This is a genomic window from Ruegeria sp. CI5, from assembly GCF_056536885.1.
Window position 1 is genome coordinate 1 of sequence record NZ_JBQFQN010000002.1, and the last position, 57,671, is coordinate 57,671.

The following is a 57,671-nucleotide window of genomic DNA, read 5'->3' on the forward strand; positions in this document are numbered from 1 at the left end:
TTCGCCGACCGGATCGACACGCTGAACCGCGTGCGCGAGGCGGGGATGAAGGTCTGCTCGGGCGGGATTTTGGGCATGGGCGAAAACGGTGAGGACCGGATCGACATGCTGGTGACGCTGGCCAACCTGCCCGAGGCGCCGGACTCGGTTCCGATCAACATGCTGATGCCGCAGGCCGACACCCCGCTGGCTGACGCCAAGCCGATCGACCCGATCGATTTCGTGCGCATCATCGCGCTGGCTCGGATCATGATGCCGAAATCCCATGTCCGCCTGTCCGCTGGCCGCAGCGACATGAGCGACGAGATGCAGGCCATGTGCTTCTTTGCCGGTGCCAACTCGATCTTTGCTGGCGACACGCTGCTGACCGCCGAGAACCCCGAGGAAAGCAAGGACGCGATCCTGTTCTCCAAGCTGGGCATCCAGCCGATGGAGGCGGAGTCCGAGGCCCGCGTGGACGCGGCCGAATGACAGCGACCGCAAGGCTGGGCAATGCGCTGAAGGTGCTGGAAACGCGCCATCGGCTGCGCAGGCTTGCGCCCCGCACGGGGCTGGATTTCGCGTCCAACGACTATCTGGGTCTGGCCGGGTCCGACGTTCTGAAACGTGCGGCGCAGGACGCGCTGGACCGGGGCGTTCCGCTGGGCTCGGGCGGGTCGCGCTTGCTGCGCGGCAACCACCCCGAGCACGAGGCGCTGGAAGCCGAGGCCGCCGCCTTTTTCGGCGCCGAGGCGGCGCTGTACATGGGCGGCGGGTTTCAGGCCAATCAAGCCATTTTCTCGGCTCTTCCCGCGGCCGGGGATCTGATCCTGCATGACGAGTTGGTCCATGCCAGCGCGCATGAAGGGATGCGCCTGGGTCGGGCCGAGACCCGTGGTTTTGCGCATAACGACATTTCGACGGCGCGCGCGGTGCTGGCCGACTGGCGCGCGCAAGGCGGCACGGGCCAGGTCTGGATCGCGGTCGAAAGCGTCTATTCGATGGAGGGCGATCTGGCCCCGTTGACCGCCCTTGCCGAACTGGCCCGGACCGAGCAGGCGGTGCTGGTGGTGGACGAGGCCCACGCCACGGGCGTCTTCGGCCCGAACGGGCAGGGGCTGGCCCATGGGTTGGACGCCGAGGTGCTGACCCTGCACACCTGCGGCAAGGGGCTGGGCGCCAGCGGCGGGCTGATCTGCGGACCGCGTGAAATGATCGACACCCTGATCAACCGGGCGCGGCCGTTCATCTTTGCGACGGCCCCGTCGCCGTTGGACGCCGCAATCGTGCGGGGCGCGCTGCGGGCCGTCGGACAGAACCCAGGCCTGACTTTGGCCGCCCGCGACCGGATGGCTCATGCCCACGCCGAGGCCGCGCGCCTGTGCGGTCTGACCGGATTTCACAGCCAGATTATGCCCGTCATCGTGGGCGAGGACGCGGCCACGATGGATCGCGCGGCGAAACTCCAGCAGCTGGGGTTTGACGTGCGCGGCATCCGCCCGCCCACCGTGCCGCGCGGCAGCTCGCGGTTGCGGGTTTCGGTCACCGGCAACGTGGGCGCGCAGGACATCACGGCGGTGTTTGAGGCCATCGCCGAACAACAGGCAGGAACCGCATGACCACAGTGATCGTGACCGGAACCGACACCGGCGTCGGCAAGACCGTGTTTTCCGCCGGGCTGACCGCGGCCCTTGGCGCGCAGTACTGGAAGCCCGTGCAATCGGGGCTTGAGGACGAAACCGACAGCCAGATCGTGGCGCGCCTGTCCGGCCAACCGGTCCTGCCCGAGGCCTATCTGCTAAACCTGCCCGCTTCGCCGCACCTGTCGGCCGAGGCCGAGGGGGTCGAGATCGACCTTGACCGACTGACCCTGCCGCAGACCGATGGCCCGCTGGTGGTCGAAGGGGCAGGGGGCGTCATGGTGCCTCTGACCCGGCAGGCCTATTACCTTGACCTGTTGGCCCGCTGGCAGGCGCCGGTGATCCTGGTGGCCCGGACGGCCCTGGGCACGATCAACCACACGACCCTGTCTCTGATGGCGCTGCGTGACGCCGGCTGCACGGTGGTCGGCGTGGCCTTTATCGGGGACCCCGAGCCCGAGGTCGAACAGACCATCATCCAGATGTCGCAGGTACCCCACCTGGGACGCCTCGGACGGATCGAGAACCTGACAACGGACACCCTGCGCCACGCCTTCGAGGCGATCGACATGGACACGATCCGAGGTGCCCTGTGACCCCGCTGGAATTTGACGCCCGCCACCTGTGGCACCCCTACACGAACGTGGCCGACCCGGGCCCCATGCACCTGATCGACCGGGCCGAGGGCGTGTATCTGTACCGCGAGGACGGAGTGAAGATGATCGACGCCATGTCCTCGTGGTGGTGCGCCATCCATGGCCACCGCCACCCGGCGATCACCGCCGCCATGCAGCAACAGCTGGACCGGATGCCCCATGTCATGTTCGGAGGCCTGACCCACCGGCCCGCCATTGATCTGGGCCGCAAGATGGTGGCCCTGCTGCCCGAGGGGCTGGACCGGATCTTTTATTGCGACAGCGGCTCGGTCTCGATCGAGGTGGCGATGAAGATGGCGGTGCAGTTCCAGATGGCCCATGGCCGCACCGACAAGGTCGAGTTCGCCACCATCCGCGGCGGTTATCACGGCGACACCTGGAAGGCGATGAGCGTCTGCGACCCCGTCAACGGCATGCACGGGCTGTTCCGCGGCGCGTTGTCGATCCAGCACTTTCTGCCGCGCCCGGCCGTTCGCCTGGGCGACGACTGGCCCGAAAACCCGGCGCAGAACGGGCTCGACGCTCTGGAACAGTTGCTGCGCGACAAGGCGCACCGGCTGGCTGCGCTGGTGCTTGAACCGGTCGTGCAGGGCGCGGGCGGCATGTATTTCTATCACCCCGAATGGCTGCGCCGGGCCAAAGCTCTGTGTAAGGCCCATGACGTTCTGGTGATCTTTGATGAAATCGCCACCGGATTCGGCCGCACCGGAGAGATGTTTGCCACCACCCATGCGGGGGCGACGCCGGACATCATCTGCCTGGGCAAGGCGTTGACGGGGGGGCATATCTCGTTCGCCGCAACGGTAACCTCCGAACAGGTCGCCCATGGCATCGGCAACAGCGAGGCAGGCGTATTCATGCATGGCCCCACCTACATGGCCAATCCGCTGGCCTGCGCCGCTGGCATCGCCAGCCTGGGGCTGCTGGAAGACGGCGGCTGGCAGGCCCGCGTGCGGGCCATCGAGGCGCAGATGAAGGCCGAACTGGAGCCGGCGCGCGGCCTGCCCGGCGTCGCCGATGTGCGGGTGCTGGGCGCCATCGGCGTGATCGAGATGGAGCACACGGTCGATCCGCGCATCGCGCATCGGCGGGCGCCGGAAACCGGTGTCTGGCTGCGTCCCTTCGCGCGCAACATCTACTGTATGCCGCCCTATGTGATCTCGGGCGACGAGCTAAGCCGGGTAACGGCGGCCATGGTCGAACTGGCGCGAGGCGACGCATGAGGCGGCACTGGCTGACCCGTGACGGAGGAGCGCAGTTGACGCTGGTGTTCGGCGGTTGGGCGCTGGGGCTTGCGCCGTTTGCGGGCCTGACCAGTGCGGCGGATGTACTGGTGGTGGACGACTATCGCAACCTCGACGACGCCCTGCCCGAAACCGGCGACTACGACACGGTCCGCCTTCTGGCCTATTCCTTCGGGGTCGCTTCGGCCGCGCATTGGCTGGCGGGTCACGGGCTGACCTGTGTCCGCAAGGTTGCGGTCAACGGCACGCTGTTTCCTGCAGATGCAGACCGGGGCATCGCGCCCGAGACGGTGGCGGCCACGGCCGATGGCCTGAGCGCGGCCAGCTTTGCCCGGTTCTGCCGCCGGGCCGGACTGGAAGGCCCCGCGCCCGGGATCGATTTTGCCGCCGCGGCCGAAGAACTTCAGGCCATCGCGGCGCGCGGACCTGCGCCCGATCCCGGGTTCGACCGGGTCTGGATCTCCGCTTCGGACCGCATCGTTCCGACGGCTGCGCAGGAAATGGCCTGGGGCCAATCGGACACCGTGCGCCGCATCCCCGGCCCGCACCAGCCTTTTGCGGTGGGGCAGACCTGGGCGGAGTGGTTCGCATGAACGCCATGCCCACGGACCGCATCCGGCGCAGTTTCAGCCGCAGCTTCGGCAGCTATCACTGCGCCGCTGGCCCGCAGGCCCGGATCGCCCGCGCGTTGGCGCAGCGGCTGGTCGATCTCGGGGCACCCCGCCAGTTTGGCACCCTGTTCGAAATCGGCTGCGGCACCGGCCATCTGACCGAGGCGCTGCACCAGCAGTTTTCGTTCACCCGGTCCACGCTCAACGACCTGATGGCCGAGGCCCGGGACACCGCGCGGCGATGGGGCGCGGATTTCCTGCAAGGCGATATCCGAAATGTGACATGGCCTGCGCGGCCCGACCTGATCGCCTCGGCCTCGACGGTCCAATGGCTGGACGATCCGGCGGCGGTGGTTCGCCGCGCGATGCACGAGGTCGCACCCGACGGCTGGGTGGCCATTTCGGGATTCGGCCCGGACCAGTACGCCGAGCTTTCCGCGCTGGGGTCGGCCGCCCGCGCGCCCGGCTTGTGCGCCCCTGATGATCTGGCCGCAGGCATCGGCCCCGAGGTTGAAATCCTTGACCTGTGGCAGGATCGGCAACCGCTGTGGTTCGACACGCCGTTGGACGTGCTGCGCCACCTGCGTGAGACCGGGGTGAACGGCCGTGCGGCGCAGGTCTGGACCCGCGCCGACCTGACCGATTTCAGCACACGCTATCGCGCCGCGTTTTCCGGCCCCGAAGGCGTGCGCCTGACCTATCACCCCGTCTGGATTATCGCCCGCAAACCCGGTTAGGGGCCAACCGGTCGCATCCGGCCCCCCTACACCTGCCCGAAAACTGGTGATAGGCCTGTGCCCAGGGGAGGATCGGCTTGGACATTTCCGAACAGCGCATCAAAGAGATGACCACCGCAGGGCTGAACCTGATCGGTCAGGCCCTGTCGATCTATGACGACAAGCTGCGCCTTGTGGTCAGCAACAAGCGCTTTCAGGAAATGTTCGACCTGCCCGAAGCCCTGGTGCAGCCCGGCGCGCTGTTCAGCGACACGATCCATTTTCTGGCCAGCCGGGGCGAATATGGCCACGATCAATCGGTCGAGGATCTGGTCAGCGTCCGGGTCGAACAGGCCTTGGCGTTCGAGCCGCACTACATGGAGCGCGTGCGCCCCAACGGACAGGTGATCTCGATTGAGGGCGCGCCGCTGCCCACCGGTGGCTGGGTTGCCGTCTATACCGACATCACCAGCACCAAGCGGGTCGAAGAGCTGCTGCGCAGCCGGTCTGAGGAGCTGTCGGATCAGTTGCTGAGCCATGCCGAAGAGCTTTCGGCGACCAACCGGCAACTGGCGGCCACGATCAGCGCGCTGGAAGAGGCCAAGCGCCAGCTGACCGAGATCGAAGCGCGCACCCGCATGACCACCGAGATGATGCCGGCCCATATCGCGCATCTGGATGCTGAGGGGCGGTACGACTATTCCAACCGGCGGCTCAGTTCGGTCCTGCCGGGGCGGCCGTCGGACATCCTGGGGCTGCACATCTCGCAAGCCCTCGGCGCGCATGCCTATGAGCGGGTCCGGCCGCATCTGCAACAGGCCTATGGCGGGCAGGCCTCGGTGTTCGAATTCACCGAGGATCAAGATTCGCGCCGTATCCGTGTTTCGTTCACGCCCGATGGCACGGGCGGCGTCTATATCATGTCGGTGGACATCACCGAGGAAACGCAGGCCCGCGTGGCCCTGCAACAGACCCGACGCCGGGCGATGGCCGCGCAAATGACCAGCGGGCTGGCGCATGATTTCTCGAACCTGCTGACCATCATCCTGGGGATGCAGGCCAAACTGGAAAAGATGGACCTGCCCGAAGACGCCGCCGAGCTTGTCGCGGCAACCCAGCAGACCGCGCGGCGCGGCGGGCAACTTTTGAACCGCATCGCCGACATGACCGGCAACCGCACCCCGCAACCACAGGCCACCGACATGCGCGGCCTGCTCGAGGATCTGCGGGTGCTGGCCTCGCCTTCCTTGCCGCGTGGGGTGGGGCTGTCGGTGGTCAACACCCTGCCGGACGAGGCGCTGATGCTGGACCCGGGCATGGTTCAGGACGCGTTGTTGAATCTTGTGCTGAACGCCCGCGACGCCTGCGGCAGCAGCGGTCAGATCACCATCAGTGCCCATGCGATCGGCCGGATCTGGGTGGAAGTCACCGTATCCGATACCGGTCCGGGGTTTTCGCCGGATGCGCTGGACAAGGCGCTGAACCCGTTTTTTACCACCAAGGGCAGCAAGGGGTCGGGGCTGGGCCTGCCCATGGTCTATGACACGGTCAAGCTGGCAGGCGGAGACCTGCAACTGCGCAATACGCCCTCGGGCGCATCCGTGATGCTGCGGTTGCCGTACCGGCCCGCGCCGCCCGTTCAGTCGGGCCTGGCGCTGCTGGTCGAGGACAGCGACGACCTGCGCCATCAGTTCCGCGACATGCTGGTTGATCTGGGCCTGTCGGTGATCGAGGCGACCTCGGCGGATGAGGCGCTGGTCCTGGCCACCAGCCTGGACGATATCTCGGTGATCCTGTCGGACATCCGGCTGGAGGGCGCTGCCACCGGCATTGATCTGGTCGAACGGCTTGCTCTGCCAATTCCGGTGATCCTGATGACCTCGCTACCCTATGATGACCCGCTGCACCGTCAGGCTCTTGCCAAGGCGCCGGTCCTGCGCAAACCCTTCACCCGCGCGCAATTGTCCGCGCTGATCCGAACCGAGGCCGCCTGATGACCCAACCCCTGGTGACCATTCTGGACGACGAACCCGAGATCCGCCGGATTCTGACCGAAGCGCTGGAGGATGCCGGGTTTAGAACGCAGAGCTTTGCCCGCGCCCGCGAATTCGAAGCGTCACTGAAACGGGTTACGCCGGATGTCTGCCTGGTGGACTTGTCGCTGCCGGATACAGACGGGTTGGCGCTGGTGCATCGGCTGGCGCTGGAACAGGGGGCGGCGGTCATCATCATCTCGGGGCGGGCACAGGTACAGGACCGGGTGACGGGGCTGGAGTTGGGGGCAGATGACTACATCACCAAACCCTTTGACCCGGCTGAGGTGGTGGCCCGCATCCGCGCCCGTCTGCGTGCGCCCAAGGCACAGCAACACCATTCGGATGTGGCTCGGTTCAACGGCTGGACTGCCTATTTCGATCGCTATGTGTTGCTGTCCGATACCGGCGCTGAAACACCGTTCAGCCATGCCGAAGGCGAAGTGTTGCGGTTGTTCCTGGAAAGCCCCAAACGCCTGATCAGCCGCGCGCAGATGCAGGAAACACTGGGTGGCGCAGCCGTTGAAAGCTTTGACAGGGCGATGGACGTGCGTATTTCGCGCCTGCGCACGAAGCTTGGTGAAGACCCGAAAAACCCGCGCCTTATCAAGACGATATACGGCGCGGGGTATATTTTTCTGGGGGATGTCGCATGGGATTGACCAATTCCGCCGGTTGAATTCGACTTGCACGACGCCGAACCAGACCACTGGTGACGCGGTCTGGTTTCTTGGGCTGCCTCTGGAAATCCGGCTGATGTGACCTTAACTTCTGCCGGCTACACTTTGCGGTGCGGTATTGAAGCGCGTAACTATGGCAGCTTGCAAACTCTGCGCTGACGCGCAAGAAAGCGTCAGCTTGATTTGGAGACCCTTATGATCAGGAAAACCTGGGCCAAGTGGCGATCCGGCCATATCGGTCGGCTGGTGGGCGACAGCCTGCGGGCACAAGGCAAGAAATATGCGGTTGCCATGTTTGCCATGATGATCGTCGCCGCGACCACCGCAGGGACGGCTTGGATGATGGAAAACATCGTCGATGCCATGACGTCGCCTGACATGCGGTCTCAGGTTCATATCATCGCGTCGGCAGTAATCGTGCTGTTCCTGGTCAAGGCGCTGGCATCTTACGTCCAGTCCGTGTTTCTGGCTCGCGCTGGCAACCGCATCATCGCCGAGCAGCAGGAGAAGCTGTACAAAAAACTGCTTCGGCGTGGGGTGGATTTCTTTTCCAAAAGTGAGTCTTCGGACCTTCTGATGCGTGTGACCCGGGGCGCGTCGGCCGCGCGGACGCTGGTCGATGTGATCGTGACCACGTTCGTTCGGGATGCGCTGACGCTCGTGGGTCTCATCTTTGTGATGGTTTATCAGCAGCCTGTGCTTTCGGGGCTGTTTTTCATTGTTGGGCCGGTCGCGCTGCTGAGCGTGCGCTATCTTTTGAAAAGCGTCCGCTCGATCATGCAATCCGAGCTCAAATCACTGGCCGAAATCATCCGGGTTCTGCAGGAAACATCGGCCGGGATCAAAATCATCAAGGTCTTCGCACTCGAAGATCGAATGACCGAGCGGATGAACTCGGCCATAAGAAGCGTTGAAAAACGCTCGAACGAAATTGCCAAGCTGCAGTCCATCGCCAGCCCAATGATGGAATTTCTGGCCGGTGTAGCCGTTGCCGGCGTGTTGGTCGTCAGCACAATGGGAATTGCCGGAACTGAACCGCCGACCGCGGGTCAGCTGATGTCCTTCATCACGGCGCTTCTGATGGCCTATGAACCGGCCAAGCGGCTGTCCCGGATGCGGGTGACCATCGAATCCACGTTGGTTCCGATCGAGATGATGTTCGAACTGCTGGATCAGGAAGACCCAATGCGCGAAAGCCCGCAACCCCAAGAGCTGCGGTCCGGTCCGGGCGAGGTACGCTTGCGGAACGTCACCTTTGGCTACAGCGGCGGCATGCCGGTGATCAATGGAATGAACCTGACCTTCGAGGCTGGAAAGACAACCGCTCTGGTGGGGCAGTCGGGTGGAGGCAAGTCTACCATCTTCGGCCTCATCATGCGGTTCTACGATCCTGACCAAGGCTATGTCGAGATCGACGGACAGAATTTGCAGGATGTCAGCTTTGCCTCGTTGCGGCGCAAAATTTCTTATGTTGGCCAGGATACGTTTTTGTTCTCCGCGACGGTCATGGAAAACCTCCGATACGCCCGTCCCGATGCGACCGAGGACGAGATTCGCGATGCGGCCAAAGCCGCGCATGCGCATGACTTCATCATGTCGCTGCCCAAGGGATACGACACCGAAGTCGGAGAGAACGGTGCGTTTCTGTCGGGAGGGCAGAAACAGCGTCTGGCAATTGCCCGAGCCATTCTTCGGAAGGCTGAAATTCTGCTGCTCGACGAAGCCACCAGCGCGCTGGATGCCGAGTCCGAGGCTCTGGTGAAGCAGGCGTTGGATAAGCTGACGGAGAACGTGACCACGATCGTCATCGCTCACCGTCTGTCGACCGTGCTTGAGGCAGACAAGATCATGGTTGTCCAGGATGGTCAGGTGATCGAACAGGGCAAGTTGGATGAGTTGATGGAACAGAATGGCAGCTTCCGCCGCCTGTTCGATCAGCAATTCAAGACACCGGCTGCATAATCAATCCCGCAAAGCCTGGTTCTTTACCTTGAGAACAGGCTGGATGAGGTAGTCGAGAACGGTCTTCCTGCCGGCCAGAATGTCAACTTGTGCAATCATCCCCGGTATGATTTCTACCGCCAAGCCATCGGCGTCCAACAAGGTTCCGCTGGTTCGGATTTCGACCACGAAGACTTCCTCGTCCTGCCGCTCTGACCGTGTAATCGTATCCGCACCGATGCGAACAATTTCGCCATCCAGCGCGCCGTATCTGGCAAAATCGTAGGCAGTGATCTTGACCTTGACCTGCTGACCTGCGCGCAGGAATGCGATGTCGTCAGGGCGGACATAGGCTTCGACCAGCAGGTTGTCGTCCAGCGGAACGATTTCGACAAGATCCTCGCCGCTGCGGGCCAAACCGCCCAAGGTCGTGCGGTGGATTCGGTTTACGATGCCCCGGACTGGCGCACGAACCTGCGCGCGCGCCGCGCGGTTCTCCAACGCGGGCAGGGCGGGCTCAAGCGCCGCAAGCTGCGCAGTGGCAATGGCAAGATCGGTCAGTGCGGCGCTGCGAAACCGGCTTTTGGCGGCCGTGATGCGGTCATCGATTTCACTCAGCCCGGTTTCCAGACGGTTTGCCGCGGCCTCGGCTCTTACCTTGCGGCCCTTCCATTCCGCCTCGTTGCGTCGCAGGGCCAGCAGAGTTGTCGCAGGTTCCATCTTGCGGCGGACCAGAGGCTCCATCAAGGCGCGCTCTTCGGACAAGACCTTGAGTGTTTCTTCGGCAGTGACCCGGTCCACCAACCCCTCTTCCAATTCGCGCTGCCTCTGCTCACGTTGGCGTTCCAGAATGGCGATCTCGTCGGCCAACTCCGTTTTTCGCCCGAGATACAGAGACGTTTCCGAGCGAACGACGTCCGGTGCTTGTTGCACAAGCTCGGGCTCGAACCGCAAATCGGATCCGTCAATTTCGGCCTGCAATCGCTTAATACGCGCCCGTAGTCCCAATGCCCGTTGCCGCTCGGTATCCAGCTCGCTGCCGATTTGCGTTGCGTCCAATTCCAGCAGCCGAGCGTTCTTGTCGACGATCTGACCCTCTTGAACATGAACAGCTTGAAGAACCCCGGGTTCGGTCGCTTCGATCACCTGAACGTCGCCAGAAGGCACAACGCGACCGTCCGCGCGAACCACATCGTCCAGTTCGGTGACGAAAGCCCAGACGCCGGCCGTCAGCATGCAGCCCAACACTGCCAGCAGCAATACCGAACCGCGAAACCCCGAGCCGCCGTTCATCTCGCGGGCCAATCTTGCAAGGTCAGGATGCCGCGACATTCATGTGCCTCCGCGCGTCTTTGGCTCGTTTGGTGAGAACAGACTTGACGGCGTCAACGCCCACTTTGCCGTTTTCGATCACGATGACCCGGTCGACCAGTTCCAGCAGACTGGCCCGATGGGTAACGATGACCATAGTCGTATCCGTAGCCGCTGCTTTCAGCCGCTGAATGATGTTTGCCTCGTTCTTGAGATCCATCGCGCTGGTGGGTTCGTCCAGCAACAGGACAGGCGGCTGCCCGATCAATGCCCGGGCTAGGGCGATCGTCTGACGTTGCCCGCCCGAGAGCCCCTCGCCACGTTCGGCCAGCATAAGATCGTACCCGATGGGATGCCGCGATACAAAGTCTTCGACGCCGGAAATGCGCCCGGCCCGGATTAGATCTTCGTCGCGCGGGCGGACCGCGCCGGCCATAATGTTTTCGCGGACCGAGCCCGAAAACAACCAAATATCCTGCAGGACCGACCCTATGTTGCGCCGAAGGTCCCCCGGATCAATCTGGCGGATGTCAATCCCATCCAAAAGAACCGAACCGACACGGGGCTGGTACAATCCCAGAAGCAGTCTTGCGATGGTGCTTTTTCCTGATCCGATCCGCCCGAGAATCGCAACTTTTTCCCCTGGTTTGATGTCGAAGGACACGCCTTTCAGTGTGTCCTCATCCTGGTCTGGGTAGGCGAAATACACGTTGTTGAACGTGATGCGCCCTTTGAAGTTGGAGCGGCTGATCCAGGTGCGCCCCGACGGCCTCTCACTGTCGGCTTGCATCATTGCGTCTAGGTTCCGGTATGCACTGCGCGCCTGGTTGAACCGAGTCAGTGTTTGAGACAGCTGACCAAGAGGTGCCAAAGCCCGTCCGGTCAGCATCACTGAGGCGACCAAAGCGCCCATGCTGGTCAGGCCGTCCGCTATCAGAAAAACACCATAAAATACGATCAGGACCTGGGCCGCCTGCTGCGTGAAACCGGTCAGGTTCAAGGCGAATTGAGTGATGGCACGCGACCGAACACTGTTGCCGGATTGTCGTTCGATCGCCTCTTCCCAGCGTCGCCGCATTGTACCGGCCGCAGTGGTCGTCTTGATCGTTTCCAGACCGGCCAGAGTTTCGATCAGCACGGATTGCTTTGATTGGCCATCAAAAAAACTGCGTTCCGCCAAGCGGGACAAGAGCGGCTGAATGGCGAGCCCGGCGACCAGCACGACTGGTACGGCGAGAGCTGGGATCAGGACCAGCGGTCCGCCGACCATGTAGATCGTAACCAAAAACAGACCGATGAACGGCAAATCAACCACCATGACCAGCGTAGCCGATGTGAAGAACTCGCGGAGTGTTTCGAACTCACGCACCGTGTTCGCCATGGCGCCGGTTGAGCCGGTTCGGGACTTCATCTGGATATTCAGAAGTTGATCGAAAACACGTCGGCCCATCAACGTGTCCGCATTCTGTCCCGCCCGGTCGATGAAACTGGCGCGCAGGATCTTCAGCACAAAATCAAAAATCAGCGCGATGCCGACACCAATGGTCAAGGCGACCAGAGATTCCACGGCTTCATTTGGCAGAACCCGGTCATAGACGGTCATGATGAAAACCGAGGTTGAAAGCCCCAGAATATTCGTCAGAGCCGCGGCCAGAGCAACCTGCAAGTACGACCACCGATTGGCCACAAGCGCTGATCGGAACCAGTGACGGCTTGGTTGGCTTGGGTTGTTTTTGATTTCCTCGGAGTATGCTCGACGAAACAACATCGCATAGCCAGAATAGACGACATCGAGCTGGCATTCATCCATCTCACCTATGCTGTCTCCAAGCTCTGGGTCGTGGATCAACAGACGGCCAGACTTCGAACGGCCATGGTAAACCACGGCCCGCTGGTCCTCGAGCAACAGTATCGCCGGTGCGAGGCTGGAATCAAACTCCGACAGCCGGCGCGGCCCGAAGCCCGCCTGCAACCCATGGTCATGGGCCAGTGCGATCGCGTCTTGCACCTTCAACCCACCAGAGACCGAGGACTGGGCCGCCAAAAGGCTGGCTTTGGTCAATGGCCGGCCAAGCTCTGCCGCCACATGCAGCAGACATGCCTCAAAGTTGGTGAGGGGCAGGGATGTAGGAGGCTGGCTGCTTTGGGTCATGGTCTGTTGCCCCATGTTCTGAGCTGGATGCCGAGCAGATCAATGATGTCGCCCGTAAGGCTGAGCGCGGCGTAGTTAGTTAGGAAGAAATTCTGCTCCGCCAGGATCAGGCGCTCTTGGGCGTTCACATAATCGCGCTGCGCGTCCAGTATTTCGATCAAGCCGCTGCGCCCTATCTGGAATTGCTCTTGAGTGGCGTCAACGCTGTCGGCATTTGCGGCAACTGCGATGCGGGCCTCGCGCAGACGCTGGGCGCCGGCTTTTTGGTCGGATCGAATGAAACCTAGCTCGCGCTGGATTTCCCGAACAAGAACCTCACGGGCATATTCCGCTTGTTTGACCCGCGCTTCGGCGGCGGCAATTGCAGCCCGCCGTTGACCGGTGCTGTCCAGCTCATAGTTGACCGACAGGTCTACGCCGAAATTCGCGTCCCTGCTGTCGTCCTGGTTGGCAAATGCCGAAACCCGCACGTCCGGCTGACGCCTCGCAATTGCGGCAGAGCGGTCTGCCTGTGCCGCCAGAACCGCAGCGTCTGCGCGTCGAACCTGCGGGCTGTCCATCACGATGACGGCGTCGCTTTTCGACAGGTTGGGCGCTGGGATAGGGGGATCCAGTTTGCCTGGTGGGGTCCCGAACACCTCTTGGAATCGCGCATTGGCACGATCAGCCTGAGCCCGGGCATCCGCCAACTTGGTCCTGGCATCCGCGACCCGAGAGCGCGCCGTCAAAACGTCGGCCGCGGAACCGGCCCCTTGCGCGGCGCGGTCGGAGATCTGTTTCTCGATCTCCTCATGGCGGCGGACGTTTTCCCAAGCGATTTCAACGATTTTCCGCCGGTCGATGACCAACACATAGGTTTCAATTGCGGCAAGGGCCGTCGCGGCTGCGGTTTGAAGCTGATCGCCGCGGCTTTCGAGGACCCGGGCCCGCGCCGCTGCCAAGTCTCCGGCGGCAGCTCCCCCGTCGTATACAAGCTGTGAAACCCGCAGATATGGCGATACATCCGCAATATCCGAATCCACCCGTTCCGATCGGGCATTCACGCCAAGTGACACCTGCGGAAGAAAGGCTCCTTCTGCCGCGTCCATATCGGCAAAGGCGGCGTCAACGCCGGTCTCACTCTGTGCCAGGTTAGGGCTGGTTTCTACCGCGCGCCGTATTCTCTGGCCGAATGAACTGCGAGTCAGATGGCCCGACGGCTTTGTCGCGCCAGCGCCCGTTGATCCTTCTGAAAAAGCCATCTCAATAGGGGCAAGATCCGGAACCGGCTCACAAGCCGCAGTGAGCACGGCCACCAAACCGATCAGCAGAGGGAAGATGAGTCGATCAGATGTAGGCATATTTGGCCTCCGCGTCCGACAAGTCTCGTTCCGCGGCAATGGCATCCAAGAACCCCACAAGGTCGGAGTCCCTGCCGTTTGCGGTAGTGCTGATCACCTTGGGAGAATGCGTCTGGCAGTGGTGCATCCACAGAAGATGGTTGAGCGAGACTTGATGAGCGTAAATCAACTGCATCGCTCCGCTAGATTGCAGAACCGCTGTCTGCGCCGGCCCAAGTTGGTTGAAGCGTCGAAAGTCCACGTTCATCCAACCGTCGGGCAACTCCGCATCCTTAAAACGGGTCAATTCGACGAATAGGCCCAATTCCTTTATCAGCGCGCAGGCACGTCGGGTTGCGTTTCGATCGGCCAGAAAGCCCTTGAAGAAGCCCTTCAGGGTTTCCAGTTCAGAGGAGATCGAGCCGTCCTTTGCGAAGAACGGGCTGCCGGATTGGTCACAGGACACGAGTCCGGTGGTTTCATCTACGACAAGCTTGCCTGAGTTGGTGCGCGATCCTGCTTCGCCACCGACCAGTTCGATCGAAAATGGATGGCATCTCAGCAAGGAAGGAACATAGGTGGCCCGCCAGTGTCCTTGGCCCGAAATGAATGGTGTTTCAGAAGAAGCTGCGGTCGCCAGAATAGCATGCGGCGATACCCCGCCCCCCGAGGATCGAAAAGCAATTGGAAAAGAGGCGGCGGCTTCTGAGACTTCCGCACTTACGATCTCGCACTCAAATCTGCAGCGCGCGAAATCGTAGGATGTAAATCTGTGCCACGAGCAATCGGAATGCCTGTCGAAAGTGACGGGTACTGGGCCGTTCTGTGCCATTTATGTCTCCGCTGGTCCGTTAGGAAGGGCCGGGGCGGCCCCACCTTTTCATGCCTGTCAGGATCAACTTGACGCGCCGGTCGGATCGGTATGCAGAATGTTGTCGCTGCTCAGACCACTCAGATCACCCAGGCCGTCAAACTGCGCGACCGCGCTGACCGTGGCGGAGGTTGGGGCGGAATAGTCCACCTTGACCAGCACACTGTCAGTTCCATCGCTGGCCAGTAGATAGATCTCATCTCCGGCGTGAGCCCCGGTAAGCGTTTCGGCGGCGGCTTCCAGAGTACCGGTTGTCAGATCGGTGAGTGTGGTTGCCAGCCCTACAAACCCTGTGTTGGTCGCGATCATGTCGCCAATCGCCAGTGTTTCGACACCTGTTCCATCACCGCGAAGCGATGAGACATCTAACCCGCTGAACATAATGGCGTCGGCCATGTCGGCTGCAGGCCCCAGGGTGAAACCCGTTACGACGTCGGTGCCGTTGGCCGTCGGGTCCGCTTCGAAAACGATAAGATCCCGGCCAGCGCCGGACAGATCGATCACATCGTCGCCGTCCCCACCGCGGATGACAACGTCGATACCCGTGGCCGCCAATGTGTCTGCGCCGTCTGTTCCCAACACCCAATGGGTCGGGCCACCGTCGGGCGTGTTGATCGTCAACTCGATCGGCTTCGTCGGGTCCAGCACCGTCATCGTGAACGTCACGACAGGCTTGGTCAGGTCGCTGAAGCTTGTCGCAGCTCCGCCAAAACTGATTTCCGCCGGCCCGTTCGGGTTTGCCAGAAACAGATCAAAATCGGTGTTTTCGACCTCGGATCCTGTGTCAAAGGTCACGACCGCGGGGTCAAAACCCAAGTTGGCCGTGAAAGCCAACCCACTGGATATGTCCCGGCCCGCATCGGCATGTATTTCCAAGGTTATCGTCGACCCGCTCCGGCCTGCCTCGGAAATGAAATAGGCCGCTGGAATGTGAGCCGTCGCCTGGTCTGTCGCGGGTAGGGGGTTCGGTCCTCCGGCAACCGTCGCTGAAACCGAAAAATCCAAAAGGTCACCCGCCGTTGTACCCGAAAACGCCGTGGCAGGTACGTTCAGGCTCCACGTGCCGTTGGCCGCAACCGTGGCTGTGCCGACAGCGACCGAGTTCAGCATCACCTCAACGGTTTGTCCCGCGCCGAGCCCTATGGATGAACCGCTGACCGTCAGGCCGCTGGATTGCGCGTCACTCAGCGAAACCGCGTCGTTGGTACCGACCTCATTCAAGGTCAGGATGGGTCGGTAGTCGGTGGTCACCGAGGCTGCCGCCTGAGAAGCGGGGTTGCCAGCCATGTCCGAAACCGATGCGGTGATAGAATAAGTTGCTCCGTCAGAAAGAGCGTTCAGATCAGCCGTAGGAATGGTGGTCGACCAGACCCCACCCAAAGCGGTGGCAGTATAGGTCTGCCCGTTCAGCCCGACAGTAATGGTTTGCCCGTCTTCGGCTGTCGTTGTCCCCGATACTGTCAGGTCGCTTTCCTTCTCGGTGACGTCTAGAACCGATCCAGTTCCCAGGGGGTTCAGTGAGATGGTCGGGGCGCTGAAATCGGTGTTGAACCCAGTCGAAGTCGTCTGTGTATTTCCGGCTGCGTCGCTGACTGACGCGGAAATCGTGTAGGATTCGGCATCTTGCAGGCCGCTAAGGTCGAGGGGTGAAGCGGTGTAGGTCCACGCGCCACTCGTCACTGTAGCGGTGCCTGAGACATCCACAGTCCCGTCCGCTCGTTGAACCTGGATCGAGACGATCGTGCCATCAGGCGCGTCGGAAATGCCAGAGACGGTCATTCCGCCGGATTGCTCTGCCAGGTTCATGGTGCCCCCGGCCGATACCGTCGAGATTGACAGAGTGGGGGCCGTAAAGTCCGTGTCGAAGCTGCCAGTGGCCTGTGCGGCCGGGTTCCCAGCAAGGTCCGAAACATCGGCGGTCACGGTGACGGTGGCTCCGTCGGAGAGGCCGGCTAGATCGGTTGCGGGAACGCTGACACTCCAGTTTCCACCTGAAACGGTGGCGCTGTAGGTTTGGCCGTTCATTCCTATGGTCACGGTCTGGCCGTCTTCGGCGGTCGTCGTTCCGGATATGCTGAGGTTGGTTCCCTGTTCGACCGCGTTCATGACCAAGCCGTCCGAAAACGTGTCGATGCTGATCGTTGGGGCGGTTGCGTCTTTGGAAACTCCTGCACTCGCCTGCGGGGCCACGAGGCCATCGGCATCCGTCACGTCGGCGGTGATGGTGAAAGTTGCGCCGTCGGCCAAGGCAATCAAATCCGCGCTCGGCACGGTCACGCTCCACGTCCCTCCGGACACAGGGCCCGTGTAGGTCTGCCCGTCCAAAGTTACGGTGACTGTCTGGCCATCGGTGACATTTCCGGTCGTGCCGCTGATCGTCAGATCCGCCCCGACTTCGACTGCGTTCAACACCGAACCGACGGATAGAGGCGAAATCGAGATGGACGGTCCGCTCAGATCCACGGGTACCGAAACCGCAGCAGGCGTGGCCGGGTTTCCGGCGGCATCGCTGATCGCGGCACTGATGCTGATGGGGCTGCCACTGACCAGAACGCCGAGGTCGGCTGCGGGAACGGTCACACTCCAAGCACCGCCTGAGGCGATGCCGCTGTAAGTCTGGCCATTGAAGGTCAGCACAACCGGTTGGCCATCTTCGCCGGTCGTCGTGCCGGTAATCGTCAGGTCCGATCCGACGTCTACAAGATCAATCTGGCCGCCTGCGACAGGGTCTATTGTTATGGCTGGGGCGGAAAAGTCAGTATCAAAGCTGTTGGTGGCTTGAGCCGCCGGATTGCCTGCCCGATCCACCACATCAGCGGTCACAGTGACGGTCGCGCCATCGGGCAGTGACGCCAGATCGGCGGCCGGAACCGTGACGCTCCAAGTGCCGCCGGACACTGTTGCGGTATAGATCTGACCGTTCAACCCCACAGTCACCATCTGACCGTTTTCCGCATCGGTCGTACCACTGATTTCCAGATCTGACGCGCTCTCGGCCGCATTCATGACCGCCCCGTGGGAAAATCCTGTTACCGCGATGGTCGGAGCGATGGTGTCGATGTTGAACGAGGCTGTTTCGACAGCGATCTCGTCTCCCGCTCCATCCAGGTGTCGGATCGTCACGGATGTGACCCCCTGAGGCAACCCTGCCGCCTCGACTTGGCTCAGCGAAACGCTCCAACTGCCGTCCGGCCCCGCTGAAACGGTTTTGGTGACCGACCCGATGGTTACTTCGACCGAAACGGTGCCATCAGGTGCTGACGCCTTGGCGGTGGTGCTGTTGAGCGAATTTCCCTGCAACTGTGACAGGTTCAGACTGGGCGGGCGCGGAGATTCCTCGGGCGTCGCGACATCTTCGCCGCCACCGCCGCCAGCGGCGGCCGCACCGGCCAGACCCAAACCACCCAGAACCGCGCCTGCGGCTCCCATGCCGCCACCACCAGCTGCCGCTGCTCCGGCGGCTTCAGCGGCCACTGCAAGCTGCGCGACTTCAACGGCCACGTCTTCGGCAATCATGATCGAACCGTTGTCCAGAACGTGCACGTTTTCCGCGGAAACCAGGACTGTGCGACCGTCCAAGAGCTTCAGTTGGACGTCGCCGTTTGGCAGCAGTTTGACCGACTGGACACCGGGCAGGACATCGGCAAACTGAAATGTGCTCAACTCCTCCTCAGTGGCTTGGGCCAGCGCCGGCAAGGCCAGAAGGGCAGAGGCCAAACCACCGCCGACTCCCGATCCGGCCCATCGGCGCAGACGCGCTTTGACCCATCTGCGGACATGCTTCTCATGCTCTGCATCTGGTGAGTCCTTCTGGATGGAGACTTCGTGCGAAACAGGTTTCATCGTCATCATGTCCTCACAATTGGTGGCCGCGGATACCCGCGCGACAAGACCGAAGAAGCCAAGTTCTGTTCTTCTTTCCTGCTGCCGAGTTTTTCATGCGGTCGGACCTTGAAAAATTGAGTTAATCTGGAGCCGAATTCCTCGTTTTCACCACAATTTCGTTCTCGTCTTTGCCTTGGCACCGCGTCACCCTTGAAAGGACTGCCAGCGATGGCATTGGGGGTGATCTGAGTTGATGCTTCAGTTCGAAAGAGTGGTTGCAACGGGGAGTCCGGCGCTCGATTCAGGTATCGGCGATACGGCTTTAAAAACGTTTAACGGTGTTTCGTATCTGTACAGCACGACCCGGGCTGGCGGCGGCATCGTGGTCTGGCAGCTTGTGGATGGTGGGGCTCCGCAATTCCACGACGATCAGTATTTCAGCGGCACCATATCGCTGCAGGTCGGCAGCCTTGGTGCTCTGGTCGCATTGGGCGCAAGCGATCTGTTGGCACTGGACGTCGATACAGCCACGGGCCTTGTCGGGTACGAGTTGAATACCGATGGCACGATCGGGGCGCTGCAGGAAACGGCGGCGATTCCCGGCGGCGGTGATGTCACCGCATTGGTCCAATACTCGGTGGGGGCGGTCGACTACCTGACGGTCGCCCATCAGGACAGTGGGCTCATCGGCACCTACGTGGTGAACTCGAATGGTTCGCTCAGTCATGTCGGCTCGGTCGCGGGTAATGCCGGGGCGATGCAGACCGCGGCGGTGGGCAGCAACCAGTATGTCGTCACCGCCAATGCCGCCGACAATGCGATCCGGGTGTTCAGCGCCGATCAGGGAAGCGGGACGCTGATCGAATTGGACAACACGGCAACCCAAACGCTTGGGATCAGTTCTCCGACAGCGTTGGAAACCGTTGATGCGTATGGACACAGCTGGGTTCTGGTAGCCGGGTCCAGCAGCAGCTCCATCAGTGTGATGGAGCTGCGCGCAGACGGAACACTGGTTCCACAGGATCATGCGTTGGACACGTTGGGTACCCGTTTTGGCGCAGTTCAGGACATGAAGGTCGTCGAAGCCGATGGACGTGTCTTTGTCGTTGCCGGTGGCGGAGATGACGGGGTGACCCTGCTGACGATGACCCCTGATGGCAAGCTGATCTACCTGGACAGCTTTGCGGATACGCTGGATAGCGGTCTTCAGAATGTTGAGACCATCGAGGTGGCCCATGTTGGCGACGACCTTCAGATCTTTGTGGCATCGCAGCAGGATGCAGGGCTAACCCAGCTGACAGTGTCTTTGGACTCCTTGGGCAATGTCATCGAGGGGAATGGAATCGTAACTGGAACCGCTCAGGACGACATGCTGAGCGCCGGCGTTCTGGACACTGATTTGCAGGGCGGTGCCGGTGACGACATTCTGATTGCCGGTCGCAGTGAAACCACCATGCAGGGCGGTTCCGGCGCGGACATCTTCGTTATGCGATTCGGCAGTGGATTGACGACGATCACGGATTTCGAGGCCGGAACCGATCGGTTGGATCTGTTCGACTACCCGATGTTGCGCGACCCCGGGCAGCTGACCGTGACGTCAACGGCACAAGGGGCTCGGATTGAGTTTATGGATGAAACCGTCGATCTAATTTCGGCCGACGGTGGCACACTCACCAGCGCCGAAATCTTCGGGTCCGGTTTCGAGGGGCCGGATCACATCCCTGTTGACTTTGGCGTGCTCACGGGGCCCGAGGCCTCGGCCGGTGTGACGGGTCCAGTCACGGTAGATTCTTCCGGTTCAAACCCCGCGCTGAGCGATGCTGAGATCGTGTTCACGCCAGTTGGAAACAGCCCGATATCGGTACAGGCCGACGATCAGGGCCAATTCGATCTTGATTTGCCATCAGGTTCGTTGTCGGGTCACGTGGACATCATCAAATCGTATTCCCATGCCAGCGGAGAGATCACGGCCCTGGATGCGCTACAGGTTTTGCGGATAGCGGTCGGTTTGGGACCAACCTGGGGACCCGCAGCCCCCGAAAACCTGATCGCGGCCGATATCACCCGGGATGGCACCGTCAATGCACTGGATGCCCTGGCGATCCTGCAGGTTGCCGTTGGGTTGCCCACCGCACACGAGCCGGAATGGGTTTATCTGGATCAGAACGCCGATCTTTCCTCAATCACGCCCACGAATGTCGACTATCAAACCGGCGCTGCGGTTACCGCCCTGGATGGGATGTTCAGTGTGGACATGACGTCGATCCTGCTTGGGAATCTCGAGGCGGTGTGAACTGGCTATTCGCGGAACGCAAAAGGTATCGTGCTTCCGCGCAGACATAGGCTAATCTTAGCAGAACAGCCTAGCCCGGTTTTTTAGAGATTGCCCAATGGCTACCAAGCAGATGCGGCATTTCCAACCAAAATCCGGCGCACAGGCGATGGTTCGTTCGTCACGCCTCGTGGCTGCGGAAGATCCGTGTGGTCGAGAAATAGCGCTCCAACTCCTCGATACGCTCCTTGCTTTCTTCCCAGCGCGCCTCCTGAACCTCCGCAATCAAGGTTTCCGAAATGAGTTGAAGGGCGATCGTCGAATCCCAGCTTGATGGAGCTTCGACCAGAGCGTGAAAGGTATAGTTGGCCGATTTGCCGATGGGCGACCCCCATTGGTCGGTGAATAGCACGACGGTCACCCCGCGATCGGACGCAACTTGCGCCAGCTTTTCCAGATGCGCCTCGTAGCGGCGGATGTCGAAGATGACCAGAACCGAGCTTTCGTCCATGTCCAGCAGGTATTGCGGCCATACGTTGGCCGAGTTGCCCAGCATCGTCACGTTGGGCCGGATGATCTGCATGTGGTTGAACAGATAGTCGGCGTTCGAGCGGGTGATGCGGCCGCCCACGACATACAGATGGCGCTCGGTATCGGCCAGCAACTGGGCTACCGCGTCGAACATCGACTTGTCCAGCCGCTCCAGTGTGTGGCGCATGTTGGTCCAAACGGCTTGGGCAAAACGCGTGATCGGATGCTCGGTTTCATCATCCACGATCCAGGCGTCGCGTTTCGAGATCGGCTTTTGGATCTGTGCCGCAACTTCTTCACGCAGCGCCTCCTGCAGCGCCGGGAACCCATCGAAACCCAGTTTTCTCGCCATGCGAATGACCGTCGGGGTGGACACCTGCGCCGCCGCGGCCAGCTTGGTGATCGATTGCAGCCCACCCATCGGATAATCCTGCAACAGGACCGATCCCAGCTGCCGTTCCGAGCGGGTCAGGCCTTCAAGTTCGTCCTGAATGCGTTGTTTGACCGTTTTGGCGACAGAGGCCATCGGCGCCCTCATATTATTCAATTTGCTACAGGATATGAGCGATTGTAATTTTGTCTACAGAAATTTTCTTGACAGGCTCAAGGCCGCTGTAACAAATGCTACGCATGCAGTCCAAGACCGAGTCATCTCTGTTATCCCCGCTGGAAGTGCCCGCCGCACGTGTGTTGAACGCGCGTGGCGTGGCGCGCGCGGTTCTGGTGTGCGAACACGCAAGCCGGTTCATTCCTGCGGCTTTGGATGGGCTGGGGTTGGACGACGTGGCGGCCCGTTCACACGCGGCCTGGGATATCGGGGCACTGGAGGTTGCAGTTGAACTGGCCGGCGCCCTGGATGCGCCTCTCGTACACTCGCGGGTCAGTCGGCTGGTCTATGACTGCAATCGTCCGCCCGAACGGGAAGACTCGATGCCGCCGCGCAGCGAGGTGTTCGCGGTGCCAGGCAATCATGGTCTGACCGCGGAACAGCGCGCCCAGCGAGTTCGCGACATTTATAAACCGTTCCGGGGTCTCTTGTCGCAAACGCTGGACCGCCGCCCAGAACCGCCTGTTCTGATTACGATCCACAGTTTCACACCAATCTACAACGGCAAGACCCGGGCGGTCGAACTGGGGATTTTGCATGACTCTGATGACCGTGCGGCTCAGGTCATGCTGAACCATGCAGCGCATTGCGGGCTGAGAGTGGCGTTGAACGAACCCTATTCGCCAGAGGATGGTGTCACGCACACCCTGCGCGAGCACGGTATCGCGCGGGGCTTGCCCAACGTGATGATCGAGATCCGCAATGATCTGATCGACACGCCGACCGGGGTCAATCGGATCGTGGGGCTATTGACGCCAATACTGGCCGCCACGGTCGAAACCTTTTCCGACGCAGGGCAGAACACATGAGGACAGGGGTGCAGGTATGAGCTTCATGCGGGGATATATTGCGGTCATCGACCGCATGAACCGCTGGATCGGGCGGGTCGTCATGTACGGCATCTTCGTGATGATGGGCATCCTGCTGTGGTCGTCGATCTCGAAGACCTTTTTCCTTCCGTCGCTCTGGACGCTCGAAGTCGCGCAGTTTGCGATGGTCGCCTATTACATCCTGGGCGGGCCGTATTCGATCCAGATGGGCTCGAACGTGCGGATGGACCTTCTCTACAGCGAATGGTCGCACCGGCGCCGGGCCTGGACCGATGCCATCACCGTTCTGTTCCTGATCTTCTACCTCGGCGTGATGATCTATGGCGGGTTCGACTCGCTCAGCTATTCCTTGCAATATGGCGAGCGCAGCCCGACCGCGTGGCGCCCCTATCTGTGGCCGATCAAGGTGATCATGGTCGTGGGGCTGATCCTGATGCTGCTGCAGGCCATTTCCGAACTGTTCAAAGATATTCTGCGCCTCAAGGGCGATGACATCCCGCGCGAGGTGATCTGATGTCGTATGAGTTGATCGCCATCCTGATGTTCTCGACCATGATGCTGATGCTGCTGACCGGTCAGCGCGTGTTCGGTGCCATCGGTTTCGTGGCCGTGGTGGCGGCGCTGCTGCTATGGGGCGACCGCGGCGGCTATGACATCGGGTTTTCGGCCGCGATGAAGCTGATGAAATGGTACCCGCTGCTGACGCTGCCGATGTTCATCTTCATGGGATATGTTCTGGCCGAGTCCAAAATCGCTGACGACCTGTACAAGATGTTTCATGTCTGGATGGGTGGACTGAATGGCGGGCTGGCCATCGGAACGATCGGGCTGATGGTGTTGATTTCGGCGATGAACGGGCTGAGCGTGGCAGGCATGGCGATCGGGGCCACCATCGCGCTGCCCGAGCTTCTTAAACGCGGTTATGACAAGAAGATGGTGACCGGGGTGATCCAGGCCGGGTCATCTCTGGGCATTCTCGTGCCGCCGTCGGTGGTGCTGGTTCTTTATGCGATGATCGCGCGTCAACCGGTGGGTCAGCTGTGGCTGGCGGGCATCCTGCCGGGTTTGATGATGGCTGGGATGTTCATCCTGTACATCGTGATTCGCTGCCGGATAAACCCCGAGCTTGGCCCGGCTCTGTCGAAGGAAGAGCGCGACGTGCCGATGGCGGAAAAGTTGCGTCTGCTGCGCGCGGGACTGCTGCCGCTGGCGATTTTCGCGGCGATGATGGTGCCCTTCGTCAATGGCTGGACCTCGCTGGTCGAAAGCTCTGCCATCGGCGCGCTGACGGCTTTTGCCGCCGCCGTGCTGAAAGGGCGGATGACGCGCAAGGTGTTCGAGGTCTCGGTGCGCTCGACCCTGGGCATCACCTGCATGTTCATGTGGATCATCCTGGCCGCGCTGGCCTTTGGTGCGGTGTTCGATGGGCTGGGCGCCGTGCGCGCGATCGAGACCCTGTTCACCGAACGGCTGGGTCTGAACCCCTGGGTGATCCTGATCCTGATGCAGTTGAGCTTCATCCTGATGGGCACCTTCCTGGACGACACCGCGATGCTGGTGATCGTGGCGCCGCTCTATGTGCCGCTGGTGGGGGAACTGGGCTTTGACCTGATCTGGTACGGGGTGCTGTACACGATCACCACGCAGATCGCTTATATGACGCCGCCCTTCGGCTATAACCTGTTCCTGATGCGGGCGATGGCCCCGCCCGAGATTTCGCTGCGCGACATCTACGGCTCGATCCTGCCCTTCGTGATGGTGATGACGCTGGCGCTGGCCATCATCATGACCTTCCCGCAGATCGCGCTGTGGCTGCCCGACTACATCTACAACAAATGACCCCGGACATACCGGGGCACATGCGAGAGGTTGGTCTCTCGCCCATCGAAACCGACAACGGAGAGAGAAGATGACGAACAGACGCACATTCCTGAAAGGGGCCGCCGCGGCCCCGGCAGCCGCGCTGGCCACCCCGGCGCTTGCGCAATCCACGATCCGCTGGCGCATGCAGACCTATGCCGGCCCCGCGCTGGCCGAGCATGTGATCGACCCGGCCATCAAGATGTTCAACCAGATCGCCGGCGACCGGATGCAGATCGAGCTGTTCTATGCCGACCAGCTGGTGCCCACGGGCGAGCTGTTCCGCGCCATGCAGCGCGGCACGATCGACGCGGTGCAGTCGGATGACGACTCAATGGCCTCGCCCACCGAAGTAACCGTGTTCGGCGGCTATTTCCCGTTTGCGTCGCGCTATTCGCTGGATGTTCCCGTCCTGTTCAACCAGTACGGTCTGAACGAGATATGGGACGAAGAGTATTCCAAGGTGGGCGTCAAGCACATCTCGGCCGGTGCGTGGGATCCGTGCCATTTCGCCACCAAGGACCCGATCAACAGCCTGGCGGACCTTCAGGGCAAGCGGGTGTTCACCTTCCCGACGGCGGGCCGGTTCCTGTCGCAGTTCGGCGTGGTCCCGGTGACCTTGCCGTGGGAGGACATCGAGGTCGCCGTGCAGACCGGCGAGCTGGACGGCATCGCCTGGTCGGGCATCACTGAGGACTACACCGTCGGCTGGGCGGATGTGACCAACTACTTCCTGACCAACAACATCTCGGGCGCCTGGGCAGGGTCGTTCTTTGCCAACATGGACCGTTGGAACGAACTGCCCGAAGATCTGCAGACCCTGTTCCGCGTCTGCACCGACCAGTCGCACTACTACCGTCAGTGGTGGTATTGGGGCGGCGAGGCATCGCTGCGCGTGAATGGTGACAAGATGAAGCTGACCTCGATCCCGGATGAAGAATGGGCGCAGGTCGAAGCCGCCGCAGTGGCCTTCTGGGATGAGATTGCAGCCGAGTCCGAGACCAAGGCCAAGGTTGTCGAGATCATCAAGAAGTACAATGCCGACATGCAAAAGGCTGGCCGTCCCTACCGGTACGGCTAAGGTGAAACCGGCCTGCCCTCATACCGGGGGCAGGCCGATGCAAACGTCAGTCCGGCAGGTGGCGCCGGCGCAGAAATAGGTGGCTCATGCTCAACTTCGACACGCTCAAGACCCAGGTTGCCGAAGGCTCGGTCGATACGGTTCTGGTCTGCATGGTGGACATGCAGGGCCGCTTGATGGGCAAACGATTCCACGCGGGCCATTTCGTGGCCGGGGCTTGGGAAGAAACCCATTGCTGCAATTACCTGCTGGCCACCGATCTCGAGATGGCGACGCCGGATGGCTATGCCTCGACCAGCTGGGAGCGCGGCTATGGCGACTATGTCATGAAGCCCGACCTCAGCACCCTGCGCCCGGTGCCGTGGCTGGAGGGCACGGTGATGGTGATGTGCGACGTGCTGGATCACCACACGCATGAAGAGGTTCCACACGCGCCTCGGTCTATTTTAAAGAAGCAGGTCAACCGGCTGAAGGCCATGGGCTATGACGCGATGTGCGCCACCGAGCTGGAGTTTTTCCTGTTCGAGAAGAGCTTTGACCAGATACGCAAGGAAGGTTTCCGCGATCTGGAACCGATCTCGGGCTACAACGAGGATTACCACATCCTGCAGACCACCAAGGAAGAGCATGTGATGCGGCCGATCCGCAATCACCTGTGGGATGCGGGCATTCCGGTCGAAAACTCCAAGGGCGAGGCCGAGGCCGGGCAGGAAGAACTGAACATCAAATACGCCCCGGCCATGCAGACGGCCGAGTATCACTCGATCGCCAAAAACGCGGTCAAGGAGATCGCGTGGCAGCGCGGCCATGCGGCGACCTTCCTGCCGAAATGGCATCACGACCGGGTCGGGAGTTCGTCACATGTCCATCAGTCGCTGTGGGCGGACGGGCAACCGGCATTTTTTGACAAGGCCGATCCGCTGGGCATGTCTGACCTGATGAAAAACTACATGGCGGGCCTGCTGAAATACGCGCCCGATTACACCTGTTTCATGGCGCCCTACATCAACAGCTACAAGCGGTTCATGAAGGGCACCTTTGCGCCCACCCGGATCATCTGGTCGGTGGACAACCGCACCGCGGGGTTCCGGCTGTGTGGCGATGGCACCAAGGCGGTGCGCGTGGAATGCCGGATTCCGGGTTCGGACATGAACCCCTATCTGGCCATCGCGGGCATGCTGGCCGCCGGGATTGCGGGCATCGAGGAAGGGCTGGAGCTGCAGCCGCCGACCAAGGGCGACGTCTATCAGGGGGATACGGGCATGATTCCGGGTAACCTGCGCGCGGCGCGGAATGCATTGCATGGCTCGACCATGCTGCGGGCGGCCATGGGCGATGACGTGGTGGATCACTATGTACGTGCCGCCGAGGTAGAGATCGAAGAATTCGAGCGCGTGGTGACCGATTGGGAGATTGCCCGCGGGTTCGAGCGGGCGTAGAGGGCGGATGTGAGGGGCCAGCCCCTCACGCTCCCCGGGATATTTTTGGCCAGATGAAGCAGCGGGCCTGCTTTTCTTTAGGATGGAGTGACCAATGGGTCAGGTGTTGAAATGTATCTCGCCGATCGACGGATCGGTGTTTGCCGAGCGGGACACGCTGGATCGTGACGCGGCATTCGCCGCAGCGGGTCGGGCGCGGGCGGCGCAGGCGGATTGGGCAGCGCGGCCCCCGCAAGAGCGGATCGATCTGGTGATGGCCGGAGTTGCGGCCGTGGGTGCGATGAATGACGAGATCGTGCCGGAACTGGCGCGGATGATGGGCCGGCCGGTGCGCTATGGTGGCGAGTTCGGCGGTTTCAACGAACGCGCGACCTATATGGCGGGCATTGCGCGCGATGCGCTGGCTGATATCGCCGTGGGCGAGGACGAGACGTTCAAGCGCTACATCAAGCGCGTGCCGCATGGCGTGGTGTTCGTCGTGGCGCCCTGGAACTATCCGTACATGACGGCGATCAACACTGTGGCGCCGGCCTTGATCGCGGGCAATACGGTTGTGCTGAAACATGCCACGCAGACCTTGTTGGTGGGCGAGCGGATGGCGCGGGCCTTCCACTCGGCTGGCGTGCCCGAGGACGTGTTCCAGAACCTGTTCCTGAGCCATGACGTGACCAACGATCTGATTGCCGGCAAGGCGTTCGATTTCGTGAATTTCACCGGCTCGGTCGCCGGAGGGCAGGCGATGGAGCGGGCGGCGGCCGGTACCTTTACCCCCGTCAGCACCGAGTTGGGGGGCAAGGACCCGGGCTATGTCATGGAGGACGCCGATCTGGACGCGGCGGTCGACACGCTGATCGACGGGGCCATGTTCAACTCGGGCCAGTGCTGCTGCGGGATCGAGCGGATCTATGTGCACGAAAGCCTGTATGACGATTTCGTCGCCAAGGCGGTCGAGATCGTCAGGGGCTACAAGCTGGGCAACCCGCTGGATCTGGAGACGACGCTGGGGCCGATGGCCAACGTGCGTTTTGCCGACGAGGTGCGCGCCCAGATCGCCGAGGCCGTGGCCGCCGGTGCAGTGGCGCATATCGAGACCTTTGCCGGAGATGACGGCGGCGCCTATCTGACGCCGCAGATCCTGACCAACGTCACGCACGACATGCGCGTGATGCGCGACGAAAGCTTCGGCCCGGTCGTGGGGATCATGAAGGTGTCTTCGGATGACGAGGCCATTGCCTTGATGAACGACAGCGAATTTGGCCTGACCGCCTCGCTGTGGACGCGCGATGTGGCGCGGGCCGAACGCATCGGAGACCGGATCGAAACCGGAACCGTGTTCATGAACCGGGCCGACTATCTGGACCCGGGTCTGTGCTGGACCGGCTGCAAGAATACCGGTCGTGGCGGCGGCCTGTCGATCATCGGATATCACAACCTGACACGTCCCAAATCCTACCACCTGAAAAAGGTGACGGGCTGAGGACGATTTGCCTGCCCCGGACCGACCCCCTCGCCGGGGCAGGCCTTAGACACAAGGAAAGCTGACATGAGTCTTGTTGGAAACTGGTCCTATCCGACCACGATAAAATTCGGCGCGGGCCGCATCAAGGAACTGCCCGAGGCCTGCGCGGCGGCTGGGATCAAGCGCCCGCTGCTGGTGACCGACCGCGGCCTTGCCGATCTGCCGATCACCGCCGCGACGCTAGACATTCTTGAGGCCGCCGGGCTGGGCCGGGGCCTGTTCAGCGAGGTCGATCCGAACCCGAATGAAAAGAACCTCGAGGCCGGTGTGGCCGCCTACAAGGCGGGTGAACATGACGGTGTGATCGCGTTTGGCGGTGGTTCGGGGCTGGATCTGGGCAAGATGGTTGCCTTCATGGCCGGTCAGACTCGCCCGGTCTGGGATTTCGAGGACATTGGCGATTGGTGGACCCGCGCGGATGCCGATGCGATCGCGCCGATCATCGCGGTACCGACGACGGCTGGCACCGGCTCGGAAGTCGGCCGCGCCAGCGTCATCACCAACTCGGAAACCCATGCCAAGAAGATCATCTTCCACCCCAAGGTGCTGCCGACCGTGGTGATCTGCGACCCTGAACTGACCGTGGGCATGCCGAAATTCATCACCGCCGGGACCGGACTGGATGCGTTCGCGCATTGTGTCGAGGCCTATTCCAGCCCGCATTACCACCCGATGAGCCAGGGCATCGCGCTGGAAGGGATGCGGCTGGTCAAGGAGTACCTGCCGCGCGCCTATGCGGACGGCACCGACATCGACGCCCGCGCCCAGATGATGAGCGCGGCCGCCATGGGTGCAACGGCTTTCCAGAAGGGGCTGGGCGCGATCCACGCCATGAGCCACCCGATCGGCGCGGTGTTCAACACCCATCACGGCACCACCAACGCGGTCTGCATGCCTGCGGTTCTGGAGTTCAATGCGCCTGTAATTGCCGACCGGTTCGAAGCAGCCGCAGCCTATCTGGGCATTTCGGGCGGGTTCGACGGGTTCAGGGCCTTTGTGCAGGAATTCAACGACTCGCTGGGCATCCCGCGCAAGCTGTCCGATCTGGGCGTGACCGAGGATGCGATCCCGGAGCTGGTCAAGGGTGCGATCATCGACCCCTCGTGCGGTGGCAACCCCATCGAGTTGACCGAGGAAAACCTGACCGGATTGTTCAGGGCCGCTCTATAAGTGTTAGTCGGATCCGGGGAATTGATACGCTCCGGGTCCGGTCTCATTCCGCGGGTTGTGGTCCCGCTACCTGTTCACTTGCGAATTCTGCGGGAAATTGAGCGGCGAAAGCACGTTCTGGCTCATTGCGGATCTCGGACCAGGTCGGCGCCCGCTGGAAGCCAGGCGATCTGAGGGCCAGGGACAGCACGGATTTGTCCTCGACATAAATCAGCCCAAGCTTCTCAAGGCGGTCCATCGCAGAGTCAAAAGCGTCCACCCCGTACAAGTCGGATACCTGATCACCAAGAAGCGCCCTGCCGATGATCACTGGGCTCAGGTCAAGGATGGCCCGAGCCGCATCGTCCAATTGGTGAACAACGCGTTTGCCTGACGCTCGCCGGTCGATCACCGTGTTGCCCTCGACGTAGAGGGCTGACGTACCGGCCTCGCTTTGCCATGCAGAAAGAGCATCCAGCGTCGACGCCGCGCGCTGCGCTGGCGGGCTTGGACCGTTGTCGACGATGTCGAAATGGTAGGCGAAATTCCAGACTTCTTCGGGCGGCAGGTCGAATATGAAGGAATACGGCTTCGCTGGTTCGACCTCGACCCCAAATGCCTCGGGGTGTTCAAAATACGGGCTGAACCGGTCCGCTCGCACGGGTCCAATCGAGCCGGGTGGTTGCAGGTGATGCAGCAGCGGAATAAGCTTTGCCATCCGTTCGAAGGCCTCGGGGCTTTCACCGGGAAACCCGTAGAGGAAACACCACTCGACAAAAACTCCGGCCTCGGCACACAGCTTCAGCGTCTGGATGTTCTGAATTCCGCTGACCCCTTTCCTCATATGCGCAAGGGTCGGAGTATCGAAGGTCTCGATCCCCGGCTGGATCTTTCGAACGCCGGCGTCGGCCATACGGGCGATCACGGTCGGCGAAAGGTTTGATTTGACCTCGTAATGCATCAGGAATGGTCTCGTGTCCTGCGCAAGTTTCGGGATCAGGGTCTTGAGGTAGCGGTGATCCAGAATGTTGTCGACCACGACAAGATCCGGGCCATAGAGATCGGCAAGCGTGCAGAATTCGGCATAAGCCCGCTCGGCTGACTTGCTCCGGTAGGTCATCGATTGGCCGTTCAGCCCGCAGAAAGTGCAATGGTGTTTCGCTCCCCACCAGCAGCCGCGCGATGTTTCAATCGTCGCCGATGGCACAAGGCGCGCTGATAGCCCCGTAGTGCTTTGAAATTGTTCAAAGAAGGCGTTGAAGTCCGGGATAGGCAGCGTGTCCAGATCCGTGGTCAGGCGCGGTCGAGACTCCTCCAGCGGGTTATCCAATTGGCTCCGGTTCAGAAACCCCTCGACCACAGGCAAGGGTCTGCTGGGTCCCAAGGCTTTCAGAAACTCGGGAAAGGCATGGTCGCCTTCGCCAATGCAGACCGCGTCCAATTCAGGATGCGCCTTCAAAAGCGCGCGCCCGAGCGGCCCCTCGCAGTTTGCTCCGCCCATGACGATGATCACGTCGGTTGACCGTTTCCGCACAGCCCGGGCCAGTGCGATCGAGGCCATGACCTGTTGGAACGAAGACGTAATCCCGATCACGGTCGGGTTCTGTTCCATCACCGCATCGGCGCAACGTTCGACGAATGCTCCGGCCTGCTTTCGGGCGGCAATGGCGTTTTGCATGAACGCCAGCCACTCGACTCCGGACACATAGTCACCAAGCACCGTGGTCAGGTAGTCCATCGCGTCCAGATCGCTGCGCGGATAGATCAGATCGCTGAATATCCATTCACCCAGCAGCGCCTGATAGCAGCGGCCATCAGACAGCATGAAATACTCATCGAGGCCGATCGCCTCGGCATAGTCGAAGCTGAAGTACTTCTCGGTCGTCGCAAAGCCGTTGTCCCGCGCCAGCTGCGCGAGAAGAGACATCCCAAGCCCGGGATGTTGCAGAGAAGAAAACGGCATGGACACCAGACACAGCTGATGCAGGGCTGTGCCTTGGTCGTGACTGGAGACGGCCGCGCTTTCGCTCATGCGAAGTTACGCGCAGCGGGGCCGGATCACACCGTCGGACGTATCTTCGTAGGCATTCTTGATGTCTTGCATCGCCGACTTCAGGTCGGATTCACCGGAAAAGACGTTCCCAATCGCGGCCAACAGCTTGCGCGCCTCGCCATCCTGATCGAGCGAGATTCCCAAGCGGTTTACTACGCCTTCGGGATTGTCGATGAATTCTTTTCGAAAGGCCTCGTCAAGGATGCCGCGGCCAATGATCTGCTGAACATCTTCCAGGGTCAAACCCCGAGTATGGTGGTCACTCATAATTGTTCCTTTCGCAATACAAGGCCAATTGTTAATAGTTTTTTTACTCAATATCAATGCCGTGGATGGTCCGCGCCACCCTTGCGTGGTGTCTGGAAAAAGGTCGGGATCAGCGACATACTGAACTCGGGCAGTCGGGGGGCGCTTGAACATGAGGAAACAGGTCCAGATCGAACCGACCGAGCGCAGAATGTGCACGGTTCTGTTCGCCGACATTGTTCGTTCGACCATGATGATCGGCAGTTTGGATCCCGAAGACGCCGTCAGCCATCTGGGCCCTGCCATCGAACTGATCATGTCGATCTGCGAAAAGTTTGGCGCAACCACGTTGTTCACCGGCGATGGCGCGCTCGCGGTTTTTGGATCACCGAACGCGGACGAGGATCACGCGGTCAAGGCAATAGCCAGCGCCCAGCGGATCATCGACCGCATCGGCAAGCTGGACGATCGGCAGTTGGATGTGCGGGTTGGCGTTCATTCCGGCGAACTACTGGTGGGCCAGTTGCAACACACCCTCGGGGAAGAGCAGGCCTTTCTAGGACCGGTCATGAACATCGCCAGCAAGATCGAGGCCGCCGCCAGAAAGAACGTGGTCACGGTTTCCGGTCAGGTTTTGGAGAATGCCGGTGATCTGTTCGACCATACACATGTGGGCGATCTCGAGCTGGACGGGGGGGGCGAGTCCGATCAAGCTGTTCGAAATCACCGGCCGCAAAGAACAGGTGTCGCGCTGGATGGCGCGGGCGCGTCGCGAACGGTCGCCATTTGTCGGGCGCGAAAGGGAACTGGCCGAGCTTGTTGCGGCGTGGAACCAGGCGCGTGACGGCAAGGGCAATTCGGTTCTGTTGCTGGGGGCGGCTGGCGTCGGCAAATCCAGGCTGCTGCATGAGCTGGTCGAGAACTGGCCCCTGGGCGCGCACCAGGTTCTGGAGTTCAACTGCTTTTCGCTGGATCAGGAAGCTGCGTATCTGCCGATCACCCGCGTGATCAATGCCCGTTTGGGACTGTCGGACACCAAATCCGATGCCGAACTGGACCAAAAGCTGTCCGAGGTTCTGGGCGGGACCAAGTTCCTGGATGCGCATACCCGATCGGCCCTGTATTCACTGTTCAGCCGTTTCCAAACGGAACCGGCGCTTTCGGCTGTAGATCCGTCTCGCCGACGGAGGCAATTGAACCAGATGCTGTCGCGGCTGGTTCTGTCGATGAAGCAGGACAAGCCCCTGCTTCTGTTGTTCGAGGATTTGCATTGGGCCGACCAGGGGACTCTGGACGTCATCGACAACCTGCTGGGGCAGGTGCGGGGAACGAATGTTCTGATCCTCCTGACATCGCGCAACGCGAACCTGTTCACGAACGACCCGATGGGCTTGCTCAAGGTCGTTCCGGTCGCCCCGCTGGGCGAGGCGGCCTGCAAGGACCTGATCACGCGCTTGCTGGGCCAGAGCGACATCGATGGTCAGTTGGGCTCATACATCGAAGCCATGAGCGGCCGCACACCGCTTTTCGTTGAAGAATTTGCCCACCACATGCGGGACCGCATGTCGCAAGCCGGGTTCAAGGACGGAGCGATGGACAGCCTGGGCGACATCGAGATCCCCGCCCGGGTTCAACCGTTGATCGCCTCCCGGATTGATGCCCTGCAAAGCGAGGACCGCAAAGCTCTGCAGCTGGTTGCCGTCGGCGGGTTGCAGTGGACGTGGGGCGTTCTCGCCGACACGCTTCAACGGCTGGGCTTCGACGCCAAAGCCCAGATTTCGACCTTGGTGGAACGCGGTTTTCTTGAACTGCCGGAATCTCAGGACGGCCAGCAGCTGCGGTTCAGTCATGCGTTGGTGCAGAAGGTTGGGTATCGCAGTATTCCACGCCAGCGCCGCGCAAGGCTGCACCGTGCGATCTATGAAACTCTGCTGAGCCGCGGCACATCCGACGATCTGGACGTGGCACAGTCCATCGCCCGTCACGCGGACAAAGGCGAGTTTTGGCTGGAGGCTGCCGAGGCTTATACGCGGTGCGGCGAGATGTCGATCAAGCTGTTTTCATTCGAGGCCGCCGTCTCATATTTCGAAAACGCCCTGCGGTGCATCGACCAAGTTCAAAAGCGGACCGGTAACCAGGTGGCTGTTGACCTCGGGCTACGCGCCCGACGCGGTCTGCGCGTTTCGCTGGTCGCCAGCGGCAACTTCAACCGCATCCTGACCATCTCACGCGAGGCGGAAGCCTTGTCCGACGCGTTGGGGGACACATCCGCGCGCGTTGCGTTTCAGGTCGACCAGGCGATCATGCTGACGATCTTGGCGGATGTGCGGCAAGCAATGGAGGTGTCTGAGCGCGCGCTGCGAACCGCAACCGACGCCGAAGATCCGCGCCTGCAGGCAAACGCGGCCTTTGCACTGGCCCAGGCTGCGTGGTTTCACGGCAACTTCGCGGCAGCACGGTCGGCGATCGATCAACATGCGGATCTGTTCCAGACGGTGTTCCGTGTGGCCGAAGCGGGCACCACCGGGTCGATTTCGGTGCTCGGGCTTGCAACCCGTGCCAACGCCAACAGCATGATGCATCGGTTTGACGAAGCGGATGCAGGTATCCGCGAGGTGCTGTCGATCGCCGAAGAAACCGGCAAGGCCTATGACCTGAGTTTTGCGCTGATCGCGCGGGGGATCTGGTGCTGGCAGCGAAATGAACCGGCTGACGCCGCCATTGCGTTGCGCCGCGCCTTGCGCGTGTCGGACGATGCTGGAATCGATGTTTTGTGCTGTTTCGCAGCGGCTCCCCTGGCTCGGGTGCAGTCGGTGTTGGGTGAACTTCCGGATGCCCGGCTGGTCCTGAACCGAGGTCTTGAACTGGCGCGTGACATGGAGATGGAAGCCTTCGTCGCCTGGCTGCTGTCGGCCGAAGTGCAGGTTCTGGTGCAGGAAGGCAGAACGAAAGAGGCCAAGGAACTGCAATCCGATTTGAACGACCTGTGTGACCGCAACGGGTATTTTCAGCACGAGCAATCCAAGGCATTGAGGGCGTTTAAGATCTGAACACCCCAAAAAGCCTCGGCTGAAACGACTGCGCATTCTGGCGCTAAGACTTCAGCGATGCAGGTTCAGCATCAGCCGGCCAAATCCGGACCGCGGCGTGGTGATCCCGGCCATTTGCATTGCTTGGAATGCCATCGCCTGATTTGAAGTGACAACGGGCTTGCCGACAGCTTTCTCAAGCCGGGCGATTATTTCCACGCTGCGCATGTCCGTACAGGACAAAACCAACACCTCGGCCTCGGGGCGGTCTGCGGCCAAACCCAGGTCAAACACCGCCTGCGGGGTCAGGGTGCCTTGGCCGTAATTGTCCAGCTGGCCTGTCACTTCGGACCGCGACACGGTTGAAATGCCAGTCTCGGCCAGGAACCGGATTGCCAAGTCATTGATGTCTGCGACATAGGGAGAGGCAAAGCCGATGCGTGTCGCCCCCAGCGTACGCAGCGCATGCACCAAGGCGCCCGCGGCCGTAACGGTCTGCGCCCCGCTGCTGGTCCTGATACGGTCGGCAAGTTCGCGATCGAAGGCCGGGCCATGGGTCAGCGTTGCCGAGGTACACCCATAAAGAATGACATCCGGCCGGACACCATGCAAAAGCCTGAGCGGCTCATCCAGATCGGCGGCGCCAAGACCGTGCATTTGGGCAGCATCGGGTATTTCTTCCTGATCATAGCCACCCATTCGGGCAAAGTGCAGTGAAACGCCCTCGGGCCGCAGCATCGTCATGTCGGGTTCGAGATTGGTGTTCGTGAACGGCACGAGAACGCCGAAACGGGACCGGCCTCTGGATGGGTGGAAATTTGGCTGTGTCATGGCTGAAACTCCTCGGCCCAATGTTCCAGAACCGCGGCCATAAGTTCGAGGTCGGCAGTCTGACCGATGGTGGCACGTAGGCAATTGGCCAGTCCCGCGCCGGATTGCGGTCTCAGGAATATGCCTTTTTCCCTTAGGGCTTTGTCGGCTCTGGTCGCGGTGGATTGGTCCGCAAAGCGGATCAGAAGAAAGTTGGTATGACTTTTGGGAACGTCGAACCCGGCGGACCGAAGGCGATTGGCGAACCGGTCGCGCAGCTCGGCAGTGAGGGCACATGTCTCGCGCATGTAGCTCTGATCGTTCAGAGCGGCCAAGGCAGCCGCCTGTCCGCACACCGACACGTTGTTTGGGCTCATCACCTTGCGTATCTGGACGGCGATCTGCGGCGGGAACAGGCCCCAGCCCACGCGAAACCCGGCCAGCCCGTAGGCCTTGGACAGAGTTCGAAGAACGACCGTGTCCGCCCGCGCGACAAGGTCGAACATCGGCTCGTTCAGATCATCGGCGAACTCGCCATAGGCCTCGTCGATCACAAGCAGGGTGTTGTCCCGCAACCCTTCCCGAAGCCGCAGCAGATCGCGGCGGGAGATACGGGTGCCTGTCGGGTTGCCGGGATTGGCCACAAACACCAACCTGGTATCCGGTTGCACGGCCGCCAGAAGCGCGTCGACGGATACGCATCCGTCCACCTCGGCGGCAGTGTCGAAACGGGCGCGAGCCAACTGAGCCACGGTACGAAAAAACGGGTATGCGTTCGCAGGGGCAAGAACGGCGGCGTCCGGTCCGGCAAAGGCCAGCGCCAGACCCGCAATCAGCTCCATCGACCCGTTCCCGCACAACAGACCTTGCTCGGGCAGGCCATGAAGCTCCGCCAGTCGCGCACGCAGTGCCGTCCAGTCCGGATCCGGGTAGAGGTGCCCGTTCGCGGCCGCCTCTGCGACGGCCTGTCCGACCAAGGGACTTGGCGGGCGCAGGCTTTCGTTCTGCGACAGCGAAACAAGGCGCTGTCCTGCCGGCGGATCCAGCTGAGCCAACGCATAAGGTGACATGGCAGCGACATGGGAAACGGGACGGATCATGGCTTTACCCCATAGACATGCTGCGCGGCCCGGGCGCTCACAAGCTCGTCCCGCACATCCTGTCGAACAGCCAAGGGTGACCTTTCATCGGGTGGCCCAAATCCGCCGCCGCCCGGAGTTTGGAAGATCAGCGTTTCGCCGCCGCCAATTCGCACCTCGCCCTTGCCCGGCAAGTCCGGGCCGTCGGGGCCGAGACGGATGCGACCGGGCGCGCCCGCCAGTCCGCCGTGCCGTCCCTTGGCTGGGTTTGCGATGCGTTCGACCGAAAGGAACAGCATGAAATCCTCGCCGGTGGAGGAGCGTATTTCGATGTCCTGCCCCAATCCGCCGCGGAGGCGACCGGGGCCACCGCTGTCCTGGCGCAATTCGCGACGCGTGATCAGGACAGGCGCGACGGCCTCAGTTGTCTCGACCTGGCTGCCCCAAACACCTGAGGGGAAGGCCGTCGCCGACAGGCCATCTAGGCTTGGCCTTGCGCCGGTTCCGCCGCTGAACACCAGTTCCAGTGCAAACTGCGTGCCGCCACGCGAAACCGCCTCGGGAGCGTGGCGCAGGGGCAGATCATACATGCACGAGGCGCCTTCGGCCGGTACAAGGTCCGGCAGGGCCTGCGACAGGCAGCCATAGACCAGATCCGGGGTCATCTGTCCCAACGTATGGCGCATGGCCACCGGAGCGGGGGGCTGCGCATTCAGAATGCAATCTGCCGGTCCGGTCACGTGGAATGGCGCCAAAGAGCCTGCGTTGTTGGGGATGTCTGGGCCGATGATGCAGCGCAGGGCAAATACCGTGTAAGCCGTTGCATAGTTGAGCGGCACGTTGATGCCTTTGCGCGACAGGCCCGATGTGCCCGAAAAGTCGACCAGAACCCGGTCGTCCGTGATGGTCAGGGCTGCGTGCAAATCGATCTCGCACTCGTACCCATCGACGGTCAGCACATTGCGCCACGTGCCCTTCGGCAGCGCCGAAATGGCCTCGATCGTGCCGCGGCGCGAGGTTTCGATGATGTAATCGGCCAGACTGTCCAGAGTATCGATGCCAAATTCGACCATCATGTCGGCAAGACGCACTGCGCCCGTTTCGCAGCATGCGATCAATGCGTAGATGTCGCCCTCATTGGCGATGGGCTCGCGCGAGTTGGCTTTGACGATATCCATCAGCAGCGCGTTCAACTGACCCTGGTCGACCAGTTTGCACGGCGGGATTCGAAGCCCCTCATCAAAGATATCCGAGCCTTCGGGACCCATGCCGAAACCGCCGAGGTCGACCAGATGCGAGGTGCAGGCCGTAAACCCAACCACATTGCTACGATGAAAGACCGGCATCATCAGCAGGAAATCGTTCAAATGGCCGGATGCGATCCAAGGATCGTTGGTCAGAAAGATGTCGCCCGGTTTCATTTCGGAGCGGGAGTATCGCCCGCACAGGGTCTTAACCGCTTCGGCCATCGTGTTGATGTGGCCCGGCGTTCCGGTAACGGCTTGGGCCAGCATACGGCCGCGTACATCAAAAATGCCGGCGGATATGTCGCCGCATTCACGAACGATCGGAGAAAAGGCGGCGCGGATCAGCGCCTGGCCCTGTTCTTCGACCACCGCTAGCAGCCGGTTCCACATGACCTGCAGACGGGTATCCGTCGTGTTCATTCGACGTCCTCCTATATCCGGTTGAGCCAGAGATTGCCGCCGCCATCGACGCTGGCCTGAAAATCCGCGCTGACGAATGTGGTGGTTTGAGGCTCGGTAATCAGCGCCGGTCCGCGCAAGCTATCGCCGGGTTCAAGCTCGGATCGATCGTAGATACCGGCGTCGCACCAATGCCCGCTGACATCACACAGAATGCGTCGATGGCCGCACAGGCGCACCGTGCGCTTTTGGGCTACGTCAGGAACCCGGCTGAGGGCAGGGGCGGGCGACGAGATCTCGACAGACCAGTTGAGAATCTCGATCGCCATTCCCGGTACCGCGCGGCGGAACAACCGGCTGTACTCGGATTCGAAATCCCGGCGCAGGATTTCGATGTCTGCCGGACCAAGTGCCCGATCCGGAAGAGCGATCTCGATCTCATGACCTTGGCCGTGGTACCGCATGAAAGCCTGTTTTCGGATCGACAACTCGGCTTCAGGTGCACCGGCACGGACCACGGTCAGCGCCTCGGCTGTCATTTCGTCAAAAAAGGTGTTGAGACCGTCGAGATCCGGCTGGTCCAGCGTGGCATAGCGCGACCGGACGATTTCGAAGGCGACCGGCGCATACAGAAATCCGACCGCTGACCCTACGCCCGGGTCCTTCGGGATCACGATTTGGTCGACCTGACATCGCCGGGCCACTCGCGTTGCGTGCAATGGCCCATTGCCGCCAAAGGCGATCATCACTCGGGTTGCCAACTCTTTTCCGGACTCGACCGCGTGCATCCGACCTGCGGCGGCCATGCTTTCGTCGACGATTTCGCTGAGACCACGTGCGGCCAGGTCCGGCGCCAAATCCAGTGCGCTCCCGATTTCCAGGGTGATTGCCTGTTCGGCGGCTGCCGTGTCAATCGTCAGGCGGCCTTCGGCAAACCGGCCGGGTTCGATCAGGCCCTGCACCACATCGGCGTCTGTCACGGTCGCCGCCCTGCCGCCATTGCCGAAGGCGGCAGGGCCTGGCTGTGCGCCGGCACTTTCGGGGCCAACCTGCAGGCGACCCAGCCGATCGACCCTGGCAATCGAGCCGCCGCCTGCGCCGATTTCGATCATCTCGATCACGGGGATGCGCACCGGCATGCCTGAGCCTTTGATGAAGCGCGCGGCCCTTGCGATTTCGAACCTGCGCGCGGTCTGCGGGCGGAAAGCATCAATCAGGCACAGCTTGGCCGTCGTCCCCCCCATGTCAAAGCTGGTTACGGCGCGCACACCGGTTTCAGCCGCGATCCGTGCGGCAAGGATGGCCCCGCCGGCCGGGCCGGATTCGACCAACCGGATTGGCAGGCGGGCGGCCGTTTCCAGGGTTGTCATGCCACCGCCGGCCGTCATCATGAGAATGGGACAGGTCAACCCCTCTGCGGCGAAGCGGGATTGGAACTCGGCCAGATACCCGGCCATCTGGGGCTGGATATAGGCGTTGGCGATGGTGGTGCACAGGCGGTCAAACTCGCGCGCCTCGGGGCTGACTTCGTGCGAGAGCGAGATGGCCAGGTCGGGGAGCGCCCTGAGCAACTGGTCTCGCAGAGCCAGCTCGTGCTTTGGGTTGGCATAGGAATGCATCAGGCATACCGCCACGGCCTGGGCGTCGCTATCCTCAATCCGGCGCACCAGATCGCTCATTCCGGTGACATCCAGCGGTGTCAGCTCGTCACCACGTGCATCCATTCGCCCGCCGATCGTGAAGGCACGAGCGCGTGGGACCAGCAGGTCGGGCTTGACCAGATTGATGTCATACTGGCTGTAACGACGTTCATACCCAATCTCGAGTATGTCCCGAAACCCGTCGGTGGTTATTGTAGCAACCGGGGCACCGCGCCGCTCGATCAGGGCATTGGTGGCCAGAGTGGTGCCGTGAATGAACCCGGAAACCTGCGAGAAACCGGCATTGGCGTCATCCAGAACGCGCTTTGCACCAGTCAATGCACCGACGGTTGGGATGTCCGGTGTCGTCGGAGTTTTCGTCGTTGCGAGGATATTGGATTGCCCGTCCATCAGAACGGTATCGGTAAACGTGCCGCCAATATCGACGGCCAGCCGAAGCCCAGCGTGATTGTGCATAAAACGAAGCCATGGGCAGAAGTTTCAGATCGTACCGGGCTGTTGGTTCAGCATCCGGAGACTGCGAAAAAACCCGTCCCTCGTCAGACGACGAGGTCGCAACCGGTTGCCCGGCGGCCTTGGGTATCTTTGGTGCAGTCAATCACGGCTGGGTCACTCTGATTGTCGATCCGATGGAAAAATGCTGCCCATCGCGGGATCACCTGTCAACAGAAATGCGACCGGGTTAGGCGACGTCTCCCTGCAATTGTCGGCTTAGGTTGTCAGCGGCATCCGGGGCATACCGGTCGATCAGGGCCCCCAATTCAGGCCGGCAAGACCCGCAATTTGTTCCGGCGTTCAACGCCGCGCCGATAGCGTCGACACTGATCGCTTTCCCGCACGAGATCGCGTCGACGATCGTCTTCAACCCGACGCCAAAACAGGCGCAGATGATCGGTCCGGTGTCCTTGGCATCTGCGGGTGCGCGGCCGGTCAGAAACTGTGCGGGTGGTATGTCCGGCATCGACGCAAGATAGTCCCGCATCAGGGGCAGCGGGCGCGGCGACACGAACAATGCCGCTTGCAGGCATCCGTTCTGCGACAACGCAATGCGAAATGAACCGCGGGCGGGGTCACCTGCCGTGACCGCGTCCGCATCGGTCAGCGCAAACCATTCGCGGGCGGTTTTTTCCCAATTCAGTATCCGGGCATGATCAGCCAGCTCTGTCCTGTAACCGTTGTCCGTTCGGACCGTCGCCCGGTAAGCGACCGAGGGGATCAGGGGGTTCCTGGAGACTGCAAAGGCGTACCACGCCGCCTGCATGACCGAGATCGAAACGGGTGTTGCCTTGCTTTCGGGTTGTCCGGAAATCGGATCAGTAGTGCCGGGAACCAGCATGTCCACCCGACCCGAAGGGGCCGTTTCCGCAGTCCAATGGATGGGGGCAAAGACGTGACCGATGCGAACATCTTGGGTGATGCGCGCGCGAAAAATACCACGCCCAGTGGGACTGGTGACCTCGACAAGATCTGCGCTGGATATCCCCTCGCGGGCGGCGTCCTGGGGATGAATGTCCACAAACGGCTCGGCCAGATGGGCGGACAGGCGGGCTGAAAGACCGGTCCGGGTCATGGTGTGCCATTGATCCCGTGTGCGTCCGGTGTTCATCACAAAGGGATATTTCGGTCCGGGCAGGGCTGCCGGACGCCGATGAGCAACGGGAACGATCCGGGCCTTCCTGTCGGAGTGAAAGAAGTGTCCGTCACCAAAAAATCTCTCACCTGCACCCTTGCGACCCAATGGCCAGCGGGTGGGTTCCAATTCGGCATAGCCCGCCTCGTCAATTTCGGAGAAGCCCGAAATGTCGAAGTCTTTCCCGAACTGCGCGGCGATTTGGGACATTGCGGCGTATTCCCGGAATATCTCGGCCGGTGAAGCGTAGTCGAACGCGGTTTTCCATCCCATGCGGCGGCCAACTTCGGCCAGGATGTCCCAATCCGGGCGCGCTTGGCCCGGTGACTGCAAAACGGCGCGTTGCCGACTGATGGTTCGGTCCGAATTCGTGACAGTTCCGTTCTTTTCGGCCCACCCAGCGGCCGGCAACACAACGTCGGCCAGACGCGCCGTATCGGTATTCAACGTCAGATCACTGACGACCGTGAACGAGCAGGCGGCGATTGCGCGGCTGACCCTGTCAGCTTCGGGCATTGTTGCCGCCGGGTTGGTGTGGATGATCCAAAGGGCCTTGATCTGCCCATCTTCGACCGCACGGAACATGTCCACGGCCTTCAGCCCCGGAGACTGCGGTATTGCAGGCGCCTGCCAATACGCCTGAACCGCAGCGCGATGATCGGCGTTTTCGATGTCCAGATGGCAAGCCAGCGTGTTGGCCAGACCACCCACTTCGCGCCCACCCATCGCGTTGGGTTGGCCGGTGACCGAGAACGGGCCCATTCCCGGCCGTCCGATCCGACCGGTGGCCAGATGGCAGTTCAGAATGGCGTTGACTTTGTCGGTCCCGCTGGAGGATTGGTTCACTCCCTGGCTGAAGACCGTCACGACGCGCGGGGTATTGATCCATAGATCGAAAAATGCGGCGAGTTTTTCGGCAGGCAGGCCGGTTTCCGAGATCTGGTCGTTTCCGGCCGTTTCCAGTGCGGCTTCCAGACCCGAGGTTAGCCTCACGAAGTCCGGGTCCACGGCCCCGCGCCGATGAATCTCGGTCAGCAGCCCGTTGAACAGCGCCACGTCGCTGCCCGGATTCAGCGCCAGATGCAGATCGGCCTGATCGCAGCTGGCGGTGCGGCGCGGGTCGATCACCACGATCCGGGTGCCGCGCGCCTGCCGTGCCGCCAGGACGCGCTGGTACAGAACCGGGTGGCACCACGCCAGGTTCGACCCGACCAGCACCACCAGATCGGCCTGATCCAGATCCTCGTAGGTGCCGGGCACGGTGTCGGTGCCAAAGGCCCGCTTGTGCCCGGCCACGGTCGAGGCCATGCACAGCCGCGAATTGGTGTCGATATTGGCCGATCCGATGAAGCCCTTCATCAGCTTGTTGGCCACATAGTAATCCTCGGTCAGCAACTGCCCCGAGACATAGAAGGCCACGCTGTCGGGACCATGCGCCGCGATCGTTTCGCGGAACCGGTCGGCCACCAACTGCAGCGCGTCGTCCCAGCCCACGTCCCGGCCAAAGGCGCGCGGGGCCAGCAGGCGGTGGCCCAACCCGACCGTTTCACCCAGCGCGGTGCCCTTGGAACACAACCGCCCGAAATTCGCCGGGTGGTCCGGGTCGCCCCGCACGGTCAGACCGCCGGCCCCGTCCGGGCGCAGCAGAACGCCGCAGCCTACGCCGCAATAGGCGCAGGTGGATCGCACCTCGGGCAGGTTCGAGCCGTCCATCACGCGGCGCTCCGCTCGGTGACGGCGCGGGCGTCCAGCAGGATGCGCCCGCCCTCCAGCCGAACCGGATAGGTGGTGATCCGGCCTTCATCCGCGCCTTGAGCCTCGCCCGTATTCAGGTCGAACACCCAGTTGTGCAGCGGGCAGGTCACCGACTGGCCATGCACGATGCCTTCGGACAGCGGGCCGCCCTTGTGGGGGCAAGCATTGCTGGCCGCGAACAGTTCGGCCTCGGCCGTGCGGAAGATGGCGATGCAGCCAAGACGGGTTTTCACCAGACGCGCGCCCCGCAGCGGCACGTCGTCGATATGTCCGATGTTGATCCAGCTCATTCCGCGGCCTCCAGGGTGAAATCTGCAATCGGGGCATAGTTCGGCGCCTTGTCGCGCACATGCTCGGCCCAAGGATCCTTGCGATAGATGCTCTGTGACAGTTCGAACCGCTCGACCAATGCCCGCCTGTTTTCGAGGTCGTCGACCACATTGGCCCTGACCCAGTCCATGCCGACCTTGGCCAGCCATTTGTACAGCCGGTCCAGATACTTGCCGCCCTCGCGATAGGCCTGGGTGACGGCCATCACAACCTCGATCGCCTCGTCCTCGGTCGGGACCTGGCACAGTAGCTCGGTTTCCTTGACGTCCATCCCGGCCGCTCCGCCGATGCCGATCTGATAGCCCGAGTCCACGCAGACCACGCCAATATCCTTGCAGGTCGCCTCGGCACAGTTGCGGGGGCAGCCCGAGACCGCCAGCTTGAGCTTGTGCGGTGTCCACGATCCCCACAGGATCTTTTCCAGCTTGATGCCCAACCCGGTGCTGTCCTGGGTTCCAAAGCGGCAGTGATCGGTGCCGACACAGGTTTTGACCGTGCGCAGACCCTTGGAATAAGCGTGCCCCGAGACCAGGCCGGCCTTGTTCAGATCGGCCCAGATGGCGGGCAGGTCCTCGCCCTTGACGCCCAGCAGGTCGATGCGCTGACCACCGGTGACCTTGACGGTAGGCACGTCATATTTCTCGGCCGCGTCGGCGATGGCGCGCAGCTCGGACGGGTTGGTGATGCCGCCCCACATGCGGGGCACGACGCTGAAGGTGCCGTCTTTCTGGATGTTGGCGTGTTTGCGTTCGTTGACGAACCGGCTTTGAGGGTCGTCCTGGTATTCCAGCGGCCAGTCGGCCAGCAGGTAATAGTTGATCGCCGGCCGGCAAACATGGCAGCCATTGGGCGTTTTCCAGCCCAACTCCTGCCAGACGGCGGCCTGGCTTTTCAACTCTTGCGCCTTGATCAGGCGGCGCACGTCCTCGTGGGTCAGATCGGTGCACCCGCAGATCGGTTGCGCCGCCGGCATCTGGAACTCATCACCAAGCGTGACCTGCAGGACCTGTTCGACCAGACCCGTGCACGTCCCGCAGGATGCGCTGGCCTTGGTGTTGGCGCGCACGGTGGCCAGATCGGTGGCCCCGGCGGCGATCGCCGCGACGATGGTGCCCTTGCATACGCCGTTGCAGCCGCAGATCTCTGCCTCAGGCGGCAATGCTGCAACGGCTGACAGAGGGTCCGCGGTGTCCCCCCCCTGATAGGCCGGGCCAAAGATCAGCGTGTCGCGCATCTCGTCGATGTCGGTGCCGTCCTTGATCAGGCCGAAAAACCAGCTGCCATCGGCGGTGTCGCCATACATGACCGCGCCGATCAGGCGGTCGTCTTCGATCGCCAGCCGCTTGTAGACCCCGCGCGCCGGGTCGCGGAACACGATGTCCTCGCGTCCCTCGCCCTCGGCGAAGTCTCCGGCGCTGAACAGATCGCAGCCTGTGACCTTCAGCTTGGTGGCCAGTTCCTTGACCACGAAGGCGTCCGGCTGGCCCAGCAGGGTATTGGCCACGACCTTGGCCTGATCGTAAAGCGGCGCCACCAGACCGAACAGGTGGCCGTCGAATTCGACGCATTCGCCAACGGCCAGCACATCCGGGTCCGAGCTCTGCATCTGCGCGTTCACTTCGATCCCGCAGGCCACGTCCAGCCCGGCATCGGTGGCCAGCCGGGTTTCGGGGCGGATGCCGACGGCCATCACCACCAGATCGGCGGGCAGCGTTTCGCCGCTTTCCAGCAGCACCGCCTCGGCGCGCCCCTCGCCCAGAATGGCCTTGGTCGAGGCCTGGGTCCGCACCGTGATCCCCCGCCGTTCCATATCCTTGCGCAGCAGGTATCCGGCGGCCTCGTCCAGCTGCCGTTCCATCAGGTGGCCCATCAGGTGCACCACGGTGACGGTCATGCCGCGTTCGGCCAGCCCCGCCGCGGCCTCGAGCCCCAGAAGCCCGCCGCCGATCACCACCGCGTTGCCACCCTTGGCGGCCGCGTCGATCATCGCGTTGGTGTCGTCCAGATCGCGATAGGTGATGACGCCGGGCAGGTCCTTGCCCGGAACCGGAATGATGAACGGGGCCGAGCCGGTGGCGATCAGCAGCTTGTCATAGGGCACATGACCGTTTTCGCCCTCGACCACCTTCATCTCGCGGTCGATCTTCACCACATGCTCGCCAAAGCGGCAGGCGATGCCCCGCTGCGCGTACCAGTCGCCGTCATGGGTGACGATGTCCTCATAGGTCTTATCGCCCGAAAGAACCGGGCTGAGCATGATGCGGTTGTAGTTTCCGCGCGGTTCGGCGTTGAACAGGGTGATGTCGAACGCATCCGGCGCGGTCTCGGTCAGATGTTCAAGCACGCGGCCCGACGCCATCCCGGCACCGATCACGACAAGTTTCTGTTTCATGGGGTCACTCCGCTGCAATGGCCTTGGGGGCGGGCGATTTCGGCTTGGCGCCGTGTTCGTATTCTTCGAGGAAATCCAGCACTTCCTGCCGGTAGGCGTAATAGTCGGGATGTTCGAGCAACGCCTTGCGGGTGCGCGGGCGGGGCAGGTCCACGCGGGTGATCTTGCCGATCGTGGCCTGCGGGCCGTTGGTCATCATCACCACCCGGTCGGCCAGCAGGATCGCCTCGTCCACGTCATGGGTGACGCAGATCGCGGTGACCTTGGTGCGCGACCAGACCTCCATCAGAACCTCCTGCAGCTCCCAGCGGGTCAGGCTGTCGAGCATCCCGAAAGGCTCATCCAGCAACAGCAGCTTGGGCGACAGGGCAAAGGCCCGGGCGATGCCGACGCGCTGTCTCATGCCGTTCGACAGGTCGCTGGCCTGCTTGTCCATCGCATCGGCCAAGCCGACGCGTTCCAGGTAATATTCCACCACGTCCTGCCGCTCGGCCTGGCTGGCGTTCGGATAGACCTTGTCGACCCCGATCGCCACGTTCTCTTTCGCGGACAGCCACGGGAACAGGTTGGGCGACTGGAACACCACCGCGCGTTCAGGGTCGGCACCTTCGACGTGGCGGCCATCCAGCTTGATCGCGCCCTTGGAAATCTCGTTCAGCCCGGCCGCCATGGTCAGCACCGTGGATTTGCCGCAACCCGAATGGCCGATCAGCGAGATGAACTCGCCCTTGTCGATCTTCAGGTCAAAATCCTCGACCACGGTCAGCGGCCCCTTGGGCGTGGGATATACCTTGTGCAGTTGCGAGAAATCCAGGAACCGGCTGTCGATCATGCCTTTCTGCGCCTCGGTCACGGCGGTGGGCACGCCGTGGATCGGCGTGACCTCGGGCAGGATGCGGGTGCCTTCGACCTTGGCCTCGATCCCCACATCCATCAGGTATTTGGTGACCTCGGCGCGCAGGCGCTTGAAGGTTTCATCGGTGTTCATCGCCGCCCGGTCGCGCGGGCGCGGGATCAAGACGCGGAACTCCTGCCCCAGCGTGCCGTCGGGGTTCAGGGCGATGATCCGGTCGGCCAGAATGATCGCCTCGTCCACGTCATTGGTGATCAGCACGCAGGTCTTGCGGTCGGCTTCCCAGATGCGCTCGATCTCGTCGGCCAGGTTGGCGCGGGTCAGAGCGTCCAGTGCCGACAGCGGCTCGTCCAGCAACAAGACCTCGGGGTTCATGGCCAGCGCCCGGGCCACGTTGACCCGCTGGCGCATCCCGCCCGACAATTCGGCCGGACGGCGCGTCGCCGCGTGGCTGAGGCCGACCATCTTGACGTAATGGGCCACCTTCGCGGCCTTCTCGGCCTTGGGCAGGCCCGGAAAGACCGTATCGACCGCCAGCCCGACATTGCCGCTGACCGTCAGCCACGGCATCAGCGAGTAGTTCTGAAAGATCACGCCGCGTTCCGGCCCCGGCCCCTTGATCGGCGCGCCCTTGAAGGTGACCTGCCCGCGGCTGGGCATGTCCAGCCCGGCCATCAGGTTGATCAGCGTGGTCTTGCCGGTGCCGGAAAAGCCCAGGATCACCAGGAACTCGCCCTCCTGCACCTGCAGGTCGATGCCGTTCAGAACATCGGTGCGCCCGGTGCCTTCACCGAAGGATTTCGAGACGTTTTCGAAGCTTAGGATGCTCATCACGCTCACCGGTTGTTGGTAAAGGTAAACAGGGACTGCAGCGCGTACATCACCCGGTCCAGCAGGAAGCCGATGATGCCGATGGTGAAGACTGCCACCATGATCCGGGCCAGCGAGCTGGACGAGCCGTTCTGGAACTCGTCCCAGACGAATTTGCCCAGGCCCGGGTTCTGCGCCAACATCTCGGCCGCGATCAGAACCATCCAGCCCACGCCCAGCGACAGGCGCAGGCCGGTGAAGATCAGCGGCAGCGCCGAGGGCAGCACCAGCTTGGTGATCTTGGTCCAGGTGTTCATCTTCAGAACCTTGGACACGTTCACCAGATCCTTGTCGATCGAGGCCACGCCCAACGAGGTGTTGATCAGCGTGGGCCACAGCGAACACAGCGTCACCGTGATGGCCGAGATCAGGAAGGATTTCGCGAACCAGCCGTCATTGGTGACATAGACGGCCGAGACGATCATCGTCACGATCGGCAGCCAGGCCAGCGGCGATACCGGTTTGAACACCTGGATCAGCGGGTTCAGCGCCGCGTTTGCGGTGGGCGACAGCCCCGCCGCGATGCCCAGCGGCACCGCCACGACCGTGGCGATCAGGAACCCGAAGAACACGGTTTTGATCGAGGTCCAGATCTGCTGGTAGTAAGACGGCGCGCCGGTATAGGCGACCTGCTTGACCTCGTCTGCGCGGCCGGCCTCGATTAGCTTCTGGTTCCGCTTTTCGACCATCGCCTCGAACTTGGTGCGTTTGGCGGCCTTGGCCTGAGCGTCCTGATTCAGGTTGACCATTTCCTCCCAGACCTGCGCCGGGCCGGGCACCGCCCCAAGCGAGGTCTGTACCTTGGGGGCCAGCGTCGCCCACAGCAGCAGGAAGGCGCAAATCGACAGGATTGGTACGATCAGCAGCCGCCAGATCTCGGCCATCTGGGCGCGGGGATTGTCGCCGGCGGCGGCCTTCAGAACCGGGGTGGCCCAGCTGAGGCCCAGCACCTGGAACCATTTGTCGGCGGCGTTGATGCGGGTGAATAGACGGGCGCGGCGCGCGTCCCGTGCGGCGTCTGCGTTGAATTCCGGATCGACCGTTGTCATCTGATGCGTCCTTGCGATGGCGGGGCGTTTCAGGGGTCCTGCCCGACCGCAGCCGGGCAGGGCGGTTCGGGGTCAGCCTTGGATTTCGGTCCCGACGACCTTCTGGTCGCCCTTCAGGCCGATCGGCAGGCTTTCGAGATAGGCGTTCGGCGCACGGCCATCGAAGGGAATGCCGTCGATGATGTCCTCGGCCGGGGTGGGCGCCTTGTAGCCGTCGCTGTCCCAGGGAAAGTCGGTCTCGTCCGCCAGGCCTTCCTCGACCAGAAGGAGCGCGGCCTGCAGATAGATCTCGGGCTTGTAGACCGACTTGGCGACCTCGTCATACCAGCTGTCCGGCTTGGCCTCGGGGATCTGCCCCCAGCGGCGCATCTGGGTCAGGTACCAGACCGCGTCGGAATAGAACGGATAGGTCGCGTTGTACCGGAAGAACACGTTGAAATCGGGCACCTCGCGCTTGTCGCCCTTTTCGTATTCGAACGTGCCGGTCATCGAGTTGGCGATCACCTCGTAATCGGCCCCCACATATTCCGGGCGGCTGAGGATCTCGACCGCCTCGGGACGGTTGGCATTGTCGTTCTCGTCCAGCCACATCGCCGCACGGATCAGCGCCTTGGTCACGGCCAAGGTGGTGTTCGGGTATTCCTCGGCGAATTCGGCAGTGATGCCGAATACCTTTTCGGGGTTGTTCTTCCACAGCTCGTAATCGGTGATGACCGGAACGCCGATGCCCTTGAACACCGCCTGTTGGTTCCACGGCTCGCCCACGCAATAGCCATGGATCGTGCCGGCCTCAAGCGTGGCAGGCATCTGCGGCGGCGGGGTGACCGACAGGAACACGTCCGCGCCGATCTGGCCGGTCACGTTTTCAGGGCTGTAGTAGCCCGGGTTCAGCCCCCCGGCGGCCAGCCAGTAGCGCAGTTCGTAATTGTGGGTCGAAACCGGGAACACCATGCCCATGTTGAAGGGTTTGCCCTCGGCCTTGTACTTCTCGACCACCGGAGCCAGTGCCTCGGCGCTGATCGGGTGCTGCGGGCGGCCATCGTCCATTACCGGGATATTGGGTTTCATCTCCGCCCAGACCTCGTTGGATACCGTGATGCCGTTGCCGTTCAGGTCCATCGAGAAAGGCGTGATGATATGCGCCTCGGTGCCATAGCCGATGGTCGCTGCCAGCGGTTGACCGGCCAGCATATGCGCGCCGTCCAGCTGGCCGCCGATGACGCCGTCCAGCAGAACCTTCCAGTTGGCCTGCGCCTCGAGCGTCACGAACAGACCCTCGTCCAGGAAATACCCCTGCTCATAGGCCACGGCCAGCGGCGCCATGTCGGTCAGCTTGATGAAGCCGAAGGTCAGCTCGTCCTTTTCCAGCTCCAGCATTTCTGCGGTGGCCGGCGCAACAAGGGCTGTCGTCGCAACAAGACTCAGAATGAGTTTTTTCATCTTTGTTCCTTTCGGTCCGGCCCAAACCGGGCTGGGTGGCGACCCGAGCAACGTTCGGGCCAAAAAAAAGCCGCCGACACACACCGCCGGAAGGAGAAGGCGGTTGGTCGAGCGGCTTTGCTCAGAAGTTTTGCCCAAGACATCGGGCGAATTCCTACGGTGGGCGACGTTGCCTGCCGTTGTCCTGATAAAGGCACCGGTGAGCAGATGAGTCATCCGAAATTGACGGCCATCAGGTGAAAATTCTGCAATGCAGCATAATTTGACGCTGCAGTGCAAAAAAATTAGGCGCACTTACTGGGAAGGCTCAAAAATCCGACTGTCGAAAAAGACGTTTTGCGGCAACATCAGCTTGCCGCCCGGGCCGGACACTAGCGTCGGATCGTTGCCGGCACCCTCGGGCTTTTCAGATTCGGCGGGCATGACAACACCGATTCCCTGCAGCTCGCGCCGATACAGGTCACTTTGGAACACATCGGCTGCCGTACGCTCGGCATCTGACGGATCCAGTCCATATCTTCGCGCCATGTGGTGCGCGATCCATTTGGCCTGACTGCGCCAAGGAAAGCCCGTTGCGCCTTCATGAAAAGTGACAAACCGGTCGACCTGACGCTGGTCTCCGCGCGCTGAAATCGCAAATTGGCCGGTCAGTGCCCGGTCGACCAGGTCCGCGGGAACATCCAGATAGAGCCTCTGCGCCAGCATCTCCGACGCCGTAGTCAGGCTTTCGGGATTTGAAAGCCACCGGCCCGCCCGCCAGATCGCCCGCAGCAGCGCGCCCGTCAGATGTGGTTCCGTCTGCGCCCATTCCGTTCGCACGGCCAATACCTTTTCCGGGGCACAGGACCAGATCGCGTTCCCCGGCAGCAGAAGCGCACCCACCCGGTCGTCGACGGAAAACGACCCCCACGGCTCACCCACGCAGAAAGCATCGATCTCACCGGCGGCCAGGGCCTGGGCCATCAACGGTGGGGGAACGGTGCGGATCTCAACCTGGGTCGAGGCGAGTTCCGTACCGCTGACCCAATATCGCAGCAGTTCCACATGCATGGAAAACGGAAACGGAACCCCGAAGGTCAGCGTTCCACCGGCCGCCTTTGCCAAGGCCGCTCCGGCCGCAAAAGCATCGCTGAAATCGAAGGCATAGCCATTTTCGCGCAGCCGCGCCTCCAGTTGGCGGCCAACGCCGATCACGTTTCCATTGACCGACAGGACCGATACGGCCGAAAGGGGCGTGACGATCCCCCCAAGCCCCAGCGCCATGGCCACCGGGACAGGGGACAGCAGATGTGCCGCATCAACATGTCCGAAGGCCAGCATGTCCCGCAACGAGGACCAGGACGGGGCGGGGCGCAGGTCCAAGGAGATGCCCTCGGCCTGATCATATCCCATCTCGTGCGCCACGATCAGGGGGGCCGCATCGACCAACGGCATATAGGCCGCTCGGAGCGAGACCGCCCTCATGACAGCAGCCCCGAAGCGGTCACCAGAGCCTCGGCAACATCGGCTACCCGACGATTCTGATTCATGGCGGTCTTGCGCAGCAGGGCATATGCTTCATCTTCCTGAATGCCCTTTGCTTTCATCAACAGCCCTTTCGCGCGGTCGATCACCTTGCGCTCTTCCAATGCGCGTCGGGTTTCCGCCAACTCGGTCCGCATCTGGCGCAGTACTTGGAAACGGGCGATGGCGGTGTCGATGATGGGCTTGACCCTTTCGGGATGCAGACCGTCGACGACATAGGCCGAGACACCTGCTTCGACCGCAGCTTTGGACAGGCCGCCTGCAGCCCCGGATACGAACATGGCAACCGGCCGCTCCATCGGGCCGGAGGCGGTTGTCAGTTCTTCAAGCATGTCCCGAGATGGATTGTCGATGTCGATCAGAACGACATCGGGATTGTGGACAGCAATCTTGCGCGGCAATCCAGACACGCCATCGATCACGTGCGCCTCGACGCTCCCCGCCGCTTTCAGGGCCTCGAGGATCGCATCGGCGCGGTCCGGGTTCTGTTCGACAACAACAACGGTCAACGTTTGGTTCATAACATCGAACTGACCAAGCAGGCAGGGCGAGGCAATGCCACCCTCGGAGCGCTGCGCTCAATTCTCTGGAAAGCGCCTATCCAGATGGCAGATCGTGCGCAGATGCCAAATAATTCAGCACGTTGCTGCCCCGGACATATTTGGAGATACGACCAATCAACAAAAAAGGCGCCGCAGGGCGCCTTGTTTTATTGGTCGGAGTGAGAGGATTCGAACCTCCGACCCCTGCCTCCCGAAGACCGGGGGCAATGGCCAAGTTGTTGTTTTTTGGTCAAGAGAGCCCTGTTTTACAAAGCGTTTTGCCCATGAAATCAATTTAGTCTTGGTGCCTCAGGTTCAATGAACCAAAGAGCACTGTCTACATAACTTCCGAAAGGATTGGATAAACGGCTTTCTTTGCCTTCAAGGCCCATGTTTAATCCAGAAGGGCCGGCGCAAGGTCTCTGCCTCGGGTCAAGTTGCTCACTGCTTCAACGATGGCTTTCGCATCTATGAAATGGTGTCGATAGAGATCACCGATCGTGCCAGTTTGTCCGAAGTGCTCGACGCCCATCGGAATTGTTTGGTGGCCTTGGACTGAACCGAGCCAAGCCAGCGTCGCGGGGTGCCCGTCGATCAAGGTGACCAACTTGCAGTGGCGCGGCAGCTGTGACAGCAAGACCTCGATATGCGATCTGGCGCCGGTGTTTCCACGCATTCTCGCCCGTTGTGCGGCTGTCCATCCTGCGTTCAACCTGTCCGCCGAGGTGACAGCCAGCACCCCGATGTCCCGGCGGCCTTCTCCGATCATTCCCGCTGCCTTGATCGCCTCCGGGGCGACAGCGCCTTGGTAAGCGATCACGACTTCACAGTTTGGACCCGGCGGGCGCAACCAATACGCGCCGTCGATGGTGCCTTGCCGGAAGCTGTCATCAACGCGCTTACCCGGCTGTTCGATCGGGTTCGTTGTCAGACGCAAATAGACCGAGCCCCCTGTTTCGTCCCTCAACCAGGTGCGTTCGTCAGGCTGGCCATCACCAGCGCGCTGGACGTAATCAAAGCTCCATTCCACGATCACCGCCAGTTCATCGGCAAATGCCGGTTCGAAGGCTGCCAAGCCGTCCTGGCTCATTCCAATCAGCGGAGTGCCAACGGATTGGTGCGCTCCGCCTTCCGGCGCTAGTGTCACGCCTGACGGTGTGCCCACAAGAATGAAACGTGCATCCTGGTAGCAAGCATAGTTCAACGCGTCGAGACCGCGGGAAACAAAGGGGTCATAGACCGTGCCGATGGGGATCAATCGCTTGCCGAATAGGGAATGCGACAAACCTGCTGCTCCTAGAAGCAGCATCAGGTTCATTTCGGCGATTCCTAGTTCGATATGTTGTCCATCAGGGGTGAATTCCCATTTGGACGTTGATGGAATCCGATGCTCGATAAAGGTGTCGGCCCGCTCGGTCCGGGCAAACAGCTTGCGACGGTTGACCCACGGGCCAAGGTTTGTTGTGCCGGTGACATCCGGAGAGGTCGTGACGATCCGCTCGGCCAGGCGGCTGTCGCCTTTTGACAGGTTATCCAGAATTTTTCCGAACGCCATCTGGGTTGAAATCTCTCGACTGGTGTCGACTGCTATCGCCGGCACATCCAGCTTTTCATCGGTGTATCGGCGTGGCCCCTTGGCAAAGAACGGCACCTGAGCCAGGAAATGTCGGAACGCGGCAGGGTCCTTGACGGTGGCGAAGGGCTCCCATTCATCGCCCTTTGGAACACCCATATGGGCCTGCCACTCTGCGAATTGGCGGGTATTCATCAATCCGCCGTGATTGTCCTTGTGGCCTGCGATCGGGGTGCCCCAACCCTTGACAGTGTAGGCCAGAAAACAAGTCGGTCGGTCATGGTTGATTGCGGCAAAGGAATGAGCCATGGTCTCGACGCAGTTGCCGCCTAAATTCTCCATCAATGCGGCCAGTTCGACGTCGCTGCGCCGCTCGATCAAGGCAGAAACGTCCCCCTGATCCCCAAGATCATCCAAAAGGCGCTGTCGCCAGACCGCACCTCCCATAAATGTCAGGGCCGAATATTCCTGGTTCGGACAAGAGTCGATCCAGTCCCGCAACCGGTCACCGCCGGGTTCAGTAAAAACCGCGCGCTGCAGCACCCCGTATTTTATGCGGATGACATCCCATCCGAAGGCATCGAAGATCTTCTCGATATGCTCGAACAACCCTTCGCGCACGATCCCGTCCAGCGACTGGCGATTGTAGTCTATGATCCACCAAGTGTTGCGCAGGTCGTTCTTCCAACCTTCCTGCAATGCCTCGTAGACATTCCCCTCGTCGAGCTCGGCATCGCCCACCAAGGCAACCATCCGCCCCATGGGGGCATCAGCGCCCCAAGTCTTGGCTTTGATGTAGTCTTGAATGATCGAGGCGAACGAGGTGGTTGCAACGCCAAGCCCAACCGAACCGGTTGAAAAATCAACGTCGTCGACATCCTTGGTCCGGCTGGGATAGCTCTGCACGCCGCCAAAACCACGGAAATTCTCCATCTTCTCGCGGGTTTGGTTCGCCATTAGATATTGCATCGCGTGAAATACGGGTGATGCATGTGGTTTGACGGCAACTCTGTCCTCGGGCCGTAAGGCCGAAAAATACAGTGCCGTCATGATGGACACCAAAGACGCCGAAGAGGCCTGGTGCCCACCCACCTTGATCCCGTCGACCTTGGGTCGGACATGGTTGGCATGATGGATCATCCAATGCGACAGCCACAGCAGCCTTTGTTCGACGATCTTCAACTGGGTTGGATCAATGGGCATGGAACTCTCCGGTGTCAGGCGGCGTTGCTGGCGGGGTGGGGCAGGGCCTGTGCAAGATCGGCCAGGATATCCTCGACATCCTCCAGCCCGACCGAGAGGCGGATCAGCCCGTCACTGATCCCGTGTTCGGCTCGTTCTTCTGGCGTGTAGGTCGAGTGGGTCATCGAGGCCGGGTGCTGGATCAGGGTTTCCGCGTCGCCAAGTGAAACGGCTCGCTGAATCATTTTCAGACTGTTCATGAAGGCGATCCCGGCGGACAAGCCGCCGTTGATTTCGAATGCAATCATTGCGCCTGGCTGTGACATCTGTCGCTGTGCGAGATCGTGCTGGGCAAAGCTTTCCAGACCCGGGAAACACACGTTTCGAACGGCCGGATGTCCCTCGAGAAATTCAGCGACAACCCGGGCTGACGCGCAGTGTCGATCCATGCGTAGGTTCAGAGTTTTCAACCCGCGTAGTATCAGCATCGCGTTGAATGGGGCCATGACCGCGCCAGTCATGTCCTTCATCCCAACCAGCCGAATTTCCGCGATTTGGTCGGCAGACCCGACTACTAGACCAGCGACCACGTCACCATGACCGCCCAGATATTTGGTTGCCGAATGCAGGACTATATCCGCCCCCAATTCGATCGGGCGCGTCAGATAGGGGGTGGCATAAGTGTTGTCGACGACAACTTGTGCGCCGACCGAATGTGCGATTTCGGCGCAGGCGGCAATGTCAACAAGGCGCATGTTGGGGTTGGCTGGCGTTTCGAAATACACCACGCGCGTCGTTTCCGAAACTGCGGCACTGAGGTTCTTCGTATCGGTCATGTCCACATGGGTTATCTTCACGCCCCATTTCGCCAACCCGTGCCGCATGAAGGCAAAGGTGCAGCCATAGAGCGTCTTGTCCACGATGATCTCATCCCCCGGCGATAACAGCGTCCACAACACAGCAGTGATGGCTCCCATGCCACTGGACAGCGCCAGTCCGGCCTCCGCCCCCTCGAGGCTGGCTATGCGTTGCTCCAGAAGATCGCATGTAGGGTTTGAAATACGGCTGTAGATATGACCCTGACGTTCTCCCGCGAACATCTCACCCCCGGCTTCAGCCGTTTCGAATGAAAACGTCGAAGTCAGATGCAGTGGCGGGGTCAAGGCACCGCCATTTTCCAGCGGATCATAGGCGTGGTGGATGGCGCGGGTGGCAAATCCTGTCGAACTGGTCATGGCTAGCTCCTGGTTCATGTTGAAACCAGTTTGCGCCAATACATGAGGTAATAGATTGCGAAATATGCCAACTTCTGACCAAATATTGGCAGAATCTGCTAAGGAGGTGGGAAATTGGACGACAAGGACAGACAAATCATCCGAGCGCTGCAGAGATACGGACGTATGACAAACCAGGATCTCGCCGATGAAGTGAATCTTTCCCCATCGCCGTGTCTGCGCCGTGTCAAAAACCTCGAGGCAAGCGGGGTAATAAGGGGATACAGCGCCAATGTTGACGCAGCCGCCTATGGATTGCCTATCACCGTCTTCGTTCGCATTCGTTTGGAACGTCACAATGAAACGGATGTCCAGAAATTCGAGAAACAGGTTCGGTTGATCGACGAAGTGCTCGAATGTCATGTTCTAACTGGAGCAATGGACTATCAGTTGAGGGTCTTGGTGTCTGATCTCGAAGCTTATGAAAGCTTTATCCGCAACCGGATCCACCCAATTGGCGGGATTGC

General features: G+C 61.5%; 42 protein-coding genes (1 of these 42 running past the window's edge). 20 read left to right on the forward strand and 22 right to left on the reverse strand.

Annotated features, from left to right (window positions below):
- The 9 genes from ACR0BA_RS08880 to ACR0BA_RS08920 form a co-directional block, all read left to right on the forward strand.
- Window positions 1–471 (forward strand): biotin synthase BioB (locus ACR0BA_RS08880; RefSeq protein ID WP_480727489.1); only part of this gene is annotated, 471 nt, incomplete at its 5' end.
- Window positions 468–1,598, forward strand: coding sequence for an 8-amino-7-oxononanoate synthase (locus ACR0BA_RS08885; protein WP_480727491.1), 1,131 nt, complete (start codon window positions 468–470; stop codon window positions 1,596–1,598). The genes ACR0BA_RS08880 and ACR0BA_RS08885, both read left to right, overlap by 4 nt.
- Window positions 1,595–2,215 carry a dethiobiotin synthase gene (gene bioD, locus ACR0BA_RS08890; RefSeq protein ID WP_480727492.1) on the forward strand — a complete coding sequence of 207 codons (621 nt, stop codon included), beginning with the start codon at window positions 1,595–1,597 and terminating at the stop codon, window positions 2,213–2,215. Before ACR0BA_RS08885 ends, bioD begins: the two co-directional genes overlap by 4 nt.
- Window positions 2,212–3,498 carry an adenosylmethionine--8-amino-7-oxononanoate transaminase gene (gene bioA, locus ACR0BA_RS08895; protein WP_480727494.1) on the forward strand — a complete coding sequence of 429 codons (1,287 nt, stop codon included), beginning with the start codon at window positions 2,212–2,214 and terminating at the stop codon, window positions 3,496–3,498. Before bioD ends, bioA begins: the two co-directional genes overlap by 4 nt.
- Window positions 3,495–4,112, forward strand: coding sequence for a pimeloyl-ACP methyl esterase BioG family protein (locus tag ACR0BA_RS08900; protein ID WP_480727496.1), 618 nt, complete (start codon window positions 3,495–3,497; stop codon window positions 4,110–4,112). The genes bioA and ACR0BA_RS08900 overlap by 4 nt, the downstream gene beginning before the upstream one ends.
- Window positions 4,109–4,867, forward strand: coding sequence for a methyltransferase domain-containing protein (locus tag ACR0BA_RS08905; protein ID WP_480727498.1), 759 nt, complete (start codon window positions 4,109–4,111; stop codon window positions 4,865–4,867). Before ACR0BA_RS08900 ends, ACR0BA_RS08905 begins: the two co-directional genes overlap by 4 nt.
- Window positions 4,868–4,974: 107 nt before the next feature.
- A complete protein-coding gene (locus ACR0BA_RS08910; protein ID WP_480727884.1) occupies window positions 4,975–6,840 on the forward strand; it encodes a PAS-domain containing protein in 1,866 nt (621 codons plus the stop codon).
- Entirely contained in the window at window positions 6,840–7,541 is a 702-nt protein-coding gene (locus tag ACR0BA_RS08915; RefSeq protein ID WP_480727499.1) for a response regulator transcription factor, read from the forward strand. The genes ACR0BA_RS08910 and ACR0BA_RS08915 overlap by 1 nt, the downstream gene beginning before the upstream one ends.
- Before the next feature lie 213 nt (window positions 7,542–7,754).
- Window positions 7,755–9,521, forward strand: a complete 1,767-nt coding sequence (locus tag ACR0BA_RS08920; protein ID WP_170445006.1) for an ABC transporter ATP-binding protein — start codon at window positions 7,755–7,757, stop codon at window positions 9,519–9,521.
- Here the strand turns inward: ACR0BA_RS08920 and ACR0BA_RS08925 are convergent, their stop codons facing one another.
- The 5 genes from ACR0BA_RS08925 to ACR0BA_RS08945 form a co-directional block, all read right to left on the reverse strand.
- Complete coding sequence (locus tag ACR0BA_RS08925; RefSeq protein ID WP_480727501.1) at window positions 9,522–10,832, reverse strand: HlyD family type I secretion periplasmic adaptor subunit; 1,311 nt, start codon at window positions 10,830–10,832, stop codon at window positions 9,522–9,524.
- Window positions 10,816–12,963, reverse strand: a complete 2,148-nt coding sequence (locus tag ACR0BA_RS08930) for a type I secretion system permease/ATPase (RefSeq protein ID WP_480727503.1) — start codon at window positions 12,961–12,963, stop codon at window positions 10,816–10,818. Before ACR0BA_RS08930 ends, ACR0BA_RS08925 begins: the two co-directional genes overlap by 17 nt.
- Window positions 12,960–14,348, reverse strand: coding sequence for a TolC family protein (locus tag ACR0BA_RS08935; protein ID WP_480727505.1), 1,389 nt, complete (start codon window positions 14,346–14,348; stop codon window positions 12,960–12,962). The genes ACR0BA_RS08930 and ACR0BA_RS08935 overlap by 4 nt, the downstream gene beginning before the upstream one ends.
- Window positions 14,290–15,114, reverse strand: a complete 825-nt coding sequence (locus tag ACR0BA_RS08940) for a SapC family protein (protein WP_480727506.1) — start codon at window positions 15,112–15,114, stop codon at window positions 14,290–14,292. Before ACR0BA_RS08940 ends, ACR0BA_RS08935 begins: the two co-directional genes overlap by 59 nt.
- A 63-nt stretch (window positions 15,115–15,177) precedes the next feature.
- Window positions 15,178–19,002, reverse strand: a complete 3,825-nt coding sequence (locus ACR0BA_RS08945; protein ID WP_480727508.1) for an Ig-like domain-containing protein — start codon at window positions 19,000–19,002, stop codon at window positions 15,178–15,180.
- A 229-nt stretch (window positions 19,003–19,231) separates the two neighbouring features.
- On the opposite strand from ACR0BA_RS08945, the gene ACR0BA_RS08950 reads away from it, so the two are divergent.
- Window positions 19,232–21,271, forward strand: coding sequence for a dockerin type I domain-containing protein (locus ACR0BA_RS08950; protein WP_480727509.1), 2,040 nt, complete (start codon window positions 19,232–19,234; stop codon window positions 21,269–21,271).
- A 160-nt stretch (window positions 21,272–21,431) separates the two neighbouring features.
- Here the strand turns inward: ACR0BA_RS08950 and ACR0BA_RS08955 are convergent, their stop codons facing one another.
- Entirely contained in the window at window positions 21,432–22,307 is an 876-nt protein-coding gene (locus tag ACR0BA_RS08955; protein WP_093963099.1) for a MurR/RpiR family transcriptional regulator, read from the reverse strand.
- 104 nt (window positions 22,308–22,411) lie between these two features.
- On the opposite strand from ACR0BA_RS08955, the gene ACR0BA_RS08960 reads away from it, so the two are divergent.
- The 7 genes from ACR0BA_RS08960 to ACR0BA_RS08990 all read left to right on the forward strand — a co-directional run bounded on the left by ACR0BA_RS08960 (window position 22,412) and on the right by ACR0BA_RS08990 (window position 30,287).
- Window positions 22,412–23,197, forward strand: coding sequence for an N-formylglutamate amidohydrolase (locus tag ACR0BA_RS08960; RefSeq protein ID WP_170525855.1), 786 nt, complete (start codon window positions 22,412–22,414; stop codon window positions 23,195–23,197).
- A 16-nt stretch (window positions 23,198–23,213) separates the two neighbouring features.
- Window positions 23,214–23,732 carry a TRAP transporter small permease subunit gene (locus ACR0BA_RS08965; RefSeq protein WP_170365895.1) on the forward strand — a complete coding sequence of 173 codons (519 nt, stop codon included), beginning with the start codon at window positions 23,214–23,216 and terminating at the stop codon, window positions 23,730–23,732.
- On the forward strand, window positions 23,732–25,057 hold the full coding sequence (locus ACR0BA_RS08970; protein WP_170369364.1) for a TRAP transporter large permease: 1,326 nt from the start codon (window positions 23,732–23,734) through the stop codon (window positions 25,055–25,057). The genes ACR0BA_RS08965 and ACR0BA_RS08970 overlap by 1 nt, the downstream gene beginning before the upstream one ends.
- A 70-nt stretch (window positions 25,058–25,127) precedes the next feature.
- A complete protein-coding gene (locus tag ACR0BA_RS08975; RefSeq protein ID WP_093963096.1) occupies window positions 25,128–26,159 on the forward strand; it encodes a TRAP transporter substrate-binding protein in 1,032 nt (343 codons plus the stop codon).
- A gap of 86 nt (window positions 26,160–26,245) precedes the next feature.
- Window positions 26,246–27,598, forward strand: coding sequence for a glutamine synthetase family protein (locus ACR0BA_RS08980; protein ID WP_480727511.1), 1,353 nt, complete (start codon window positions 26,246–26,248; stop codon window positions 27,596–27,598).
- Window positions 27,599–27,692: 94 nt separating this feature from the next.
- Window positions 27,693–29,075 carry an aldehyde dehydrogenase family protein gene (locus tag ACR0BA_RS08985; protein WP_480727513.1) on the forward strand — a complete coding sequence of 461 codons (1,383 nt, stop codon included), beginning with the start codon at window positions 27,693–27,695 and terminating at the stop codon, window positions 29,073–29,075.
- Between the two features lie 66 nt (window positions 29,076–29,141).
- Entirely contained in the window at window positions 29,142–30,287 is a 1,146-nt protein-coding gene (locus tag ACR0BA_RS08990) for an iron-containing alcohol dehydrogenase (RefSeq protein WP_480727514.1), read from the forward strand.
- Window positions 30,288–30,330: 43 nt separating this feature from the next.
- Here the strand turns inward: ACR0BA_RS08990 and ACR0BA_RS08995 are convergent, their stop codons facing one another.
- Together ACR0BA_RS08995 and ACR0BA_RS09000 are read right to left on the reverse strand one after the other, a co-directional pair.
- A complete protein-coding gene (locus tag ACR0BA_RS08995; RefSeq protein ID WP_480727515.1) occupies window positions 30,331–32,298 on the reverse strand; it encodes a RiPP maturation radical SAM C-methyltransferase in 1,968 nt (655 codons plus the stop codon).
- Window positions 32,299–32,304: 6 nt separating this feature from the next.
- On the reverse strand, window positions 32,305–32,586 hold the full coding sequence (locus ACR0BA_RS09000; RefSeq protein WP_170341400.1) for an Os1348 family NHLP clan protein: 282 nt from the start codon (window positions 32,584–32,586) through the stop codon (window positions 32,305–32,307).
- A gap of 151 nt (window positions 32,587–32,737) precedes the next feature.
- On the opposite strand from ACR0BA_RS09000, the gene ACR0BA_RS09005 reads away from it, so the two are divergent.
- Window positions 32,738–33,409, forward strand: coding sequence for an adenylate/guanylate cyclase domain-containing protein (locus tag ACR0BA_RS09005; protein ID WP_480727516.1), 672 nt, complete (start codon window positions 32,738–32,740; stop codon window positions 33,407–33,409).
- The gene (locus tag ACR0BA_RS09010; RefSeq protein ID WP_480727518.1) at window positions 33,321–35,615 is read left to right on the forward strand and encodes an ATP-binding protein; all 2,295 of its coding nucleotides are present in this window, start codon (window positions 33,321–33,323) and stop codon (window positions 35,613–35,615) included. Before ACR0BA_RS09005 ends, ACR0BA_RS09010 begins: the two co-directional genes overlap by 89 nt.
- A 51-nt stretch (window positions 35,616–35,666) precedes the next feature.
- On the opposite strand, the gene ACR0BA_RS09015 is transcribed toward ACR0BA_RS09010, so the two are convergent.
- The 14 genes from ACR0BA_RS09015 to ACR0BA_RS09080 form a co-directional block, all read right to left on the reverse strand.
- The gene (locus ACR0BA_RS09015) at window positions 35,667–36,425 is read right to left on the reverse strand and encodes a maleate cis-trans isomerase family protein (protein WP_480727519.1); all 759 of its coding nucleotides are present in this window, start codon (window positions 36,423–36,425) and stop codon (window positions 35,667–35,669) included.
- A complete protein-coding gene (locus ACR0BA_RS09020; RefSeq protein ID WP_480727521.1) occupies window positions 36,422–37,504 on the reverse strand; it encodes a pyridoxal phosphate-dependent aminotransferase in 1,083 nt (360 codons plus the stop codon). Before ACR0BA_RS09020 ends, ACR0BA_RS09015 begins: the two co-directional genes overlap by 4 nt.
- Window positions 37,501–39,150: a hydantoinase B/oxoprolinase family protein gene (locus ACR0BA_RS09025; RefSeq protein WP_480727523.1), complete on the reverse strand. Its 1,650-nt coding sequence runs from the start codon at window positions 39,148–39,150 to the stop codon at window positions 37,501–37,503. The genes ACR0BA_RS09020 and ACR0BA_RS09025 overlap by 4 nt, the downstream gene beginning before the upstream one ends.
- Before the next feature lie 11 nt (window positions 39,151–39,161).
- Window positions 39,162–41,246 carry a hydantoinase/oxoprolinase family protein gene (locus ACR0BA_RS09030; protein ID WP_480727525.1) on the reverse strand — a complete coding sequence of 695 codons (2,085 nt, stop codon included), beginning with the start codon at window positions 41,244–41,246 and terminating at the stop codon, window positions 39,162–39,164.
- 226 nt (window positions 41,247–41,472) lie between these two features.
- Window positions 41,473–44,133 (reverse strand): molybdopterin-dependent oxidoreductase, encoded by a 2,661-nt coding sequence (locus tag ACR0BA_RS09035; protein WP_480727527.1) that lies wholly within the window; start codon window positions 44,131–44,133, stop codon window positions 41,473–41,475.
- Window positions 44,133–44,465, reverse strand: a complete 333-nt coding sequence (gene nirD / locus ACR0BA_RS09040; RefSeq protein ID WP_480727529.1) for a nitrite reductase small subunit NirD — start codon at window positions 44,463–44,465, stop codon at window positions 44,133–44,135. The genes ACR0BA_RS09035 and nirD overlap by 1 nt, the downstream gene beginning before the upstream one ends.
- Window positions 44,462–46,897 (reverse strand): nitrite reductase large subunit NirB, encoded by a 2,436-nt coding sequence (gene nirB, locus ACR0BA_RS09045; protein ID WP_480727530.1) that lies wholly within the window; start codon window positions 46,895–46,897, stop codon window positions 44,462–44,464. The genes nirD and nirB overlap by 4 nt, the downstream gene beginning before the upstream one ends.
- A 4-nt stretch (window positions 46,898–46,901) precedes the next feature.
- Window positions 46,902–48,581, reverse strand: coding sequence for an ABC transporter ATP-binding protein (locus ACR0BA_RS09050; RefSeq protein ID WP_480727532.1), 1,680 nt, complete (start codon window positions 48,579–48,581; stop codon window positions 46,902–46,904).
- 5 nt (window positions 48,582–48,586) lie between these two features.
- Complete coding sequence (locus ACR0BA_RS09055; RefSeq protein ID WP_480727533.1) at window positions 48,587–49,669, reverse strand: ABC transporter permease; 1,083 nt, start codon at window positions 49,667–49,669, stop codon at window positions 48,587–48,589.
- 72 nt (window positions 49,670–49,741) lie between these two features.
- Window positions 49,742–51,109: a CmpA/NrtA family ABC transporter substrate-binding protein gene (locus ACR0BA_RS09060; protein WP_480727535.1), complete on the reverse strand. Its 1,368-nt coding sequence runs from the start codon at window positions 51,107–51,109 to the stop codon at window positions 49,742–49,744.
- Between the two features lie 294 nt (window positions 51,110–51,403).
- The gene (locus ACR0BA_RS09065) at window positions 51,404–52,573 is read right to left on the reverse strand and encodes an ABC transporter substrate-binding protein (RefSeq protein ID WP_480727537.1); all 1,170 of its coding nucleotides are present in this window, start codon (window positions 52,571–52,573) and stop codon (window positions 51,404–51,406) included.
- Window positions 52,570–53,154, reverse strand: coding sequence for an ANTAR domain-containing response regulator (locus ACR0BA_RS09070; RefSeq protein ID WP_480727539.1), 585 nt, complete (start codon window positions 53,152–53,154; stop codon window positions 52,570–52,572). The genes ACR0BA_RS09065 and ACR0BA_RS09070 overlap by 4 nt, the downstream gene beginning before the upstream one ends.
- A gap of 415 nt (window positions 53,155–53,569) precedes the next feature.
- Window positions 53,570–55,951: a 1-deoxy-D-xylulose-5-phosphate synthase N-terminal domain-containing protein gene (locus tag ACR0BA_RS09075; RefSeq protein ID WP_480727540.1), complete on the reverse strand. Its 2,382-nt coding sequence runs from the start codon at window positions 55,949–55,951 to the stop codon at window positions 53,570–53,572.
- A gap of 14 nt (window positions 55,952–55,965) precedes the next feature.
- Complete coding sequence (locus ACR0BA_RS09080; protein WP_480727542.1) at window positions 55,966–57,165, reverse strand: methionine gamma-lyase; 1,200 nt, start codon at window positions 57,163–57,165, stop codon at window positions 55,966–55,968.
- Window positions 57,166–57,279: 114 nt separating this feature from the next.
- On the opposite strand from ACR0BA_RS09080, the gene ACR0BA_RS09085 reads away from it, so the two are divergent.
- Window positions 57,280–57,671 carry the 5' portion of an Lrp/AsnC family transcriptional regulator gene (locus ACR0BA_RS09085; protein ID WP_480727544.1) on the forward strand. Its footprint extends 61 nt past the window's final position, so the window shows 392 of its 453 coding nt (coding positions 1–392); the start codon lies at window positions 57,280–57,282; its stop codon lies beyond the right edge, outside the window.

Bases quoted from the DNA above. Each gene is read 5' to 3' on its own strand.
- ACR0BA_RS08885 (WP_480727491.1), top strand. From the start codon at position 468: ATGACAGCGACCGCAAGGCTGGGCAATGCGCTGAAGGTGCTGGAAACG.
- bioD (WP_480727492.1), top strand. From the start codon at position 1,595: ATGACCACAGTGATCGTGACCGGAACCGACACCGGCGTCGGCAAGACC.
- ACR0BA_RS08900 (WP_480727496.1), top strand. From the start codon at position 3,495: ATGAGGCGGCACTGGCTGACCCGTGACGGAGGAGCGCAGTTGACGCTG.
- ACR0BA_RS08905 (WP_480727498.1), top strand. From the start codon at position 4,109: ATGAACGCCATGCCCACGGACCGCATCCGGCGCAGTTTCAGCCGCAGC.
- ACR0BA_RS08910 (WP_480727884.1), top strand. From the start codon at position 4,975: ATGACCACCGCAGGGCTGAACCTGATCGGTCAGGCCCTGTCGATCTAT.
- ACR0BA_RS08915 (WP_480727499.1), top strand. From the start codon at position 6,840: ATGACCCAACCCCTGGTGACCATTCTGGACGACGAACCCGAGATCCGC.
- ACR0BA_RS08920 (WP_170445006.1), top strand. From the start codon at position 7,755: ATGATCAGGAAAACCTGGGCCAAGTGGCGATCCGGCCATATCGGTCGG.
- ACR0BA_RS08925 (WP_480727501.1), bottom strand. From the start codon at position 10,832: ATGTCGCGGCATCCTGACCTTGCAAGATTGGCCCGCGAGATGAACGGC.
- ACR0BA_RS08930 (WP_480727503.1), bottom strand. From the start codon at position 12,963: ATGACCCAAAGCAGCCAGCCTCCTACATCCCTGCCCCTCACCAACTTT.
- ACR0BA_RS08935 (WP_480727505.1), bottom strand. From the start codon at position 14,348: ATGCCATTGCCGCGGAACGAGACTTGTCGGACGCGGAGGCCAAATATG.
- ACR0BA_RS08940 (WP_480727506.1), bottom strand. From the start codon at position 15,114: ATGGCACAGAACGGCCCAGTACCCGTCACTTTCGACAGGCATTCCGAT.
- ACR0BA_RS08945 (WP_480727508.1), bottom strand. From the start codon at position 19,002: ATGACGATGAAACCTGTTTCGCACGAAGTCTCCATCCAGAAGGACTCA.
- ACR0BA_RS08950 (WP_480727509.1), top strand. From the start codon at position 19,232: ATGCTTCAGTTCGAAAGAGTGGTTGCAACGGGGAGTCCGGCGCTCGAT.
- ACR0BA_RS08955 (WP_093963099.1), bottom strand. From the start codon at position 22,307: ATGGCCTCTGTCGCCAAAACGGTCAAACAACGCATTCAGGACGAACTT.
- ACR0BA_RS08960 (WP_170525855.1), top strand. From the start codon at position 22,412: ATGCAGTCCAAGACCGAGTCATCTCTGTTATCCCCGCTGGAAGTGCCC.
- ACR0BA_RS08965 (WP_170365895.1), top strand. From the start codon at position 23,214: ATGAGCTTCATGCGGGGATATATTGCGGTCATCGACCGCATGAACCGC.
- ACR0BA_RS08970 (WP_170369364.1), top strand. From the start codon at position 23,732: ATGTCGTATGAGTTGATCGCCATCCTGATGTTCTCGACCATGATGCTG.
- ACR0BA_RS08975 (WP_093963096.1), top strand. From the start codon at position 25,128: ATGACGAACAGACGCACATTCCTGAAAGGGGCCGCCGCGGCCCCGGCA.
- ACR0BA_RS08980 (WP_480727511.1), top strand. From the start codon at position 26,246: ATGCTCAACTTCGACACGCTCAAGACCCAGGTTGCCGAAGGCTCGGTC.
- ACR0BA_RS08985 (WP_480727513.1), top strand. From the start codon at position 27,693: ATGGGTCAGGTGTTGAAATGTATCTCGCCGATCGACGGATCGGTGTTT.
- ACR0BA_RS08990 (WP_480727514.1), top strand. From the start codon at position 29,142: ATGAGTCTTGTTGGAAACTGGTCCTATCCGACCACGATAAAATTCGGC.
- ACR0BA_RS08995 (WP_480727515.1), bottom strand. From the start codon at position 32,298: ATGAGCGAAAGCGCGGCCGTCTCCAGTCACGACCAAGGCACAGCCCTG.
- ACR0BA_RS09000 (WP_170341400.1), bottom strand. From the start codon at position 32,586: ATGAGTGACCACCATACTCGGGGTTTGACCCTGGAAGATGTTCAGCAG.
- ACR0BA_RS09005 (WP_480727516.1), top strand. From the start codon at position 32,738: ATGAGGAAACAGGTCCAGATCGAACCGACCGAGCGCAGAATGTGCACG.
- ACR0BA_RS09010 (WP_480727518.1), top strand. From the start codon at position 33,321: ATGGCGCGGGCGCGTCGCGAACGGTCGCCATTTGTCGGGCGCGAAAGG.
- ACR0BA_RS09015 (WP_480727519.1), bottom strand. From the start codon at position 36,425: ATGACACAGCCAAATTTCCACCCATCCAGAGGCCGGTCCCGTTTCGGC.
- ACR0BA_RS09020 (WP_480727521.1), bottom strand. From the start codon at position 37,504: ATGATCCGTCCCGTTTCCCATGTCGCTGCCATGTCACCTTATGCGTTG.
- ACR0BA_RS09025 (WP_480727523.1), bottom strand. From the start codon at position 39,150: ATGAACACGACGGATACCCGTCTGCAGGTCATGTGGAACCGGCTGCTA.
- ACR0BA_RS09030 (WP_480727525.1), bottom strand. From the start codon at position 41,246: ATGCACAATCACGCTGGGCTTCGGCTGGCCGTCGATATTGGCGGCACG.
- ACR0BA_RS09035 (WP_480727527.1), bottom strand. From the start codon at position 44,133: ATGGACGGCTCGAACCTGCCCGAGGTGCGATCCACCTGCGCCTATTGC.
- nirD (WP_480727529.1), bottom strand. From the start codon at position 44,465: ATGAGCTGGATCAACATCGGACATATCGACGACGTGCCGCTGCGGGGC.
- nirB (WP_480727530.1), bottom strand. From the start codon at position 46,897: ATGAAACAGAAACTTGTCGTGATCGGTGCCGGGATGGCGTCGGGCCGC.
- ACR0BA_RS09050 (WP_480727532.1), bottom strand. From the start codon at position 48,581: ATGAGCATCCTAAGCTTCGAAAACGTCTCGAAATCCTTCGGTGAAGGC.
- ACR0BA_RS09055 (WP_480727533.1), bottom strand. From the start codon at position 49,669: ATGACAACGGTCGATCCGGAATTCAACGCAGACGCCGCACGGGACGCG.
- ACR0BA_RS09060 (WP_480727535.1), bottom strand. From the start codon at position 51,109: ATGAAAAAACTCATTCTGAGTCTTGTTGCGACGACAGCCCTTGTTGCG.
- ACR0BA_RS09065 (WP_480727537.1), bottom strand. From the start codon at position 52,573: ATGAGGGCGGTCTCGCTCCGAGCGGCCTATATGCCGTTGGTCGATGCG.
- ACR0BA_RS09070 (WP_480727539.1), bottom strand. From the start codon at position 53,154: ATGAACCAAACGTTGACCGTTGTTGTTGTCGAACAGAACCCGGACCGC.
- ACR0BA_RS09075 (WP_480727540.1), bottom strand. From the start codon at position 55,951: ATGCCCATTGATCCAACCCAGTTGAAGATCGTCGAACAAAGGCTGCTG.
- ACR0BA_RS09080 (WP_480727542.1), bottom strand. From the start codon at position 57,165: ATGACCAGTTCGACAGGATTTGCCACCCGCGCCATCCACCACGCCTAT.